This window comes from Thermonema rossianum DSM 10300 (assembly GCF_000426825.1).
GTDB lineage: Bacteria > Bacteroidota > Bacteroidia > Cytophagales > Thermonemataceae > Thermonema > Thermonema rossianum.
Genome location: NZ_AUGC01000004.1, coordinates 57,672 through 115,342, shown reverse-complemented (window position 1 = coordinate 115,342; position 57,671 = coordinate 57,672). Strand labels below are relative to the sequence as shown.

43 protein-coding genes (3 of these 43 running past the window's edge) are annotated in these 57,671 nt (G+C 49.5%); 19 read left to right on the top strand and 24 right to left on the bottom strand.

Features of this window, described 5'->3' with window-relative positions; genetic code table 11:
• Positions 1-5, top strand: the 3' end of a protein-coding gene (locus tag K384_RS02770; protein WP_038029178.1) for a class I SAM-dependent methyltransferase. The gene continues 619 nt to the left of window position 1, outside the view; only the last 5 of its 624 coding nucleotides appear in the window; the start codon falls outside the window, past its left edge; its stop codon occupies positions 3-5.
• On the top strand, positions 1-1,266 hold the 3' portion of the coding sequence (locus K384_RS02765; protein ID WP_169737603.1) for a transglycosylase SLT domain-containing protein. Its footprint begins 45 nt before the window's first position; 1,266 of the gene's 1,311 nt are visible here — the last part of the coding sequence; its start codon lies off the left edge, out of view; the stop codon is at positions 1,264-1,266. Before K384_RS02770 ends, K384_RS02765 begins: the two co-directional genes overlap by 50 nt.
• 135 nt (positions 1,267-1,401) lie before the next feature.
• Positions 1,402-2,025: a hypothetical protein gene (locus K384_RS02760; RefSeq protein ID WP_038029174.1), complete on the top strand. Its 624-nt coding sequence runs from the start codon at positions 1,402-1,404 to the stop codon at positions 2,023-2,025.
• Between the two features lie 95 nt (positions 2,026-2,120).
• Positions 2,121-3,008, top strand: a complete 888-nt coding sequence (locus K384_RS02755; RefSeq protein ID WP_038029172.1) for a DUF3822 family protein — start codon at positions 2,121-2,123, stop codon at positions 3,006-3,008.
• Between the two features lie 23 nt (positions 3,009-3,031).
• Here K384_RS02755 and hemN read toward each other — a convergent pair whose 3' ends face one another.
• Positions 3,032-4,411 (bottom strand): oxygen-independent coproporphyrinogen III oxidase, encoded by a 1,380-nt coding sequence (hemN, locus tag K384_RS02750; protein WP_038029170.1) that lies wholly within the window; start codon positions 4,409-4,411, stop codon positions 3,032-3,034.
• Between the two features lie 107 nt (positions 4,412-4,518).
• Here hemN and ispF point away from each other — a divergent pair, with 107 nt between their 5' ends.
• Entirely contained in the window at positions 4,519-5,007 is a 489-nt protein-coding gene (ispF, locus tag K384_RS02745) for a 2-C-methyl-D-erythritol 2,4-cyclodiphosphate synthase (protein WP_038029168.1), read from the top strand.
• Positions 5,004-6,017 (top strand): ABC transporter ATP-binding protein, encoded by a 1,014-nt coding sequence (locus tag K384_RS02740; RefSeq protein ID WP_051633053.1) that lies wholly within the window; start codon positions 5,004-5,006, stop codon positions 6,015-6,017. Before ispF ends, K384_RS02740 begins: the two co-directional genes overlap by 4 nt.
• Before the next feature lie 7 nt (positions 6,018-6,024).
• On the opposite strand, the gene K384_RS02735 is transcribed toward K384_RS02740, so the two are convergent.
• Positions 6,025-6,768, bottom strand: coding sequence for a DUF2279 domain-containing protein (locus K384_RS02735; RefSeq protein ID WP_071837429.1), 744 nt, complete (start codon positions 6,766-6,768; stop codon positions 6,025-6,027).
• Positions 6,769-7,013: 245 nt separating this feature from the next.
• On the opposite strand from K384_RS02735, the gene K384_RS02730 reads away from it, so the two are divergent.
• From K384_RS02730 to K384_RS02715, 4 genes are all read left to right on the top strand, one after another.
• Positions 7,014-8,165: a hypothetical protein gene (locus tag K384_RS02730; RefSeq protein ID WP_038029166.1), complete on the top strand. Its 1,152-nt coding sequence runs from the start codon at positions 7,014-7,016 to the stop codon at positions 8,163-8,165.
• A gap of 82 nt (positions 8,166-8,247) precedes the next feature.
• A complete protein-coding gene (locus K384_RS02725; RefSeq protein ID WP_038029164.1) occupies positions 8,248-9,156 on the top strand; it encodes an EamA family transporter in 909 nt (302 codons plus the stop codon).
• Positions 9,153-12,317, top strand: coding sequence for a two-component regulator propeller domain-containing protein (locus K384_RS02720; RefSeq protein ID WP_169737602.1), 3,165 nt, complete (start codon positions 9,153-9,155; stop codon positions 12,315-12,317). Before K384_RS02725 ends, K384_RS02720 begins: the two co-directional genes overlap by 4 nt.
• Before the next feature lie 20 nt (positions 12,318-12,337).
• The gene (locus K384_RS02715; RefSeq protein WP_038029160.1) at positions 12,338-12,931 is read left to right on the top strand and encodes an IMPACT family protein; all 594 of its coding nucleotides are present in this window, start codon (positions 12,338-12,340) and stop codon (positions 12,929-12,931) included.
• On the opposite strand, the gene cyoE is transcribed toward K384_RS02715, so the two are convergent.
• From cyoE to K384_RS02665, 10 genes are all read right to left on the bottom strand, one after another.
• Positions 12,924-13,823 carry a heme o synthase gene (gene cyoE / locus K384_RS02710; protein WP_038029458.1) on the bottom strand — a complete coding sequence of 300 codons (900 nt, stop codon included), beginning with the start codon at positions 13,821-13,823 and terminating at the stop codon, positions 12,924-12,926. The genes K384_RS02715 and cyoE overlap by 8 nt on opposite strands.
• A gap of 10 nt (positions 13,824-13,833) precedes the next feature.
• Positions 13,834-14,910 carry a COX15/CtaA family protein gene (locus tag K384_RS02705; protein ID WP_169737601.1) on the bottom strand — a complete coding sequence of 359 codons (1,077 nt, stop codon included), beginning with the start codon at positions 14,908-14,910 and terminating at the stop codon, positions 13,834-13,836.
• Positions 14,911-15,039: 129 nt separating this feature from the next.
• Positions 15,040-16,932, bottom strand: a complete 1,893-nt coding sequence (locus K384_RS02700) for a cytochrome c oxidase subunit I (protein WP_038029159.1) — start codon at positions 16,930-16,932, stop codon at positions 15,040-15,042.
• A gap of 33 nt (positions 16,933-16,965) precedes the next feature.
• Positions 16,966-18,120 carry a cytochrome c oxidase subunit II gene (locus tag K384_RS02695; protein ID WP_071837425.1) on the bottom strand — a complete coding sequence of 385 codons (1,155 nt, stop codon included), beginning with the start codon at positions 18,118-18,120 and terminating at the stop codon, positions 16,966-16,968.
• Positions 18,121-18,233: 113 nt separating this feature from the next.
• A complete protein-coding gene (locus K384_RS02690; RefSeq protein ID WP_038029158.1) occupies positions 18,234-19,574 on the bottom strand; it encodes a hypothetical protein in 1,341 nt (446 codons plus the stop codon).
• Positions 19,575-19,593: 19 nt separating this feature from the next.
• Complete coding sequence (locus K384_RS02685; protein WP_245605274.1) at positions 19,594-20,289, bottom strand: c-type cytochrome; 696 nt, start codon at positions 20,287-20,289, stop codon at positions 19,594-19,596.
• A 17-nt stretch (positions 20,290-20,306) separates the two neighbouring features.
• Positions 20,307-20,858, bottom strand: coding sequence for a DUF3341 domain-containing protein (locus K384_RS02680; protein ID WP_038029157.1), 552 nt, complete (start codon positions 20,856-20,858; stop codon positions 20,307-20,309).
• An 11-nt stretch (positions 20,859-20,869) separates the two neighbouring features.
• Entirely contained in the window at positions 20,870-22,381 is a 1,512-nt protein-coding gene (gene nrfD, locus K384_RS02675) for an NrfD/PsrC family molybdoenzyme membrane anchor subunit (protein ID WP_038029156.1), read from the bottom strand.
• A gap of 18 nt (positions 22,382-22,399) precedes the next feature.
• Positions 22,400-25,528 carry a TAT-variant-translocated molybdopterin oxidoreductase gene (locus K384_RS02670; RefSeq protein ID WP_038029155.1) on the bottom strand — a complete coding sequence of 1,043 codons (3,129 nt, stop codon included), beginning with the start codon at positions 25,526-25,528 and terminating at the stop codon, positions 22,400-22,402.
• A 41-nt stretch (positions 25,529-25,569) separates the two neighbouring features.
• The gene (locus tag K384_RS02665) at positions 25,570-26,865 is read right to left on the bottom strand and encodes a c-type cytochrome (RefSeq protein WP_245605273.1); all 1,296 of its coding nucleotides are present in this window, start codon (positions 26,863-26,865) and stop codon (positions 25,570-25,572) included.
• 333 nt (positions 26,866-27,198) lie between these two features.
• Here K384_RS02665 and K384_RS02660 point away from each other — a divergent pair, with 333 nt between their 5' ends.
• Positions 27,199-28,833, top strand: a complete 1,635-nt coding sequence (locus tag K384_RS02660) for a complex I subunit 4 family protein (RefSeq protein WP_038029154.1) — start codon at positions 27,199-27,201, stop codon at positions 28,831-28,833.
• A 75-nt stretch (positions 28,834-28,908) separates the two neighbouring features.
• Here the strand turns inward: K384_RS02660 and K384_RS02655 are convergent, their stop codons facing one another.
• Positions 28,909-29,622: a mechanosensitive ion channel domain-containing protein gene (locus tag K384_RS02655; protein ID WP_038029153.1), complete on the bottom strand. Its 714-nt coding sequence runs from the start codon at positions 29,620-29,622 to the stop codon at positions 28,909-28,911.
• Complete coding sequence (locus tag K384_RS13235; protein WP_051633049.1) at positions 29,619-34,715, bottom strand: amino acid permease; 5,097 nt, start codon at positions 34,713-34,715, stop codon at positions 29,619-29,621. The genes K384_RS02655 and K384_RS13235 overlap by 4 nt, the downstream gene beginning before the upstream one ends.
• Positions 34,716-34,880: 165 nt before the next feature.
• Here K384_RS13235 and K384_RS02645 point away from each other — a divergent pair, with 165 nt between their 5' ends.
• Positions 34,881-36,173 (top strand): cation:proton antiporter domain-containing protein, encoded by a 1,293-nt coding sequence (locus K384_RS02645; protein WP_038029152.1) that lies wholly within the window; start codon positions 34,881-34,883, stop codon positions 36,171-36,173.
• A 316-nt stretch (positions 36,174-36,489) separates the two neighbouring features.
• On the opposite strand, the gene K384_RS02640 is transcribed toward K384_RS02645, so the two are convergent.
• The 3 genes from K384_RS02640 to K384_RS02630 all read right to left on the bottom strand — a co-directional run bounded on the left by K384_RS02640 (position 36,490) and on the right by K384_RS02630 (position 40,625).
• Positions 36,490-36,681 (bottom strand): DUF6728 family protein, encoded by a 192-nt coding sequence (locus tag K384_RS02640; RefSeq protein ID WP_038029150.1) that lies wholly within the window; start codon positions 36,679-36,681, stop codon positions 36,490-36,492.
• Positions 36,682-36,741: 60 nt separating this feature from the next.
• Positions 36,742-38,727: a (E)-4-hydroxy-3-methylbut-2-enyl-diphosphate synthase gene (ispG, locus tag K384_RS02635; protein WP_038029147.1), complete on the bottom strand. Its 1,986-nt coding sequence runs from the start codon at positions 38,725-38,727 to the stop codon at positions 36,742-36,744.
• A 74-nt stretch (positions 38,728-38,801) separates the two neighbouring features.
• Positions 38,802-40,625: a chloride channel protein gene (locus K384_RS02630; protein ID WP_084147087.1), complete on the bottom strand. Its 1,824-nt coding sequence runs from the start codon at positions 40,623-40,625 to the stop codon at positions 38,802-38,804.
• An 82-nt stretch (positions 40,626-40,707) separates the two neighbouring features.
• Between K384_RS02630 and K384_RS02625 the strand changes: the two genes are divergently transcribed.
• Positions 40,708-41,091, top strand: a complete 384-nt coding sequence (locus tag K384_RS02625; RefSeq protein WP_038029444.1) for a co-chaperone GroES — start codon at positions 40,708-40,710, stop codon at positions 41,089-41,091.
• A gap of 102 nt (positions 41,092-41,193) precedes the next feature.
• A complete protein-coding gene (gene fbp / locus K384_RS02620; protein ID WP_038029144.1) occupies positions 41,194-42,207 on the top strand; it encodes a class 1 fructose-bisphosphatase in 1,014 nt (337 codons plus the stop codon).
• A 74-nt stretch (positions 42,208-42,281) separates the two neighbouring features.
• On the opposite strand, the gene K384_RS02615 is transcribed toward fbp, so the two are convergent.
• Both K384_RS02615 and K384_RS02610 read right to left on the bottom strand, forming a co-directional pair.
• Positions 42,282-44,879, bottom strand: coding sequence for a cation-translocating P-type ATPase (locus tag K384_RS02615; RefSeq protein ID WP_038029143.1), 2,598 nt, complete (start codon positions 44,877-44,879; stop codon positions 42,282-42,284).
• A gap of 74 nt (positions 44,880-44,953) precedes the next feature.
• Complete coding sequence (locus K384_RS02610; protein WP_038029141.1) at positions 44,954-45,730, bottom strand: NRDE family protein; 777 nt, start codon at positions 45,728-45,730, stop codon at positions 44,954-44,956.
• Between the two features lie 204 nt (positions 45,731-45,934).
• Here K384_RS02610 and K384_RS13230 point away from each other — a divergent pair, with 204 nt between their 5' ends.
• Complete coding sequence (locus tag K384_RS13230; RefSeq protein WP_051633048.1) at positions 45,935-46,984, top strand: redoxin domain-containing protein; 1,050 nt, start codon at positions 45,935-45,937, stop codon at positions 46,982-46,984.
• Positions 46,981-48,210: a PP2C family protein-serine/threonine phosphatase gene (locus K384_RS02600; protein ID WP_038029140.1), complete on the top strand. Its 1,230-nt coding sequence runs from the start codon at positions 46,981-46,983 to the stop codon at positions 48,208-48,210. The genes K384_RS13230 and K384_RS02600 overlap by 4 nt, the downstream gene beginning before the upstream one ends.
• Positions 48,211-48,261: 51 nt before the next feature.
• On the opposite strand, the gene K384_RS02595 is transcribed toward K384_RS02600, so the two are convergent.
• Genes K384_RS02595 through K384_RS13710 form a run of 4 tightly spaced genes read right to left on the bottom strand, consistent with a single transcriptional unit; the run spans position 48,262 to position 50,574 of the window.
• Positions 48,262-48,702, bottom strand: a complete 441-nt coding sequence (locus K384_RS02595) for a DnaJ-like cysteine-rich domain-containing protein (RefSeq protein WP_038029139.1) — start codon at positions 48,700-48,702, stop codon at positions 48,262-48,264.
• Positions 48,695-49,594: a 4-hydroxy-3-methylbut-2-enyl diphosphate reductase gene (locus K384_RS02590; RefSeq protein ID WP_038029138.1), complete on the bottom strand. Its 900-nt coding sequence runs from the start codon at positions 49,592-49,594 to the stop codon at positions 48,695-48,697. Before K384_RS02590 ends, K384_RS02595 begins: the two co-directional genes overlap by 8 nt.
• A 56-nt stretch (positions 49,595-49,650) precedes the next feature.
• Complete coding sequence (cmk, locus tag K384_RS02585; RefSeq protein WP_038029136.1) at positions 49,651-50,358, bottom strand: (d)CMP kinase; 708 nt, start codon at positions 50,356-50,358, stop codon at positions 49,651-49,653.
• A 60-nt stretch (positions 50,359-50,418) separates the two neighbouring features.
• Positions 50,419-50,574, bottom strand: a complete 156-nt coding sequence (locus K384_RS13710; RefSeq protein ID WP_157630027.1) for a hypothetical protein — start codon at positions 50,572-50,574, stop codon at positions 50,419-50,421.
• A 349-nt stretch (positions 50,575-50,923) separates the two neighbouring features.
• Here K384_RS13710 and K384_RS02580 point away from each other — a divergent pair, with 349 nt between their 5' ends.
• The 3 genes from K384_RS02580 to K384_RS13225 all read left to right on the top strand — a co-directional run bounded on the left by K384_RS02580 (position 50,924) and on the right by K384_RS13225 (position 56,565).
• Complete coding sequence (locus K384_RS02580) at positions 50,924-52,069, top strand: CaiB/BaiF CoA transferase family protein (RefSeq protein ID WP_211245214.1); 1,146 nt, start codon at positions 50,924-50,926, stop codon at positions 52,067-52,069.
• Positions 52,070-52,147: 78 nt separating this feature from the next.
• Positions 52,148-54,565, top strand: a complete 2,418-nt coding sequence (locus K384_RS02575; protein WP_038029134.1) for a caspase family protein — start codon at positions 52,148-52,150, stop codon at positions 54,563-54,565.
• Complete coding sequence (locus tag K384_RS13225; protein ID WP_084147086.1) at positions 54,562-56,565, top strand: sensor histidine kinase; 2,004 nt, start codon at positions 54,562-54,564, stop codon at positions 56,563-56,565. Before K384_RS02575 ends, K384_RS13225 begins: the two co-directional genes overlap by 4 nt.
• Here K384_RS13225 and K384_RS02565 read toward each other — a convergent pair.
• Positions 56,522-57,671, bottom strand: partial view of a hybrid sensor histidine kinase/response regulator gene (locus K384_RS02565; protein ID WP_038029133.1) — the 3' portion only. The gene runs 50 nt beyond the window's last position; 1,150 of the gene's 1,200 nt are visible here — the last part of the coding sequence; its start codon lies beyond the right edge, outside the window — the gene reads right to left on this strand; it ends in the stop codon at positions 56,522-56,524. The two genes, K384_RS13225 and K384_RS02565, sit on opposite strands and share 44 nt — an antisense overlap.

Here is a 57,671-nt window from a genome sequence, read left to right as displayed (position 1 = left end):
CTTAGTGTGTGCACCTTGTGGATAGCATTCGCGAACACGGCAGTTGCGCAACAAAGTGTAGCCCCCGCCGTGCCTGCCCAAATACATTTGATGGATTTGGACATTGAATTTGACCAAGATGCCCGGCAGCAAATACAAAAAGAAGTAAACAAGCTGTGGGCAAACCGGTACTATCTCGAGCGTCTTGCCGAAAAAGCCCGCATGCATTTTCCTCTCATTGAAGATATATTGAAAGAAGAGCAAGTGCCTTTAGATTTGAAGTACCTGGCGGTGCAAGAAAGTAGCCTGCGCGGCAATGCCGTTTCATCTGCCCAAGCGGTAGGCTACTGGCAAATGAAAGAAGCAGCAGCACGCGAAGTAGGACTACGCATAGACGACTCAATAGATGAACGCATGCACCTGGTGCATGCTACCCGGGGGGCTGCACGCTATTTGAAAAAGCACTATGCGCTTTATCGAAACTGGGCATATGCCGTCATTGCCTATTATACCGGGGCATTTGGCGCCAAACCCTATACCGATGCCCGTTATTATGGTGCAAATGCAATGAAAATACGGGGCGATACACACTGGTATCTGCTTCGCTTTATTGCACACAAAATTGCTTTGGAAGAGCTCGTCGGGGCACAAGCAGCCGAGCCCGTTTTAACGGCCGTAGCGTGGGCACCGGACCAAGTCCCCCGCCGGTGGGAAGCGCTCGCCCCCTACTTTCAAACCGACGCCGCGACCCTTGCACACCATAATCCATGGTTGAAACAAAGCACACTTCCCGGCGATGACACCTATTTATTGATTGTACCTTTGCGCAACGAGCAAATAGCACAACTGGAGGTGGTTTATCCCCGCACTTCGTCTTCCACTCCTGCGGCCGTACCCGCTACCGGCGGCTTTGCACAACGAAAAATCGTTACCATCAACGGCATGACCGCCGTCATCGCTCAAGAAAACGATACAGCCGAATCATTGGCACGCTTGGGCGGCATTTCCGTGGATGATTTTTATGCATACAACGACCTGCCGGAAGGCGCAGCCATCCAAGCTAATATTCCTTACTTTTTCACTAAAAAACGAAAAAAAACAGAGCAACTGTACCATATTGTTCAAGGAAATGAAAGCCTATGGAAAATATCGCAGCAGTATGGCGTGCGTTACAAGAAGCTGCTGAAACGCAACCGGATGAAAAAAGATGAGCCGCTACAAAAAGGACGAGTCATCTGGTTGCGCTACAAGCGTCCCCGCCATGTACCAATAGAGGTGCGAGAGTAAAAAAAGCCCAAAGGTAAAAGCAGTAAAATAAACATCTATAATCTCATTGCCACACAAAAGAGTTCTTGGGCCTCTTTTGCTATTTCTTATTTTTTGTATTTTTGAAGCAATTAAACCTGTTAAACAATAAAAGCAATGAGCAAAACAACTATCTGGATACTCACAAGTGTTTTATTTGTAGCTGCCTTCTTTATTGCTTTTCAGATTTACGACACCGTGCGTAAACCAATTGAGAAGAAGCGTAACATCGAGCTCACCGAACAAGCCATCATCCAACGTTTGGAAATCATTCGCAAACTGGAGCAAGCATATTATGCCAAGTATGGATGCTATGCCGATTCCTGGGAAAAATTGCTCAAATTTGCACTTGAAGACTCCCTTTATAACATATCGAAGCACGAGGAAGACTTGGGCAACGACTCCGTCATTGTTACTTACGACACTTTGTCTGTGGTTGCCGTGCACGACTCACTGCTGAAAGGAATGAGCACGGAAGAAATAGCACAACTACCCTTGCGCCCCTCCATTAAGGATGTAACAGGCTATACCCTTGAAGAAGAAACAGAGACAGAGCAAGCGGCCAAGCCCGACACCTTCTTCCTCTACGTAGGACAAACCGAGAACTTCGGCAATACCATCTGCTTGATTTATGTGGCAGACCCCAACCCCGAAAACCCCGACCGCAAAGCAGGCAAGAAGCCAGTATTGGCATTTGGTTCGCAAACCGAACTCACTACCAAAGGTACCTGGGAATTCTAAGCTTTTCACCTTATCATCTTTGCCCCTTCTCTTGAAGGGGCTTTCTTGCTTGTTATTTGTTTTTTGCTTATTATTTTTCAATAAAAAAGGCATCTATGATTTTCGACAAACCGGCCCACAAAATACAAGATGCAGCCTTAGATACCGACCGGCTGTCGCAATACACTCTGTCTATCATGGTGAGCAGACGGACCATCCGCCTTTGTGCCGTCGATGCGCATGAATCAAGATGCCTGTTGCTTGAAGATTATCGCGGCTCCCGCATCCAAACAGAAGATGAGCTTTTGCAAGCCATCGATGAGCTGTATGAAAAACACAGCCTGTTAAAGGCCGGCTACTGGGCAAAGGTACAGCTGGCTTTCCGGGCTACTCCTTTCAGTTGGGTGCCCACAGAGTTGTTTGACATGTACCGCTGCGACGAGTACCTGCAATACGCCGTAGATGCCGCCGCCCTGTTGGATAATGACGCTACTCGCTTCTCCGAATCGAATGCGCTGCAAGCCCATTGCGTCTTTAAAGCTTCCGGCAGCGTGGCCAACCGTCTGCAAAACATATACCTGAACCAAAGTGTCAATATTTATCATCAGGCACAGGTATTTGCAGAAGCCATTTACAGAAACACTGCGCTGGGCAACCTTCCTGAAAATGCCCTGCATGTATATGGCGAAGCCAAGTATATACTCATCATGGCTGTTAAGGGCGGTCAAGTCAAACTCATCAATCAATTTCCCGTACTGTCGCCCGAAGACTTCGTGTATTTCACCCTTTTTGCACTGGATGAGCTACAAATGCCAGCCCATGAAACCCCCGTGCTTCTTTATGGCGAAATCAGCCCCGGTGCCAAGTCGGTAGAGTTGTTGCGCAAGTATATAAAAGACCTGCGCTTCAGCGGTCGTCCGCCGCACCTGCTCTTTAGCTACCAATTCGATGAGGTACTTGACCACCGCTATTATGACCTGCTTAACATGCATCTTTTAGACTAAACCCGGCAAAGCCCCATTGCTTTTTACACCGTAGAAGAAAAAATGGGCTCTTTGCGTTGCTTGCGGTGCAAACGCAGATCAAAAGCCATACATATATTTCGAATAAAGGGCTTGCCGGCTGCTTGCACTTCTATACTTGTCAGCTGTCCGCTCAATGGCTTTACTTCCACCAAACCATCTTCACAAAGCGGCTGCAAGGCATTAAAGATAAGCCGGCTATTCTCTTCCCCAAGCGCTTGTGTGTCTGCTACCGTGTGGTAACGGCACATCAAATCCAAGATATGGCGCCTGATAAGCAAGTCTTCCTCATGCAAACGGTGCCCACGGATAATAGGCAAGCGCCCGGCTTCTACTGCCTTTTTATAGTCTTCTATTTTCTTTTCATTTTGAGTAAAAGCATTCCATGCATCGCCAATTGAAGAAGCACCCAAGCCTACCAGCAGGCGCGTATCTACTGCCGTATAGCCCATAAAATTACGATGCAAGTTTCCGCTTTCGTATGCCTTGTAAAGTGCATCATGCGGCAATGCAAAGTGGTCCATTCCTATGTCGCGGTAACCTGCTTCGGTCAACCGCTGTTTTCCAAACTCATAAAAAGACAACTTTTCTTCGGGCGAAGGCAGCCAGCGCTCGAAGCTCTTCTGTGCCGGCATCATCCAAGGTACATGGGCATAAGCATACCAGGCAATGCGGTCCGGCTTCAGGCGCTCTACATGCTCAATAGTACGCGCAATGGACTCCCTCGACTGCTTGGGCAAACCATAAATCAAATCGAAATTGATGGACTCATAACCCACTGCACGGGCTTGCCGCACCACCCTCTCCACCTGCTCATAGGTTTGTATGCGATGAATTGCCTTTTGCACTTCCGGCTCAAAGTCTTGAATACCCAAGCTCAATCGGCGAAATCCCAAAGCATACAACTCCATCAGATGCTCAAGCGTGGTGCTGGCAGGATGTGCCTCAAAGCTCAATACGGCGTCGGGCAACAAATGAGCATGGGCAGTGATACCTTCTATCAGCATGCGCAAATGTGCCGGACTGAAGAAAGTGGGCGTTCCGCCCCCCAAATGAATTTCACGTATGCGGGGCGTTTCGCCAAACAACTCCATATACAACGCCCACTCTTTCAACAGTGCTTCTATATAAGGGCGCTCTACTTGATGATTCTTTGTGATGCGCTTGTTGCAACCACAGTAAGTGCATAAACTCTCGCAATAGGGCAGATGAATGTAGATGCTCATGCCCCGCTGCCGGTTTTCTTCCCGGAAACGAAAGCGCACCGCTTCCTTCCATCCCTCCTCTTCTACATTGTTTTCCCAAAAAGGAACGGTCGGATAGCTGGTATAGCGAGGTCCGGGAACAGCATATTTACGAATCAGTGAGGAAGTGGATTGTATCATAGTCAGCCACACGTTTCTATTACCAATAAGCAAAAGAAGCAATTACAGGCTGTGCATACAATGATATTGCTCATCATTCATTAGTTTTGCCTTAAAACAAAACATCTATGACAGACATACGAATAGGTCAAGGATATGACGTTCATCGCCTTAGCGAAGGCTACCCCCTGATGATTGGTGGCATTGAAGTGCCTCATCATGTAGGCTCGGAAGGGCATTCCGACGCCGACGTGCTGATTCATGCCATCTGCGATGCGCTTTTGGGCGCGGCTGCTTTGGGCGACATTGGTACCCACTTCCCCGATACCGACCCTGCTTATAAGGGCATAGACAGCAAAAAGCTGCTTAAACAGGTGGTAGAGTTATTGCAAGAAGCAGGATATGCAATTGGCAATATAGATGCTACCGTATGCCTGCAGCGACCTAAAATAAAACCTTATATCCCTACCATGCGTGAGTGCCTTGCACAAGTGATGGGCGTCCACGTGTCGCAGGTATCTATCAAAGCCACCACTACCGAAAAACTGGGCTTCGTAGGAAGAGAAGAAGGCATTAGCGCGCTGGCTATAGCTCTCATCTATAAAAATCAGGCATGATAGAAGCGCACAACTTAAGTATCGGTTACAGGAAAAAGTATGCCCTTTTCAGGGGGCTGAATTTTAAACTCCCCAAAGGACGCCTGATAGGACTCATATCGCCCAACGGGGGCGGCAAGTCAACGCTCATCAAAACGCTGGGCGGTTTGTTGCCTCCGCTTGCCGGTGATATCACCCTGCAAGGGAAAGCGCTCAAGCGCATGAGCGCCCGCGAGCGCGCCCGCTATATCAGCATTATTTTAACCCACCACCCACCCATGCCCTATCTGCGTGTTTGGGAATTGGTGAGCTTCGGACTATACCCCCATTCTTCTTTTAGCGACATGTGGCAGCTATCGCCCCCACAGCGCCTTCTTATAGAGCAAGCCTTGGCGCAATGTGGTGTGTTGCCACTCAAAGAGCACTATTTTGAACAGTTGAGCGACGGGCAACAACAAAAAGTAATGATTGCCCGCGCCCTGGTGCAAGGCACGCCCTTTATTCTTTTAGACGAGCCTACTACTTATTTGGACTTGCCGGCTCGCCATGCCCTGCTAAGTCAGCTGAAGCACTTGTGTCAACAACAGCAAAAAGGCATTTTGTTTTCTACTCATGAACTATCCATGGCTATGCAGTTCTGCGATGAGCTGTGGTTGCTACTGCCCGACGGACGCTTGGTGAGCGGACTGGCAGAAGCGTTGGGGGCTGCCGGTTATTTTGACCTCCTGTTTGCGCAAACAGGGCACCAACTCGACCCCATGAGCATGCGTTATGTGCCACAGCAAACTCATAGCAGTTATTTCCTGTACGGCTATGATACCCCCCACGCCCCATGGACCCGCCATTTGCTTGAGCGTCTGGGCTGGCGCCTTGCCCCCTCGCCTGAATCAGCTACTCTGAAAGTGAGCTGCCAGGCCGACGGAAGCTGGCATATTGAATTACAAGAGGTGCACATGGAAGCCCACGACTGGCAACGCCTGTATGAAATTCTTACTCAAAAAAGCAGCATAGCAGCCGGCTCCGGAACTTAAAAAGCTGCTAAAAGTAAAGCCAATGAAAACGCCACCCTTGGCGCTCGTCCCAAGAGAGTGCAGGTGCTGGTATTTTTATCATATTCAAGAAGCGGAACACCGAACGCAACCAAGGCTTTGAAGCAGGCACCTGACGCCACTCGATGTCCACGCTAAAATACAGCTGGCGGTAGGGACGAAAGCCCGCCTGCAAGTTCTCGTCTCTGCGGGCATATACCATTTCTTCTGCACCATAACCTATTGCCCATGTAAGCGGCACGGACAACGGACGGCGCTTAAACAAAGCTTGCCAGTCGAAAGAGAGCCAATAGGTTTGTCCGTTATAGTCCTTTAGCCACTGCTCGGCGAGCCCGTCTCCAAGCACTCCGGGGCGCAAGGCAGCGTAAGGCGACGGTTGAAATGAATATTTAGGACGCACAAGCAATGGTCCCCTGCCGTTTTGTACCCAAAACAACATGGCACCGGCCAGATTTGCCCCGGCATCTGCCCATGAAAAGCCATAAGCCGGCGAAAAGCCGTCCAATATCTCTATGGGAAGCATTGCGGTCCATGCCAGCACGGCAGCCATATTGCGCGCCTTACGAGGCGAATAACACAAAGTGCGCAAAGCCTCGTGTGTGTGCTCTGCCAAATAGAAAGCAGTCATGGCATGCCCGGCTTTATCCATCCCCATCCATTGGGGCGCGTCGTTGAAAAAAGTAAAGCGGTCGAAGCCTTGCTGCCCATACCATATGCACCCCAGTGCCCCCATGCCTGCCGTATAGCTTGCCCCTGTAAACGCAAAAAAAGTTTTTCGCTTTTTTATGCAGCTATCAGGCAATGCAGGATTTTTTTGTGCAAAAACAAGATGAGATATAATAAAAAGAAGAAAGAGTCGATAGAACATAGACCGCATGATTAATAAAGTATCAAAAGAGTGTTAACTTGCCTGCAAGTAAACGATAGCAGTTTGAATAGTCCGCGAAAACTAAGTAATATTGCAGAAATTTTGCTCCTATGCAAGTGCACAACATAGAATCTTCCTCGCCAACTTCCAAGCCCCTGTCGGACATGACGCGTGCACGCCGCGCGGTCAAGCTGCGCAAAGCATGGCGCCGCGAACGCATCTTCATCTTGGCATGCCTTCTATTGTTTGCATTGGCTTATGTGTTTCACCCACACCCTGTAGCCGCCGCATGGTTCGGCTTTTTTATTGCCGCTTACTCTGCTGTTGCCAACGATAGCATACAAACCATCGGTACCTTCATAGCATCCAACAAAGAGCGCCCTTGGTGGATGCTCTGGCTTTATATAGGGGGCATTTTCCTGGTTACCATGACCGTGGGCTGGCTCCTCTACGACGGCGATGTTTCTTACCAACGCCTGATGTCCGTGGACAAAAAAACCGGCGAGCTGCTGTTCCCGCAACCTACTTCTTTCTCTTTCGTGCAGCTGGCTGCCCCCATTTTCTTGCTCATACTCACCCGCATGAAGATGCCCGTATCCACCACCTTCCTGCTGTTGAGTGCTTTTACGGCCAGCAGCTCGGGCATCAGCAAGGTGTTCATTAAAAGCATAGGCGGTTATTTGCTGGCTTTTGGCATAGCCATCGTTGTTTGGCTGCTGATTCACCGCCAAACCAAAAAGTGGTTTACCGGACGCCCTCACCCGGGCTGGGTAGTGGCTCAGTGGCTCACCAGTGGGGCGCTTTGGGCTGTATGGCTCATGCAGGACGCTGCCAATATAGCCGTGTATTTGCCCCGGCAGCTCGATGTTGTGGAGTTCCTCATCTTTGCCGGTACTATCTTTGCCGGCTTGGGCTTGCTCTTCTACTTGCGCGGCGACCGCATTCAAGAGATTGTAGATGAAAAAACCGAAATAGCTGATACCCGTGCAGCCACTTTGGTGGATTTGGTTTATGCAGGCATCTTGTTATATAAGCTCACCGTCAGCACCATCCCGATGAGTACCACTTGGGTGTTTTTGGGACTGCTGGCAGGGCGTGAGCTGGCAATCAAGATATCAGACAAAAAGCCCCTCGTCAAAACATGGAAGCTCATAGGCAAAGACTTGCTGTTTGCCTTCATCGGCTTGTTGGTTTCTTTAATCATTGCCATGATAGTAAACCCCGGCTTGTGGGCAGAAGTAAAAGCATTACTTAACCAATAGAAACAAACACTTCCGGTTACATAATAAAAGCGTAGATGTTCTGCCGGAGCATCTACGCTTTTTATCGATAAAGCGAACAGATATGATTGATTTTTTACTAAGTGTAAGCCTCACCGCCTGTCTCTTTCTTATTTTCAAGGTGTTTGAAAGAAAAAAGGTACGCCTTCTGGGCGGCATTGTAGTCAACTATTGGGTATGCGTGCTTAGTGGCGTGGTCTTGCTACCGGGCATTTCACTGCCCGCTTCGGCCGACAGCTTACAATCATGGCTCCCCTTTGCTTTCTTTTTGGGCTTTTGCTTTATCACCACTTTCTATATGATGGCATACACAACCCAAAAAGTGGGGGTAAGTGCCGCTTCGGTGGCTTCCAAGCTCTCATTGGTTATTCCGGTAGCTTTCAGCTTGCTGTTCCTTTCACTCGAACAGCGCAAACAATGGGACAGCTGGAATATTATGGGCATGCTGCTGGTGTTCGTAGCCATTGTGCTTACCTCTTTGCGCCCACGCTATACGCCCCAAACCTTCGACCTACGAGGGCTTGGGCTATTGCTGGCCGTATTCTTTATGAGTGGTACCATCGACACCACCCTCAATTATGTAAATGCCTACCGGCTGAATGAACAAACCCAACCTCTCTTTACCGTGGGTGTGTTTGCCACTGCCGGTTTCTTGGGCTTACTGGTAGTACTCTATAAACAATTGATACAAAAAGAGCATATCATAGGCGTAAGGGAAATCATAGGGGGCATTGTACTGGGTATTCCCAATATTTTTTCTCTTTACTTTATGCTTTGTGCTTTGGCTTTCTTCAAACATGATGGGGCTTTTATGTTCCCTGTTTTTAATATATTGGTTATCTTGCTATCCACCATGGGCAGCATCTTCTTTTTTGGAGAAAAGCTGTCAGCCGCCAATCGATGGGGCATTTTTGTTTCTTTGCTTGCTTTAACGTTATTGGCTCATCAAGAATTATTAAGTGTTTTTGCATGAAAATTACAAGGAGAATACACATATGGCTTACACTATTATGGCTGCCTTTTAGTGGACAAGCCCAGTCATTTTCTCCTTCCATGCCTTTAGAATACTTGTTGCTGGAGCATTGGGGCACCGATAAGGGGCTTCCTTCTTCACACGCCTCCCGTGTGGCTCAAACAGAAGACGGCTTCTTGTGGATAAGCAGCTACGACGGTCTCTCACGCTTCGACGGCGAGCAATTTGTTGTTTTTGGCAGAAAGAATATCCCTGCTTTACGTTCCAATATAGTCAATGTGCTGACAACGGGCATGGGCTACTTATGGGTGGGCACCAATGAAGACGGGCTTTACTCCTACCACCGCGGTCAGTTTGTTTATCACGGGCTAAAGAACAGGCGCATTACGGCACTGCATTATCATAAGCAAAAGGTATATGTAGGAACACAAAATGGGCACTTGCTCGTCTTCGATATAGAGCAAGAGAGCTTTACACTGGACACTACCTTTGCGCAGGGCAATGGTGCCATTTACGGCATACTGGTCGATAGTAAGCAAAACTTATGGGTAAGCCAAAGCGGCGAAGGCGTTTGGCACCAAACACGTGACGGCAGCTGGCAACACTATACTACCACACAAGGGCTGCCTACTAACTTCACCCTGCGGTTATTCGAAACCGGCGATGGCCGCATTTGGTGTGGCAGTACCCAAGGCATTGCCTATTGGGATGGACAAAAGTTTCACAATCTTTTTTTGGAAGGCAGTTGCATTGTACACTCGGTCGTTGAAGATGACGCCGGCAACCTCTGGTTTGGTACTTCGGTGGGGCTTTTCCGCCAACATGCCCGGAATGGCACCATAGAACGCTTTACATTTAGGGGGCAAAACCCACTGCTGAACATCACAGACCTTTGCTATGACAGAGAAGGGAGCTTGTGGATAAGCACCTACCGCGATGGGCTCTTTCGTTTGCGGGAGCCCAAATTCCTCACCTACACCCAAGAAAACGGCTTCAGTAAAGAAGGTGCCGGTGCCGTGTGCCGCCTTGACGATGGCAGCATATTGGCAGGCAGCAATGACGGGCAGCTGTTCCGTATCAGAGATTTAAAAGTGAGCCCGTTCGTTACACAAACACCTCTGCCCGCCTTGCGCATCTTTCATTTACTGCAGGACCGTCAAAAAAGAATATTTGTAGCTACCTTCTATGGTTTATTGGTCATTCACCCCGATGGGCGCGAACAGTTCCTTGATAAGAAGCAAGGACTTTCCGATAATGCCGTGCGGGTACTTATGGAAGACCGGCAAGGCAATATTTGGGTGGGTACACGCTGGGGCGGCATCACCATTCTCGACTCCAACCTAAGAGTCATCCAATACCTCAACAAGCAGCAAGGAAAGCTGCCTTCGAATTTCATTATGAGCCTTGAACAAGCCCCCAACGGCGACGTGTTTATAGGAACCAATGAATCAGGTTTGCTCGTGCTTCGTGCAGACAGCAGCCTCCGGCAATACACAACCCGGCACGGCTTGGGAAGCAATACGGTATTCAGTACTTTGAGAGAAGGCGATCAAAACCTATGGGTATGCACAACCGGTGGATTGAGTTATATTGACCTGCCAAATGGCACAGTCAAAAACTACTCCTCACGGGAAGGGTTGCCCCACGACAGCCCTTTCGATATGTCCATCGATGAAAACGGAAATATATGGTTGTTCACAGCCAAAGGCATTGTGCGTGGCGACTATAGCAGCCTGCTTGAGCACATGCGGTCGTCGCGCCCGGCAGCACTCAGCTGGCAAATATTTTATAAAGACGACGGCATTAAAACAGATGAGTGCACGGGGGCTGCCCATAGCCTTCGCGCTCCGGATGGTAGCTTGTGGGTACCCGCCAATGGTGGTTTAATACACATACAACCCAATGATATACCGCAGTTGAAGGTCCCCCCATTGGTACACATTACCGACCTCGAAGTAGATGACAAGCACTACCTTCCAAACCAACGACAAGTACTTGAGCTGGCTCCCAACCCACAGCGAATCACGTTGAGGTTTACAGCCTGCTCTTTTGTGGCTCCTCAAAAAATCACGTTTAAATACCGCTTACAAGGTTTTGACGAAGAATGGCATATACAAAACACACCACGCATGGTGAGTTATACCAACCTGCCGCCAGGCAATTACCGCCTGGAAGTATATGCCGCCAATGCCGACGGGCAATGGAGCCATGAGGCCGCCACTATTGATTTTCGTATTCAAGCTGCTTTTTATGAAACCATTTGGTTTTATATTGCCATTCCCATTGCTTTTATTTTCCTGGTCGGCGGCTTTTATGCCTGGCGCATTCAAAATATCGAACAGCAAAAGGAGGAGCTGGAAGAAATAGTAAAACAGCGCACAGCCGCCCTTGAAGAAGAGTTGAGCATTACCCTGTCCAGCATTCAATATGCTAAGTTGCTACAAGAATCATCGCTTCCGGACATAGAAGTTATTCGCCGGCATTATGCTCATTTCTGGCGCTTCTACCATCCCAAAGACATCATATCCGGTGACTTTTACTGGTTTTCAGAGGCTGCGTTGCTCCCTACATTGGCAGTAGCCGACTGCACCGGGCATGGTGTTCCCGGAGCATTCATGAGCATCATCGGGCAGTTTTTGCTGAATGAAGTGTTCAACTTAAAAAAAACACATCCACTCCCCCAAGCCATGAGGAGCCTGCATGACGGCTTGTTGTCTATAATAGAAAAAAATGGCTTGCAAGATGGTATGGAAATAGGCATTTGCCAGTGGGATGCCTCTCAAAAAGCACTTTACTTCTCCGGCGCACGCCATCATTTGATAGCGGTGAACAGCCGGGGATTGCAAGTCTATAAAGGTGCCGTGGTAGCAATCAGTGCGCTTTGGAGCAAAGAAGTGGAACAAGAAGACTTCCCGCTCTATACCATTCCCATAGAAGAACCCACCTGGTTTTATCTGTTTTCTGATGGGTATAAAGATCAGTTTGGCGGTCCTTCGGGACGCAAGCTCGGTGTCAATGCCTTTTATCGCTTGCTGCAGCGAATTGCTTCGCTGAGCCCTGAAGCACAACAAAAGCAAATAGAGGATTTCTTTTTCAGTTGGAAAGGCGGACGCCCACAAGTAGATGATGTACTGGTTGTGGGCTTTCGGTTAGCGCCTTAAAAGAGCTTTTTGCAAGAACTATGGAAAATACGGATACCTATCGTACATTAGCCCACCCGGGCACGGGCATATATAGAGAAAAAGGCAGCAAGTTCTTGGGCTTTGCCTATCCGGTAGAATCCGAAGAGGAAATCAAAGCGCATATAGAAGCGCTTAAAAAAGAGTATTACGACGCCCGGCACCATTGCTATGCCTACGTGCTGGATACGCCCCCGGAGCCGCTTATGCGCGCCCATGACGATGGCGAACCGGCGCACTCTGCCGGCACTCCCATCCTGAATCAAATACGATCACTGGAATTGCTCAATGTGTTGGTGGTCGTAGTACGCTATTTTGGCGGCACCAAATTGGGTGTGCCCGGTCTCATTCGTGCCTACAAAACAGCCGCCGAAGCAGCCTTGCTCGATGGTGGCATAACAGAGCGCACACGCGAAGCGTTTTTTCACATAACATATGGTTACGAAGAAACGTCACAGGTGATGCGGCTTATTCATGAATTGGGGGCACGTCTCGTAGAGCAAGACTTCCAAAGCCGCTGCAATGCCCGCATAGCCGTTCCGCTTTCACGCCGGGCAGAAGCAAGGGCTCAACTGCAAAACTGGCTTGTCAGTTAGAAAGCAAAAAGCGGTCGGTTAATATCATCAGCTGTGCCAAAGGCAAGTATCCGAAAGAAGCGAACATCAGCTGCAAAGCGCTCTTGCGGTCTGTATGGCGCCACAGCTTGACCGCTTTCATCCAAAACCAAACGCCCAACAGAGAAAGCACTATGGTGGTGGGCAATTGCAACAAGGCGTAATACCACAATAGCCACGGAACCAATATAATCAAAGCGGTCACCCACATGATATAATGTGCCGTCTCACGCGTGCACTGCCCGCCGCGTGGCAGCAACCGGTAACCTACGTTTTTGTAGTCTTCATCTGCCAGCCACGCAATAGCCCAGAAATGGGGCATCTGCCAAACAAACTGCAGCACAAACAACAAGATAGCCGACATGGTCAAAGCGCCTTCATAAGCAATCACCCCCAACAAAGGGGGCAAAGCACCGGGAATGGCCCCCACCCATACAGCCACCTCGCCTGCCCGCTTCAAAGGGGTGTAAAGAATGGCATATGCCAACAAAGACAGCAAAGCTACGTAGGCAGTCAACGGATTGGTAAAAGACAATAGAAGCAAATAACCCAATGCCCCCACTATCACGGCAAAAGTAAGTGCTGCATCCATGGACACCTTGCCCGCCGCCAAAGGGCGATGGCGCGTGCGCTTCATGCGCGCATCAATATCCTTCTCTATCACCTGATTAATAATCACCGAAGCACCGGTAATCAAGAACCCACCCATACACAAAGCCAGAAGTGTGCTCCACGCCCATGCTTCTCTTGCGGCAAAGAAGTAGCCAAAAGCAGAGGAAAATATCACCAAAAATGAAAGGCGTGGTTTGAGCAGCTTCCAATAAGGCAATATATGCTCTTTCCAGTTGCTTGTTTTTCCGGTCACTGCATTCATAATTGCAAATTTATGAAAATAAAGCTTTCCCACCGGGGTTTTTCAGCAGCCAAGCCCATGCCGCAAAACACCAAGCCCATGCCACCAATGCAACAAGCAGATGCAAAGGCTGAAGATAGAAAGGCATGGCATTCCATGCCAAGGTCATACCCACGGCAGCCTCCCAGCTAAGCAGGGCACCTATCCCCATGGCTGCTTTTTTCAAAAAGGCAGACGAAGAAAGAGCAAAGGTCAAAGCCGCCGCCACACAAGCCACCAGTATAACCCCTACCGAGAGCCAACGATGTAGGGGCAACACGGCATCCAAGCCGTCCACCCAGTAGGCACGTGCCGCCTCTCCCATCTGCTGCGCTACGCCATCCACCGTTTCACGCACCCCCGTGCCTTCAATAATTTGCCAGGTAAGAAGCAACCCCAACAAAGCATAGCTCCCCCTCAAAAGCCACAAGGAAGCAGCAGGCACAACAACCCTTTCCGCCGGCTTTTGCATGAAGGCCCGCACATCTGTCCATACCCAAAGCATCCATGCAATTAAAGCCATGGCAAGTAGCATATGCAGCGTAATCATGCCCGGTAGCAAATTGGTGGACACCACAATAGAGCCTATCCACGCCTGAAAAACCAAGAGCACCAAAGCCCCCAGGCAGTGCCAAAACCACACTTTGCGCAGCTTGCGCAGGCGAAATGCGGCAATGGTGGTCAGCAACATAACCAAACCGGACAAGGCCCCCACCAGGCGATTCACGTATTCGGTCCAGGTCTTGGCTGCATTGAAAGGTTGCTCTATATAAACGGCAGGGTCATTCAAAATGCGTTCTGCCACTTCTTCTTTTCCTAAAAGCCTTAAATAACGTGCAAAACGCTCGTTTTTCTTCTTACGCTTAGCTGCATATATTTCCCTGTAATCGGGTGGAAGCTCTTTTACGGAAGTAGGCGGCACATATTGCCCAAAACATTTGGGCCAATCGGGGCAGCCCATGCCGGCACCGGTGCTGCGCACTACCCCACCGGCCAGCACTACCAAGAAAAAAGCCACTACACAAGCCATGCAAGCGATGGCAAAGCGGCGAAGCTGTAATCGTGTCATGTCGTTCATGAGCAAAAATAGCTAATTAGTGCTGCAATAATGCTGAAATTTACTTAACAGTACAAGCAAAAAGGGCTACCCTTCCATGCAGGCAGCCCTTTTTTTTTTTTATGCACACATGGCCATGAATTAAGCCTGTGCTTTCTCTAAGGTAGTATCTTCCGGAATCATAAATTCTTTTTCGAAAGCTACCTTCTCGTTTTCATGAGGCAAGTTAGAGTTGGGCGTAAAGGCATAGGGCACGGTCTGAGGAATGAAGTCGCCGAAGCCGTCTTTGTCAGCATTGGGTTTGCTGTAGTCATAGGGCCAGCGATACACATAAGGAATTTGACCGGGCCAGTTGCCGTGTCCGGGTTCCACCGGCGTGGTCCACTCCAGGGTAGTAGAACCCCAAGGGTTGGCCGGTGCTCTTCTGCCTCTAAACATAGAGTAGAAGAAGTTAAAGCCGAATATCAGCTGAGCAGAGAAGGTAATGATGGCAGCCACACTGATGAAGCTGTTCAAGTCGGCAAAGATATTAAACGCATCGAAAGAGGTGAAGGTGTAATAACGGCGCGGGAAACCGGCAATACCCAAATAATGCATGGGGAAGAATACCAGGTACACCCCAATGAAAGTAAGCCAGAAGTGAACATACCCCAAGCGCTCGTCCATCATGCGCCCAAACATTTTGGGGAACCAATGGTAAACCCCCGCCATCATGCCAAAGAAAGAAGCACTACCCATTACCAGGTGGAAGTGTGCCACCACAAAGTAGGTGTCGTGCAACTGAATATCCAAGGCGTTATTGCCGAGCACAATACCTGTTACCCCCCCTGAAATAAACAACGATACCAAACCGATAGAGAAAAGCATCGCCGGCGTGAAGCGGATGCTGCCTCGCCACAAGGTGGTGATATAGTTGAACGACTTCACAGCCGAAGGAATGGCAATAATCAAAGTAAGGAACATGAAGATAGTGCCCAAGAAGGGATTCATGCCCGACACGAACATGTGGTGCGCCCACACGATGAAAGAGAGCACCGCAATAGCCAGCATAGAACCAATCATGGCACGATAGCCGAAGATGGGCTTGCGTGAATTGGTGGCTACAATTTCAGAGGTAATCCCCAGGGCAGGCAACAACACGATATACACCTCGGGGTGTCCCAAGAACCAGAACAAGTGTTGGAAAAGGATGGCACTGCCACCTGTGTGATGCAAGGCTTCACCGTTGATAAAGATGTCGGACAAATAGAAGCTGGTGCCAAAGCTGCGGTCGAAAATCAGCAGCAAAGCAGCAGAAAGCAACACAGGGAAAGAAAGCAAGCCAATAATGGCTGTAATAAAGAATGCCCAAATCGTCAGAGGCAAACGAGAGAAGGACATCCCCTTGGTACGCATGTTGATAACGGTGGCAATGTAGTTAATCCCGCCCAAAAGAGAAGATACAATAAACAGCGCCATCGCTATCAACCAGTAGGTCATACCATCACCGGAACCGGGTGCTGCTTGTTTCAAAGCACTCAGTGGCGGGTAAATGGTCCATCCCCCTTCGGCCGGTCCTGTTTCCAAGAACAGCGAACGGAACATAATAACGCTGGCAAGGAAAAAGAACCAGTAAGAAAGCATGTTCATAAAGCCCGAAGCCATATCGCGGGCACCAATTTGCAGGGGAATCAAGAAGTTGCTGAAAGTACCACTCAATCCGGCCGTAAGCACGAAAAATACCATGATGGTACCGTGCATGGTCACCAACTGAAGGTAAAAGTCAGGGTCCAGCTGACCGGTTCCATCCTTCTGTATCACGATCCACTTGCCAAGCAGGGGCTGAAGGAACGAAAGGTCCATACCGGGAAAGCCCAGCTGAAGACGGAACAGAATAGACAAGAAACCGCCAATCAGCGCCCAAATCAAACCGGTTACCAAGAACTGCTTGGCAATCATCTTGTGGTCCTGCGAAAAAATGTATTTCGTCAGGAACGTTTCTTTGTGATGCTCATGCTCATGGGCATGCACATCGTGTGCGTGTGCCATAGCCATATCTCTACTTTTTATTGGTTTTCAACGTAACATTTATTTTAAAGAAGCAGTTTGCTTTTGCGCATTTTCCATCTCTTGCATTACCACTGCATCCTCCACATCGTTCACTGAATGGTATTTGCCTTCCTTCACCAAGGCTTGGCGAACACGTGCTTTCTGCACATAGTCCTCGCCTACCAACTGGGTCCAAGGCTGTTGTTTTGCCAACCACGCCTTAAACTCCTCCTCGGTCTCTACAACCACCACCAGGCGCATACCGAAGTGACCACGGCCACACACCTCCGTACAAGCAATCTCGTAATTGAAGCTCTCATAACGAGGCTTGCCGGTTTTGGGATCAATACGCTGCCAGTTGGGCAGTTGGCTCAACTCTTGGCGCATCTCGGCAGTAGTCTTGGTAGGTGTAAACCAAAACTGGGTAGGCATGCCGGGCACAGCGTCCATTTTCAAACGGAAATGGGGCGCAAACACGCTATGAATCACGTCACGGGAACGTATTTTGAATAAAACGGGCTTGCCTTTCACCAAGTGAATCTCCGGCGGAAGAATATCATCCTCGGTTCTTTTATCGGTCAGGTCAACCCCCATTTCATTGGTAGCATCCATGAAGCGGAAGCTGTAGTTCCCCAACTCGCCATCCTTACCCGGATAGCGTACCTTCCAGGCAAATTGGTGCCCCATGATTTCCACCACCTGTGCCTCTTTCGGCGGCTCACTCATCACCTTGCGCCACACCAGCCAGCCATTCAATACCAGCACCAACAAGATGATAGCCGGCACGGCTGTCCAAATAGCCTCCAAGGTGTTGTTATGCGGGTAAAAGTGTGCTTTTTGTCCGCGCTTGTAACGGTACATGTAGGAAAAAGCGAACAGCCCTACGTTGGTTACTACAAACATGGCAATGATAATCGCCATGGTAGTCCAGAACAAACCATCAGTAGCTTCTCCATGCTCAGAAGCTAAAGGAAGGTACATGTCATCAGCCGAGTTGGTGTACCATACCACTGCGGCGGCGCCAATCAAAGGAAGCAGCACAAAGAGCGTAGCATGCAGGTTGTTGGTCGATACATCTACGGGGTCTTTGCGGTCCTTATTTTTGGCGATAGCGACCAGTCGTGCCACGCGAAAGATGGTAAACGCGATGGCTACAACCAGTACCGCTGCTAATATCAGGATAAGCTTCAACATAATTTTGCCTTTTTGTTAGCTCAACAGTGTGTTTTCTAAAATTGTTTGCAACTCTAACAAGGTAAACATAAAAGAACGTTTATTTGTTCAATCATGCTTACCTTGTTGCTTTTTTATATAGAGTGATGCAATGACTCCTCCAGCATCGGGTGGTTCTTGGCTATCAGGGGTGCCTTAGACAGGGTGCGGTAGAACAACCACACAAACAGGCTGGCAAACACAATGATAGCCCCTATTTCCATCAAGCCAAAGCCACCATACTGCTTGGCAGTGCCGGGCATCACCATCAGATAGAAATCCAGATAGTGCCCAACCAAAATAGCAAAAGCAGTAATTTTCAAGAATATAGGATGACGTTTTGAATCACGCGGCATCAAGAACAGGAAGGGGAAGGCAAAGTTGATAATTGCCAGGATAATCATCACCGGCGAATAAACACCTCCCAAACCATGCAGACGCTCTTTGAAATAGAAGATTTCCTCGGGTATGTTGGCGTAGTAAATCAGCAAGAACTGGCAGAACCAAACGTAGGTCCAGAAGATACTGAAAGCAAACATGAATTTACCCAAGTCATGCAGGTGGTTTTCATTTACTGCCTTCAGGTAACCTTGTTCTTTCAGATAAACCACTGCCAAAGTGATGACAGCCAATGCAGATACAAACCAGCTGGCAAACACATACCATCCAAACATGGTGCTAAACCAGTGGGTATCGATGCTCAGCAGCCAGTCCCATGCAGAAGTAGAAGAAGTAACGGCAAAGATGACAATGAAAACGATAGACCATACCACCTGCTTATCGTAATAACGGAAGTCGAGGCGGTTCTGCAGTTGGTCTTCTGCCAACGAAGCCTTGCGAATCATGGTGTAGCCCCAATACCAGAGGGCAAAGTAAAGCACCAAGCGCAACAACCAGAAGAAGGGGAAACCACCTTCGGGCGACAGAGGCCAATAGAAGAAGGGTGCTTTGCCGTTGATGATGGCATCGAACTCAGGACCTCCTTTTTCATACAGCCCGGTGTGGGTCCAGTGGAACAAGTCGTGGTGTCCCAAGAAATAGACCACCAGCATAATCACACCCCCTACCGGCAAGAAGCCACCAAAGGCTTCGGGCACTCGCTTGATGATGGCAGACCAGCCGGCTTTTGCCGCATACTGGGTAGCCAAAAAGAAGACACCTGCCACAGCAATACCTACAAAGAAGACGCTGTTCAGCCACAGGTTTGCCCACACGCGTGCCATGGGGTTGAAGTGTTCACCCCCACCACCGCCATGCTCTGCGGCATGCCCGGCACCGTGTGCAGCTTCACTGCCAAAGCCGGTCACAAACCAGAAGGCTCCGGCGATGAAGAGAATCAGCCCTACTGCCAGCCACAGCCATATTTTTTTCTGCGTAGCGGCAGTAAGCGTATATTTTTCGTTTACGTCAACGGTTACAGTGTGTTCTGCTGCCATAATTTCTTTTTGTTTAAAATTAGTTAGCCATTGCTACATCCGAAGACTGCTCTGCGGCAGTTCCTTCTTGTGTTTCGCTTGCTTTTTCTTCTTGCCCGGGCACTATGCCACTTTCGGGCAGGTCACCGGAAAGCACATGCACGTAGTGCACGATTTTCCAGCGCTCCAGTGGGTTGAGCTGTGAGGCATGCGGCCACATGCGCCCTTTTCCATGGGTGATGACATGGAAAATATGCCCGTCGTTGAACTTCATGGCTGCAATGTTGGCAACCCCTTTGTATTTCTGCCCTACCGGGCCGTCGCCTTGCCCCTTGGCACCATGACAAGGCTGGCAGAAACGCTCATACAACACCTTGCCTTCGGCAATCACCTGCTTGGTAGCAGGCAGTGGGTTTTTCAGTGTTTTCTCTGCCACCTCTATGCTGTCGGGGTGGGTGCGATACACCATCAAACCCAGGTCATATTCGTTGCCGTATTCGTCCACATATTTGGTCGGGTAATTACGGCGCGAGATGGTACCGGGCACCGGCGGCAGCACATTGGCGCCGGTAGGTGTCAGCTTGTTTTCTTCTACTTGTGTCAAAGGTTCATAAGGAATCGACACATACATGTTGGGGGCATACTCGGTGCCGGGGTCGTTGTAATCGCGCTGGCAAGCTGTCAAAACGCACAGCCCGGCTACCGCAGCCATAGTATATTGTTTGAAGCGCATCATGGTTTTCATTTTCGGTTTTAACGTTCTACAATACGAGGAAGCGGGTCGGTCTCCGCGCCATACTTAACCATCAAATCGCGAATTTGCTCTTCGCTCAAAGTGTTGGCATCCAGGTCCACTACCAAGGCATATTTGTCGTCGGTAGTGCGGCGGTCAAACATAAACTCCTTCTTGCCGGGTCCCATATTGTTCGACACCAAGAAGGTAGCCACCATACCCAAAGCCGAAATAAGCACGGTCAACTCGAAAGTAACCGGTACCATGGTGGGGATGGCTACAAAGTTTTTACCGCCGATAATCATGGGCCAATCGATACCCATGGTATAGGTAATAAGGGTGATTGCAGAGAGCGTACCCAAAGCGCCAAACAAGAAAGCGGCGATAGGAATGCGTGTACGCGGGTGCCCTATGTAGGTGTCGATGTGGTGAATGGGATGGGGCGAGTACACCTCATATACTTTCACCCCATCGTTTTTGAGTTTCTTCACAGCATCCACCACTTTGTCTTCATGGTCGTAAATGCCCACCATGAAGCGCTCTTTGGTATGTCCTAAACGTGTATCTGCCATAATTCTTTTCGTTATAAGTCTTTCCCTTTATCGTACATAGGTGAAGCAGCTTTCACAGCACCACCTTCTTTGAGATATTCGGTAGCCTTCTCTTTGGCTTTGATATCCGAAGAGTTCAAGATGGTCTTCACTTCTGCCATGTTGATAACCGGCAAATATTTGGCAAACAAGAAGAAGCAAGTAAAGAAGATGCCAAAAGTGAAGAGGTAGTCACCTATGTCGTAAAGTGTGGGATAGAACATCGCCCAGCTCGAGGGGATGAAGTCGCGGTGCAGCGAAGTAACGATAATCACGAAACGCTCGAACCACATACCGATGTTCACCACGATAGACAGGAAGAAAGACCAAGCGATGCTTTGACGTATTTTCTTGAACCAGAACAGCTGCGGTGAAATCACGTTGCAGGTCATCATAGACCAGTAAGCCCACCAGTAAGGACCAAAAGCACGGTTCAAGAAAGCATAGCGCTCATATTCCACACCCGAATACCAAGCCATGAAGAACTCGGTAATATAAGCAATACCCACAATAGAACCAGTCAAGATGATAATCTTGTTCATGTAATCGATGTGGGTGATGGTAATATAATCTTCGAGCTTATACACTTTGCGGGTAATGAGCATGAGGGTTTGCACCATGGCAAAGCCCGAGAAGATAGCCCCCGCAACGAAGTAAGGCGGGAAGATGGTCGTATGCCATCCGGGGATGAGCGAAGTGGCAAAGTCGAAACTCACGATGGTGTGTACAGAAAGTACCAGCGGTGTAGAAAGTCCAGCCAGAATCAAAGCTACATATTCGTAGCGCGCCCACACCTTGGCACCGCCTTCCCAGCCGAAAGCCAACAAACCATAGATGAAGGCAGCGATGGGGCGGCGTTTTTTGCGTTTTTCACGACGCTCTTCGGGTGTGTCGGTATCCAGAAGAGGATATTTCTCCAGGGTCAGCTTGGCACGGTCGCGGATGGTAGCCAAGTCAGGAATCAAGCCCACATACCAGAACACCAGCGACACGGTCAAGTAAGTAGAGATGGCGAACACGTCCCACACCAGTGGTGAGTGGAAGTTCACCCACAACGAACCATAGGTGTTGGGCAAGGGAAGCGCCCAGTGTGCCAGCCATGTACGCCCCATGTGCATCAAGATGAAAGTACCGGCACAAATAACGGCGAAGATAGTCATGGCTTCGGCAGCACGGTTAATTGATGTTCTCCATTTCTGACGGAACAGAAGCAAAATGGCGGAAATCAACGTACCGGCGTGACCAATACCTACCCACCAGACGAAGTTGGTGATGTCCCAAGCCCATCCGACGGTTTTGTTCAAGCCCCACATACCGATACCATACCACCAAGTGGCGGCAGCAGCATAGCCGCCTACTATAAGCATAATCAGCGACACACCGAAGGCAGCCAACCATGCTTTAGAAGGTTTCTCTTCTACCCGACGACAAATGTCCTCGGTGATATCGTGCATGGTTTTGTGACCGGTTACCAACGGTTCACGAATTGGCGAAGTTACCTGCATGGTTATTCTAAGTTTAGGTTAGTCTTTGTTACGAATCTTGGTTAAGTAAGTCACATTCGGACGCACATTGTACTCTTCCAGTACTTGGAAAGCACGCGGCTCGGTGATTTTGATGTCGCCGTTGTCAAACTCTTTCAAGTTCAAGAGTTTGTGGATACGGCTTTCGGGGTCGTTCATGTCACCGAAGACGATGGCGTCGGTAGGACAAGCCTGCTGACAAGCGGTTTTGGCTTCGCCGTCACGCAGCTTGCGTCCTGCGCGCTTGGCTTCCAGCTTAGCCAACTGGATACGCTGCACACAAAGCGAGCACTTCTCCATCACACCACGAGAGCGCACGGTCACATCGGGGTTCAACACCATGCGACCCAAGTCGGTTTGCGACATATAGTTCACATCTTGGAAACGCTCGTCGTTGGTGTAGTTGAACCAGTTGAAGCGGCGCACCTTGAACGGACAGTTGTTAGCGCAATAGCGTGTACCGATACAACGGTTGTAGGTCATTTGGTTGAGACCTTCCGAGCTGTGGGTGGTAGCCACTACCGGACACACCGTTTCACAAGGTGCATTGTTACAATGCTGACACATCATAGGCTGGAAGACTACCTCCGGATTGTCTGCCGGGTCTTCCATCTTTTGATAATTGGCATAGCTCTTATCTTCGGTATCGATGCTTTCGTCAAAGCTGTAGTAGCGATCGATACGAATCCAGTGCATCTCGCGGCGGTTGATCACCTCCTGCTTGCCTACTACCGGCACGTTGTTTTCGGTCTGACAACCAATCAAGCAGGCACTACAACCAATACAAGAGTTCAGGTCGATGACCATGCCCCACCAGTGGTTCTTGCGGTAGGCTGTTTTTTCATGCCCTTTCCACAAGGTGATGAGGCGGGGGTTCAGTTCTTCTGCTTTGTTTTCGGGGATGGTGCGGTTCACGTTCACCTTCTCCCCTTCTATAGTGATAGCAGGGAAGAAACGTCCTGCCGCAGGGTCCTTTTGATATTCTTTGAGGGTAGCCTCTTGCACAATAGGACGCGCCATGATGGTATGGTGCGTTTGCGTTTGTGCTATTTCGTAGGTGGCTCCCGTTTTTTCAATGCTTACTTGACGCTGTGCGTACACCAAAGCACCGTCGGCGATGCTTACGAAAGGATAAGCATTCTTACCGATGTTGTTGGCACACTTACCGGCTTTGGTGCGCCCATAGCCCAGTGCAATGGCGATGGTGCCGGGAGCTTGACCGGGCTGAATCAGCACAGGCAACTCCACGCTATAGCCGTTGGCAGTTACCTTCACCACATCGCCTTGTTTCAAGCCTTCTTGTTCGGCGTAGCTCTTCGATACACACACGTAGTTATCCCAAGTGGCTTTGGTGATGGGGTCGGGCAATTCTTGTAGCCAAGGGTTGTTTGCCATGGCGCCACTGCCAATACCTACTTTTTGATAGAGTACCAACTCTATGTTTTTGTTGTCGGCAGTATAACGACGCGCTACACGGCTGCCGGCTTCTTGTACGTCGGCAGTAAAGGCAGGTTTTTCGGCAGCGGCTTCGGCAACAGGCTCATATACGCCATCATGCACTACTTTGGTCCAGAAGTCTTCAAACGAGCCCTCGCCTTTGTATATGTTTTTGCGCCAGTAGCTGCGCAGGAATTCATAGAATGAGATGCCTTCTTCTGCCCAAGTCAGGAAGCTGTCTTGTGCCTGACGGGTTTTGAAGAGCGGCATGATGGTAGGTTGAGCCAAGCTGTAGAAGCCGGCACGCGGCTCTGCGTCGTTCCATGCTTCCAGATAGTGATGGTCGGGCGTGATGAAACGGCACAAGGAAGCAGTTTCATCGGCACGGTCGGCAGTAGAGACGGTCAGCGCAATCTTGGGCAGTGCTTTTGCCAACTCAGCCCCTTTCACATGGTCATAAACGGGGTTGGTATTATAGAAAATCACAGCCGACACATTGCCTTTCTTGGCATCTTCTACAAAACGCAAGAATTCTTCATCGTTGCCTTGCTTCACAAAAGAAGGACGGCTCAGATCGATGGTGCTGCCGTAGTTTTCGAGCAGATAGTTGATGGCATTCACCAATACTTGCACATCCGGGTCGTTCGAGCCGGACACAACCAGCGACTTGCCTTTGGCAGCCAACAAATCTTTTACAGCCTTGTCGATATGAGGCACTTTCACGGCAGGCGCCGACACTGTGGGGGCGCCCACTGCTTGCGCTACGCCGTTATAAAGAGCAGCCACCACCAAACCTTCTTGCGAAGGACGAATACGGCTGCGGTAGTCGGCATTGGCGCCGGTCAGCGACAAGGTGGTTTCAAACTGATAGTGGCGCGACATGGTTTTCTTGTCGCCGCCCAGTTTGCGGGTTTGCGCATACTGGCGAGCATGCTCAATGGGCGACAACCAGGTGCCCAAGAAGTCTGCCCCTACGCTTACTATCACTTCGGCTTTGCTGAAGTCATAAGCAGGCAGTGCATATTTGCCAAATGAGCGCTCGTTGGCTTTCAAGATGCCATAAGCAGATACTGCATCGTAGCTCACATGGCGGAAGAAAGGATATTTTTCAATAAACTTGGCAATCACCGCCTTGGTTGAAGGGCTCATGATGGTGCTGCTTACGATGTAAGCAGGCTTTCCGCTTTGGGCTGCTTTTTTCAGCCCGTCTATGACTTTTTGGTCCACGGCAGCCATGTCGGCGGCTTTGCCGTTTTCCATGAAGCCCTGCAAGCGGGACAGGTCATACAAGCCCAATACCGACGCTTGTACGCGGGCACTGGTTCCCCCTTTGGTGATAGAAGACAACTCATTGCCTTCTATTTTAATGGGGCGCCCCTCGCGGGTTTTTACCAGAATGCTGCAGTATTCCCCGTCTTGTGCATAGGTAGAAGCATAGTAGTTGGGAACACTGGGGTCAATTTCTTCGGGTTTATTCAGGTAAGGGATTGCCTTTTTTACGGGCGCTTCGCAAGCAGCCAAAGAGGCAGCTGCCAGGCTGAATCCCATGAATTTCAAAAAGTCACGACGGCTGGTGGTCAGTTCCTCGGCAGTAGGAAATTCGGGGAACTCGTCCTGCGACTTCTTTACGAAGTCGGTGTCGTTGGTCAACTCTTCCAGCCCTTTCCAATATATCTTTTGTTTTTCTTTCATATTTCTGTTGAGTTATGAAGACTTGATTTGAAGAAAGAAGATTAATAGTGACACTTAGAGCACTCAAGACCGCCAATGTCTTCTACGGTCATGGGCTTTTTGCCTGCATTGGCTTTGTGGAATTGCAGCAGGCGGTCATAGTAATCGTTGCCCTCTGCCTTCACCACGGTTTTGCGGTGGCAGTCGATACACCAGCCCATGGTCAAGGGCGAGCGCTGCTGCACCACTTCCATCTTCTCGATTTCGCCGTGGCAGTGCTGACATTCGATTTGTCCTACCTGCACGTGTTGTGCGTGGTTGAAATACACGAAGTCTTGCAGGTTGTGTACACGCACCCACTTGATAGGCTCGTTCTTTTCTATGGCAGCATAGATTTTTTGTATTTCAGGCGAGCCGCGTTTGATTTCGCCGTGGCAGTTCATACATATATTGGCAGAAGGAATATTGGCAGATTTGCCTTTGCGCACGCCTGTATGGCAGTACTGGCAATCGATTTGATACTTGCCGGCATGCAGTTTATGTGAGAAGGCAATGGGCTGAGTAGGTGCATAGCCTGTTTGCACACCTACATCCATCAGGCTGTCGATGCCTGCCTTGGCCACCACCAACAAGAAAAACACGCCCACTACAGTAAGGAATGCTTTGCTGCGGAAGGGGGCGGTCAAGTCTATTTTTTCATTGACTACCTCCAAGTCTTCTTCGGGCAGGTCCTGGTTTTTCAAGAAGCGGGTCAACAGCGATACTATCAGCAACAATACAGCCAACACCAACACCAGCACAATCACCAAGCCTACCAAAATGGCAGTCAGGTAAGAAGAGTTGAGACCGCTTGCCTGGGCAGCTTCTCCCCCTTCGGCTTGGGCAGCACCATCGGCAGCTGCTTCCTGTTGTTGGTTTTCAGCCGACTTCACATAAGCCAAAATAGCCTTGATGTCGTCGTCGCTGAGGTCCAGGAAGGAGGTCATCTGGGTTTGGTTGTACTCGTTGTAGAGCTGTACGGCCGTGGGGTCGCCACTCTGGATCAAAGCCTGCGAGTTGCGAATCCACTTAAGCAACCAGGGCAGTTCGCGACGTTCCAAAACGCCCTTTAAGCCGGGACCAATCACCACTTCATCGGTGACGGCGTGGCACGATTGACAACGACCAACAAAGAGTTCTTTCCCTTTGGCAATCGTTGCCTCGCTCATATCCAAGCCGGGCACTTCTTGCGTGGCGTTGTCCTGCGGGGCAACCTCTTGCGCCCAAGCGGGACTTGAAAAAAGCATCACTATCAAAAAGATGCTTGCGTAACAGATGCGTGTGAGCATCAGCCTGTTGGGTTTGTTCAGTAAGCGCATAGCCTTTTGCTTATGAGTTAACGTTGGTTTCACCTGATTTTTCATCTTCGCAAAGTTAATATGGCTTTTCTTATTCACAAATGCCCTTTGCGAGGCAAATCGAGCTCTAAGCTCGTTTTTTTTTAAGTAATTTTCAATAAATCAAAAGCTTATATATGAAACTTTTCCAATATTTAGATTCTTTCTAAATAACAAGCCCTTCTTTGCCCCTTTCAGCGCTTGCCCAAAGGCTTGCGGCACGGTAATAACACGGTAATAACATAAAATAAAATTGTGCGTAAGCAGGCTTTTTTTGATTTTTGCATATCGCCCAACTGAAACCATCGATTCCTTATGCTCACGGTACTTCTACTCATTCCCTTGTGTTTGCTTGTTTTACTGGGAACCACCGGCCGCCGGCATTACCACACGCAGCGCTTGCTGGTGCTGGCAGGTGTCATAGCCCAATTGGCCATTACGCTCTTTTTGTATGCCCGCTTTCCCCAAGCCGGTGCTGCCGGCAGCTTATCCTTCGAAGAGCAGTACGAATGGTTTCGTATTCCGGCCGGTGACTGGGGCACCATCCGGGCAGACTACCATGTGGGGCTCGACGGGCTTGGCTTAAGCATGCTGCTGCTTACAAGCGTTGTTTTTTTGTTGGCAGCCATTGCCTCATGGAATATCAAAGAAAAGAGCAAGGGATATTATGCGCTCTTTGCTTTGCTGATGCTGAGTGTGCCGGCGTGTTTTGTTGTGCGCGACTACCTGGTGTTTTATGTCTTTTTTGAATTCATGTTGTTGCCCATGTATTTTCTGATAGGGCTTTGGGGGGGCGAAAGGCGCGAGTACGCAGCGCTCAAGTTTTTTATTTACACGCTGGTAGGTTCTTTGTTTATTCTCATTGTATTTATTGCCGGCCTGGTTTCTACCTTCGACCCGGCAGCTACTGCCCTGGAAGCAGGTATTATTGCTTCGATAGAGGACTACACCCCTGCCCTGCTGCCCGAAGTGCAAAAGCTCATTCAAACACAGCCCGAATGGGTGGTGCACCGTTTTGATATGGATTTGCTGGCCATGCAAGAAAGCTACATACCCGGCAGTGTGTTGTTTGCCGGTCATGATTTCCGCTGGTGGGCTTTCTGGTTGTTGGTAACAGGCTTTTTGATTAAGCTGCCCGCCGTGCCTTTCCACACATGGCTGCCCGATGCCCACGTAGAAGCGCCCACGCCCATTTCGGTGATACTGGCGGGCATATTGCTTAAAGTGGGGGGCTATGGTCTGTTTCGTTTTGTTATTCCCATGTTTGCTGACTTGTGGCAGGCACATAGCGAGGTGTTGGCGTTCATGGCTGTGTTGTCCATCTTATATGGCGCCATGAATGCCCTGGCGATGGATGATCTGAAGAAAATGATAGCCTATGCTTCGGTTTCGCATATGGGCTATGTGCTGCTGGGCGCCGTGTCGATGACCGAAGAAGGCTTGCAAGGGGCAATTTTTCAAATGATGAGCCACGGGGTGCTGTCGGCAGGCTTGTTTTTATTGGTGGGGGTGCTGTATGACCGTACGCACGACCGCCACATCAGTCATTACAGCGGCTTATGGCACCGCATGCCGCGTTTTAGTGTGTTTGCGTTCCTGCTTATGTTTGCTTCTTTGGGCTTGCCTTTGTTTTCAGCGTTTGTGGGGGAAGTGTTTACCTTGTTGGGCAGCTTCCGCTCGGAGTGGGTACACAATGGCTGGGTAGCCGGGGCAGCCCTGGGTATTGTGCTTAGCGCTGCTTATTTCCTGTGGTGCTTGCGTCGCATGTTTATGGGTGAATACTGGCTTTCAGAGCCGGCGTATCATGAGCGCTTGACTGACCTTCGGGGGCGGGAAACGGTGCTGCTTGGTATTTGTGTGGTTTTAAGCATACTTTGGGGTGTTTATCCTGCATTTCTGTTTGACATAGCCCAAGACAGTGTAAACACGCTGCTGCGTTTGATACCGTAAACAAGAAAACAACATTGTTTCCGGCACCGGAAAAGAAAAGGGGCTTTCGCGAAAGCCCCTTTTTGCTTGGAAGTGTTATTTGTTGCCATGGTGAAACTGCTGCAAAAGATGCATGAGCTCTTCACGCACAAACTCGTGCGCTTCTTTGTCGATGAGTGCTACACGCAACTGCAGGCGACCGTTTTGCCACTCCATAGTATGGTGCCGGTGCGTCTTTACCCAAGGCGATTGCATCAGATAGTCCCCCACAAGCCGGGACAGGCGCTCTTTTTCTTGGGGCGTTTGTGGCGTAAGCAGTGGAAGGGTCAGTGTTACGTAGCTTCCATGTATGGTGTTCTCTTCTTTCCAGCCAAGCCCGCCCAATAACAATTTAGAGCAGGGGATTTTATGTATCCACCCCTGCGCGTCGCGCACATAAATAGCTCCTGTCTGCTGCTTGACAAGCTCACCTTCTATGTTGCCCACACGGATATAACCTCCCTGCTTTAGCTTTCCCTCCAAACGCAGAATAAAGCCTGCCAACAGGTCTTTTCCGTATAACCAGGCAAACAGCACGAGCAACAAAAGTACATAGGCCGAGCGCAGTATGCCTGCATAGTAGTTGTCTTTGAAAAGCAACCCAATGAGCAACCAACCGCTTATTGTGCCCAGCAAGCCTTCGGTTATCAGCAAGAAGGGATTCAGGTAGTATTTCCATCCTCTTGTAAAAGCAGACACATAGCGCAACCGTAAAAAACGAAGCGACAACCAAACAAACAAAAGAGCAATGACCGACAAGAGTAGTTTCATAGTTCTTCTTTTTCAAATATTTGAATTACAAAACGCACAACGTAAATGCTTATAGCGTAGGTATCCAAACCACGCGACACCAACACGCCCGTTCTGAGCAAAGCTTCCAACGCCTGCAGGCACTCTTCCCGGCGCTCTTGCGGGAAGTATGTCAACAGGGCATTTTTGCTAAGCTGCTTGTGCTGAAGCACTTTCCATAGAATGGCTTTCCATAAGGGCGGCATTTTATCGAGCACGGTGATGGAAGGCACCTGCGGGGCTCTTATGTGCAGCTCTTTCTCCTGCACCTTATCTATATGCGCAATCCATGCGTTGAGCGTGATGCCGGGGTTGCCTGCCGAATACAGGAAATACTTATTGAAAAGCTGCGCCAAACGCCAACCGCTCAAACGCCGCTCTTCTCTTCCGCTCCATACAATGCGGTAACCGGTGGTGCGATGACGCCGCATGACCAGCTCCTGCAGCTCTTGGGCGGTATAGGGCTGCATTTGAAGCACAGCCAAGGCACAACGGCTCATGCTTTCGGCGTGGTTCATCAAACGGAAAGCGTAGGGGTTGGTATTCAGCACAAACAGGCAACGGTGGCTATATGCATAAAGCGTATGAATCAGTTGTTCCCATTCGGCGGCTGCTTCGGGGGCTTCTTGCCACCATTGCTCTATGTCGTTGATGATACAGGCACTCCCCCACGGCAGGGCTTCGAGCATCGACACCAGGTCGCCGCCCAAGCCCGTAGCACGGGCCAGCGCCTTGGTAAATCCTTCTATACAGCCGCATTCTTCGTTGGAAGCAAAAACATGAAATACCGTTTCTTGTGAAAAGTAATTTTGCACGATGCGCCGGCAGATGGCTGTTTTCCCGCTGTCGCGATGCCCTACCACAAACACCAGTCCTTTATTGCCGGCTTTGAAGCGAAGCACGGCTTTTTGCAAGGCCGCTTCTTCATGAGGACGCGGAATCCAGAAATCATCGCCTATGTTCGATTGCCCGGAAAATAAATTGTGGTAATAAGCCGAAAGTTGCTTGCCTACTTGCGGGCGCGGCGTCAACTGCTCGACCCAGTCAGCCAGTTGGTTGGTGGTGGTGTGGGCTGTTATCTGTTCTTGTTTTTGGGTGGCCAGCAGCACACGACTCTGCGAATAGACCACTTTTTCGAGCAACTTGCGCAGGGTATCTTTGACCTGCTCCAGCCAGCGCCCGGTCTTGCTGAGCATTTTTTTACCTTGATACAAGCGGTAGAGCTGTGCGAACTCTTGGTGGGTGCGCACGATGCGGTGGGCACTCAAAGGCTCGAAGTGCTCATGCAAAATATGATTGAGCTTTTCATAGGCAGATTGCAAATAGGTGCTTAAGTCGGTTTGAATTTTTTCTACCTGTAGTGCCGCTTCATGCAGCAGGGCTTTGTATTGTGCCTGCGCCTCCTCTTCACCGGCTGCATCTATATTCTCCACATTGAAGCGCAAAAGGCTCAGCGTACTGCGTAAGGCATAGGTAGCGTTCATTACTTCGGCGCTCACTTCTTTAAGGAACTCTTCTACTACCGAAGACAGCTTGGATGCCAGGAAGTGGGTAGCCAGGCGCCGCAAGGGCAGCTCCAAAGATTCGACTTCCACAATCATGTCTTGGGGACGTATGTGGAACTCACCGGCCATTTCCACCTCTTCGGGCAAGTCCGCACAAAGCTCGTAGAACGATTGTCCTACAATTTCAAAGGCTTGCGTCCATTCTTCTACCTGCAGCTGTGCGGCTTCTTTTTGCAAAGCAGGCAATAACTCTTCCTTGCTCTTCTCTTGGCGCATCCATTGCAATATTCGCTCTATGGTTTTTTGGGTGTGGTTCTCTATATGCTGCCGCTCTTTTTTGTAAAAGTTAAGCGTCTTTTCCTGCACGCGCACCTTGACCAATTGCAAGTGTAAATCCACCAGGTTGGCACTCAGGGTAAGCTTGGCGCTTTCGGTGTATTCCTTGGGGTATTGTGCAATGTTTTCGATGTATTCTTCGAGTCGTTTTTCGAAACGGCGGGCCGTTCTGATTACTTTTTTATCTCCCCCTATTTCCTCTATATGGCGTCCCATGTTTTTCAAAGCCTTGCGCAACTCCCACGCTGCGCGGCGGTAATACAAAGGACGCAGTTGCAACAAGCGCTTCTTCAGTTTTTCGGTTTCGGCACTTACGGCTTCCAAGTCCCCTTTCCAGTCATTGTTGCCGGCCTCTATGTCCAGCAGAGTTTCATTGAGCATGGCGTTCATGTTGCGATACTGCTTAAGCCAGCTGAGCAGGTCATACTGAAGGCTTTCGAGCAGGACATTAAAGAAGGCAATGCGTTGTTGATAAAGAAAATGGCGCGCCACTTCACGGAAATCTACTGTGTAGGTTACTGCTTTTTTGCCAGTAATGGCTGCCCACCAACGCAAACGGCGCTTCAGACGCCGCACCGGCGCCGTGTCTGACTCGGCAACAAGCAACTTTTCTTTGGGGTATGTCAGTTTCCACTCTTTGGGGACACCCAGAATCAGGTCTTGCAACTCTTTCATGTACCACTCGGTAGCTGCTTCGAGCCGCTGCTGCTGCAAGTCGAGATGCTGCTCCACAAACTGTTCCACAAACTGTTCCTGACGGAACAAATACTGATTGCGCAGCTTCCAGCAGAAGCGCTGCCGCTTGGCTTCCGGCAAAGCATGGGCTTTTTCACTTTCTTTGCTAATCCAATCGATATGACGGGCTATCTCTTCCAAACCGTTTTGGTAGTCGAGCAGTATCGGTTCAATGATGCGCTCAAAAAGCAGGCGGTTCATTGAGCCATAGACCTGCTCCATGCTGCGCAATCGTTGCTGTACCTCCGGCATGGCAGAGAGCGGTTCTTCGGGCAGCACCCAATCATATATCTGACCGGCCTCTTCACCAAGGTCTGTTTGAACAGGCACGGGCAGCAGTTGCGCTTCTTCGAACTGCGAAGAAGCAGTTCCTAACAACACAGGTGCTTTGAGCAAGTCAGCCAAACGGCTATAGCGCGCGTATTCTTCATCGCTTTGTAGTTGATTCAAGGGTGGCAAAGGCATCAGCACCAAGTCTTTGGCAGTGGACTCTTGCACCCACAGTTCTTCGTCTGATTTGCCACGATTACCTCTGTAAATCACTTTTATTTCAAAATCCAGACGGTACTCTTCCGAGAGCAGTGCCAGCTGACGGTAAGCCACCTCCACGTCGGTAGGCTCATCGACCAAAGTCAAAAAGCGCAAATGGGCATCTTTCCAACGCCAGTTGGCGGTTAAATGGCGCATCAGCAAGATGAAATAAAGAATTTCGCGCCCGCGCACCGGCACCCAAACATCTACTTGTGGGCGCTCATCGCTCTGCTTTTCGTCTGTGCCCTTGCCGGAATAGGCATTCAGCAGCAACAAGTTATAATCATAACGAAGCAGATGACGCAGCAGGTCCAAATAGGCAGCCCGATGCGATGGTTGTTTCGACCACCCCAGCATGACCGTATTGGGCTCGATACCCGGTGCGCCATATACCCGCGCTACTTCCTCAATACCTTTAAATATGTTGGGGGTGTCGTATTTATAAAGGAAAAGCTTGCGGTCATCTCTTTCTATGAGCTCCCGTGTTTTGCGCGTAGCCAGTTCTTCTTTGCTGCCGGGCATCATCTCAAAGGCAAAGAGTGTTCCCATCTCGGTGAGCTCCAGGCCCAATGAAAAAAGCAAGGGGCGTTCGGCTTGTTTTCCTGCAAACAACAACACATTGGGGCGCCAGTTGCGCACTATGTTTTTTTCTTTCGACAAAGCCGCCATTCCCCGCTTTACCAACGAAGCCCACACACTCCCCCAGGTATCGCCTGTTTTAAGCTCTAACTGACGGCGCTTCAGGAACAAATACACAGCGCCCAAAATAAGGATGCCGCCTACCGTCGCCATGATGTCGAGCTGAATCATCACTACCAAGCAAGCCACCACCCCTATCCAGCTCACCCATGCCGGCACTTTAAAAGAAGGGCGGAAGTCGGTACTTGTCATGCGCTCGAAGGCAGCGCTCAGGTTCAAAAAGCCATAGGTCGTAATGAAGAAAGTAGATACGATACGGGCAATAACGTCAAGCTCACCAATCAAAATACCGGCTTCGGCAATAACAAATGCCAACAAAAGAGCATTGCGCGGTTCGTTGCCTTTGCCATGCCCCTTGGCAAAAAACTTGGGCGTGATGCCATCCATAGCCGTAGATTGTAATATGCGGGGTGCCCCCAAAATGCTTCCCAAAGCCGAGGAAAGCGTGGCTCCCCAAATGCCGGCTACTACCAACTCAGGCACACGTGCTATTTTGAGCAGTGCTTGCGGGTCTTCTGCCAACAAACGGGCATCTACGGTATAAGCAAAGAAGAAGACCAAAGCAATATAAACCAAAAGTCCTACGGCTATAGCCATGATGGTCCCCACGGGAATAGAGCGCTTGGGGTCGCGCAGGTCACCCGACATGGACACGCCCGCCTCAAAGCCCGTAACGGCGGGGAAAAAGATACCAAAGAGCACTATCCAGCTGTAGTCTTTAAAGCCCTCTAAATTGGGCGCTTCCGGCTTGTAGGGGTGCCCATCCATGAAAATGGAAATCAAGGACAGGAAAATAGCCGCCATGATAAAATACTGCGTCTTGATAGCCAAAGACGAACTGATAAAAGTCACCACCGTAACGGCTATCAACATGATGGTACCGGTGATGCGTATGGTATTGATATCGGTGGGCCATCCCCAGTAACTCAAAAAACTTTCGGCAAAACCAATCAAATACAAGCTGACACTGAACGAAAGTCCAACAAACAAAGCCAAGCCCAAGGTGCCCCCAATGGGCAAGCCCAAGCTACGCGAAATGATGTAGTAGGTGCCCCCTGTAGCCACTTTTTTATCGGTGGCAATGGATGCCACGCTCAAACCGGTAGTAAGCGAAATAAGGTGTGCTACCAGTACGATGCCCAGGGCACTCCACAAACCGGCAGTACCTACTATCATGGGCAGGCGTAAATACATGATTACGCCTAAAATAGTGAGAATGGAAGGGGTAAAAACGCCCCCAAAGGTTCCAAACTTATGTTTGTCTTTCATGTTTTTGAATATTGTTTAATATCCGGTTAAAGTCTCTTTAAAGAAGCATAAATCTTTTTTTGGTCACACCACCTTCGAAAAAAATATTCAAGGCTGTGACATTTTTTCTAAATTTAGTCTTTGGGATGGTTTATCCCAAAAGCAAACACAGAAATAGCTAAATCTATGGAAGGAATCAATGTTTATCTGCTGGTTATTTATGCCTCGCTGGTCATTGTCATCTCTTACTTCTTCAATATCATCTCAAAAAAAACGGGGGTCCCGAGTGTCTTGATGCTCATTCTGTTGGGCATTGGCATTCATGAAATATTGATATGGAAAGGGATGCCGATAGACAAAAGTTGGTTTTCTATGCTGGAGCTTCTCGGCATTGTAGGTTTGATATTGATAGTACTGGAAGCTGCTCTTGAGTTGAAGTTAAGCCGGGAAAAGAAAGGGGTCATTCTGCAGTCCATCAGTTCGGCATTGTTGGGCTTGCTGCTCACTACCGCCGCCATTGCTGCCCTGCTCCATTACACACTCATTCCCGACTGGTTTCAAGCCGTTCTTTATGCCACGCCGCTGGGGGTGATGAGTAGTGCCATCGTTATTCCAAGTGTCGGGGGGCTTTCGAAATCCAACCAAGAATTCATGATTTATGAAAGTACTTTTTCTGATATTTTCGGCATCGTGCTGTTCTTCTCCATTACAGGCAATGCGGAAGTATCTTCCGCTTGGTCTATTGTTAAAAATGTGGCTGCCAATATCGGATTGACGGTTGTGTTGGCGGTTGTGTTGGCGGTTGTGCTGGTATGGCTGCTTCAAAAAATCACAACCAAAGTGAAGCTGTTTTTGCTGATTGCCATTCTGCTCATCCTCTACTCGGCAGGCAAGCTCATGCACCTTTCCCCTCTGTTCATCATCTTGTTCTTTGGTTTGGCATTGAGCAATTACAAATTGCTGGCAGTAGGCAAAGCCAGAAAGCTATTCAATGAACAGGCACTGCACCGCGTATTGGAAGAGATGCACACCATCACACTCGAAACAGCCTTTGTGGTTCGTACTTTCTTCTTTGTTGTTCTGGGCATCACTTTCGATATCCGTGAGCTGCTCGACATGCAAGCTCTTTACATCAGCTTGGGTGTGCTGGCATTGATTTATTTGACACGGCTCGTTACTTTAAAAGTAAGCATGGTGAAAAGTCTGTTTCCCTTGGTATGGCTTGCCCCGCGTGGGCTCATTACCATCATGCTGGTGATTTCGGTGCCTGCTCAATACCGGACCGAGTTTCCCGATAGCATTTTGTTGTATGTGATTCTTATTAGTTGCTTGATCATGATGGGTGGTCTGATGAGCAGCAAGCGCGATGAAGAAGACGTGCCTACGCTCACGCTCAAAGACATAGAGACCTTGGACAAAGAACTGGAGAGTTTTCTTGCGCAACACAATTGCCAAGAGAAGCCGGGCAATAAAGCGTAGCTCCGCAGGCTCCCGCTCGTTTCGAGCGCATGCCCTTTTGCCATTTCACGCTTTCCCCTGTTGCTTCGGGTGCCCCTTTGTCATTTCGAGCGCAAGCGAGAAATCTCTTTCACCTCTTGCTACTTGGCTTGAAGAGATGTCTCGCTCCGCTTCGTTCCGCTCGACATGACAAAAGGTAAATTTGGTTCGATGCAATTGCTCATGGTCTTCTTCCGGGCTCTCTAACTGCTTTCCCTTGCCTATTACCGTCTCATCTCCCGAAAAAAAAGCCTCCGCTACTCTGCGAAGGCTTCCGGTGTGGCTATATCCTGTTGCCTCAAAAGACGCACTTGCGAAGGAAAATCACCATCAGGCAGACCAAAAACATGACGATAGAGATGCGGTTGATACCGTGCATCATGCGCAAGTTGAAGCTGGTAGGATATTTAGGGTCATGTGGGCGAAATACACGTATGAAATAAGCGCCTACTTCGCCCAGTCGAAAGAAATATTTTACTTTACTCCACATAATCGTTGCTTTTAAAATTGTTGTTTTACCAAAAACAGCCTGCCCATAGATTTTGTTTCCCTATTCTACGGGTGCGGGGGGCTCTATCCAGCGTCCGTCTTCGCGTATCAACTCAATCAAAGCCTGCACCGCCTCTTCGGAAGGCACGTTGCGACGCACCACCTCTTTGCCCCGGTACAGGGTAATTTTCCCTTTGCCTGAGCCCACATAGCCATAGTCGGCGTCTGCCATTTCGCCCGGTCCGTTCACGATGCAGCCCATAATGCCAATCTTTACTCCTTTCAGGTGTTCGGTATGGCGGCGTATCATGGCTGTGGTTTCTTGCAGGTCGAAGAGTGTACGCCCACACGAAGGGCAAGCTATGTATTCGGTTTTGGTGGTACGTGTGCGGCTGGCTTGCAAAATGCCGAATGCCAGCTGATTGAGTTGCTTTAATTCAAGTAACTTTGCCGCCTTGTCTTTGTCTTCTACCGCAGGGCGCAAAAACACACCATCGCCCATGCCATCGAGCAACAAGCCACCAATGTCGGTAGAAGCATACAAAATGCTTTGCTCCCATGCTTCATTGTAGCGGCGCTCTATGACCACCGGCACCCGGATGTCTTGCTCCATTAAGAAAAGGAAAGCACGCCGCAGGGCAGGCATGGCATGCGCGCGCCCGGTGTGCAGCACCAACACAATATTGCCGTCATGGAAACGTGCCGTATTGTCTGCTTGCAGCAGCTCATCTACTGAAAGGCGCACGAAATTGCAGCGCGTGTGCAAACGGCAGTCTTCTTGCTGCCACCGGCTGAAAGTTATCAAAGGAAAGACATGAGGGCTTTCCGGTTCGTCTTTCCACACTTCGTAGTCCTGAATTGCCTTCAGTCCGTTGGGCAGCATGAAAGGCACCGCCTGCTTGCCCAAATATACAAAGTCGGCACCGTCGTCTGTCATATGCCATTTGTCCGTCGCGGGCAAGTAGTAATGCCCGATGGGCTTCAGGTCGGCAGGTTCTATGTTGGTGAAATGGCTGTAATCGGCAATCACGCGCGGCACCTGCTCGCCCCCTACCGACAACACAGGGCGGCTGTGGCGCCGCTGATAAGCAAAGGGGTTATAAGTCAGACGTATGACCTCGGGCAAAGGGGCTTCCTGTGTACGGGCACGTTGATGATAGCGTTCCGCCAGCGCCTTGGCTACGGGTATTTCTTCCACGGGGTCTTCGGTGAGCGAAACACGTATGGTATCGCCCAAACCATCTTCGAGCAAAGCCCCTATGCCCATGGCCGACTTGATGCGTCCATCTTCGCCATCGCCGGCTTCGGTTACGCCCAAGTGCAAGGGATAAGGCTGCATCCCCTCTTCTTCCATCTTCTGCACCAACAAACGGTAAGCCTGCACCATCACCTGTGGGTTGCTTGCCTTCATCGACAACACAATGTTGTGATAGTCGAACTCCTCGCAAATACGCAAGAACTCCAAGGCGGACTCCACCATGCCCAAGGGGGTGTCGCCGTAGCGGCTCATGATGCGGTCCGAAAGCGAACCATGGTTGGTCCCTATGCGCATGGCGGTGCCGTATTCTTTACATATCTTCACCAAAGGGATGAACTTTTTGCGAATACGCTCCAGCTCTGCCTCATAGGCTGCATCGGTGTATTCTATGATTTCAAAGCGCTTTTTGTCTGCATAATTTCCCGGATTGATGCGCACCTTCTCTACGATGCGGGCAGCCAGCTCAGCGGCATTGGGGGTGAAGTGAATGTCGGCAATCAAAGGGGTGGTGTAACCACGCCGGCGCAGTTCTTTTTTTATGTTGGCTAAGTTCTCTGCCTCCTTGATGCTGGGCGCCGTAATACGCACATATTCGCAGCCTGCTTCTATGAGCCGGATACATTCCTGCACCACCGCTTGGGTATCCATGGTGTCGGCCGTCGTCATTGATTGCACACGTATGGGATGCATGCTTCCCAAAGGCAGGTCTCCGATATGCACTTCTACTGTGGGGCGGCGGCGATAAGTCGTCAACGAAGGGCAATAAGGCTTGGCAGTGCTTAATTCCATAAGAAGCAGGGTTTGTTGTTTTTTCTCTAACTACAAATTTAAGCAAAAGTTTTAGAGACAGCCGGCAGGCCATGTCAGCCAAAATGCTCTATTTGCCAGCGCAGCCTTTTTCTGTACACGGAAAGAATATTGGACTTAGACAAGAAACCACGGTAGCGCCCTTCGTCCACTACGGGCAGGTTCCAGGCACCGGTAGCGTCGAATTTCTCCATCACCTCTTCCATGCTCTCGTGTATATCTACCACTGCCGGCGGGGCATGCACCAGCTCGGCAATGGCTACCTTATCATAAAGTGCCGGCTTAAAGATGATACTGCGCACGTCATCCAGTAAAATGATGCCTTTCAGATAGCCATCTTTATCTACTACGGGGAATATATTGCGCCGGCTTCGTGCAATGGCATCGACCAGGTCGCGCAGGCTGCCTTCATAAGGCACCGGCACACAGTCGCGCTCCAGCACATGCTTGATGGATATGTTGTTTAAAATGGCTTTGTCTTTGTCGGCAGGCAAGTAAGCGCCTATTTTTTGCGCTGCTGCCTGAATAGCCGATACCGGTTGAATAATCACCTTGGTAGCATAAGCAATGGCCGTGATGAGCATCAAAGGCACAAAATAATGATAGCCCCCACTCAGCTCGGCTATCATGAAGATGGCTGTCAAAGGGGCGTGGAAATACGCCGCCATGGTGGCCGCCATGCCAATAAGTGTAAACATGGTGGCGGGCAGCTCCACAGGAAAATGCAATACATGGTTGGCCACATAAGCCATCAAATAGCCGGTTGTTCCTCCCAGAAACAGCGTAGGTGCGAAAGCGCCCCCGTTCCCTCCCGAAGAGATGGTCAACCAGGTAGCCAAAGGTTTCAACATTAACACCAAGAACATGAGCAGGGCAATGCCCCACTCGGCCGGCAACCAGTGCCCCCACCAACTGCGCTGCAAATATGCCATTTCATGATGGTTAATCATGGCATCGAGCCACTCGAAGCCCTCACCATACAGGGGCGGCAAAAACAGAATTAAAGCGCCCAACAAAAACAATTCTTCCCAAAACAGGCGGTTCCCGTTTTTCTTTTCGCGCAGCTCCCATTGCGTCATTTGCTTCGACATCCACATGAAATAGGCGGCAATCAGGCCACACAGAATCCCCAAGAGCACCAAGAAGGGCAAATGCACATAATCGAAAGCGGGCAAGCCCTCGCGCGGCGTAAGCAGTTCGTGCTCTACCAGCATGCGTGAAATGAGCGTACTGGCGGTAGCAGAGATAAGCAAAGGAACTATAAAATTGGCGTGCACATTGGCCATGAGCACTTCCAGTGCAAACACCACACCGCCTATGGGCGTTCCGAAAACAGCTGCAATACCGGCAGCTGCCCCACAAGCCGCCAATATGACACGATAGGCGCTGTCTAAACGAAACAGGCGAGCAAAGAAGCCTCCCCAGCTTGCTCCCGTCAATACGGTGGGGGCTTCCAATCCTGCCGAGCCCCCCAAGCCTACGGTAACAGCACTGGTCAACACATGGGCATAACGGTGATAGCCTTCAAAATTGCCTTGCCGCTTGCTGATGCCATAGAGCACATAGGCCATCCCCTTCTGAAACTTGCCTTGAAACCAAAAACGCACATAAGTGCGCACCAATAGGATGCCAATAATGGGGAAAATAAAATACAACGAACTGAGCCAGCCGAAAGGTGTTTCCGCCAACAGGCTGCTTATCCAACGTGTGGTAAACAACAGAAAGGAAGCAACCAAGCCCACACCTAAGCCCAAAAGCACGCTCACACCAATAACCAGCTGCCTGTCGCTGATATGCCGCAAACGCCACTGCAAAAAATAGCGAAACATCCATCGAAGTTGTAAGCTCCATCTCCTCAACCACTTGGAAACTTTCGGCATGGTTTTCAGCTTTTATTTTGTAGATTTGCGCAACAAACAGAAAGCGGCTTGTTCTTGTAGGCTCAAATGTAAGGATAAAAAGATGATTCTAACAAAAGACAACAAGCTAAAAAACATTATCATGGTGGGCGACCGGGTGCTTATCAAGCCCAAGACCACCCAAGAACGTACCGAGAGTGGTTTGTACCTGCCCCCGGGCGTGCAAGAGAAGGAAAAGGTGCAAGGGGGCTATGTCATCAAGGCCGGTCCGGGCTATCCTGTACCCCTGCCGCCTGACATCGAAGACGAACCATGGAAGGAAGTGGATGAGCGTGTGCGCTACATACCGCTGCAGGTAAAAGAAGGCGACTTTGTGCTCTTCCTTCAAAAAGGGGCCGTGGAAATACAATACGAAGGCGAACGCTATTATATTGTGCCCCAGCATTCTATTCTCATGATTGAGCGTGATGAAGATTTATTTGATTAACCCATGAGCTGCCCTTTCCGGGGCGGCTTTTTTTTATAAAGACTTAGCCATCAAGGCACTATTTTTGATAAAAGATAACAGCAAGAACCAAAAGGCAGACCTATGACCAACGCAGACAAACTGACCCCTTCTATCGGCATTACCCTTGACCGCTTCATCAAACGCAAGCAAGATGAGTTCCCCTTCGCCACCGGTGAATTGTCGCAGTTGTTGCGCGATATCGCCCTGGCTGCCAAAATCATTCACCGTGAAGTGAACCGCGCCGGCTTGGCAGACATCACGGGTAGTTATGGCAACCAAAACGTACAGGGCGAAGAGCAACAGAAGTTGGATGTAGCCGCCAACGTGCGCTTCATTCGTGCCCTGCGCAATGGCGGTGAAGTGTGTGGTATCGTGTCGGAAGAAGAAGCGTCATTCATAGATACCGGCAACCATCAAGCCAAGTATGTGGTAGCCATAGACCCCCTGGACGGCTCTTCCAACATCGATGTCAATGTATCGATTGGCACCATTTTTTCCATCTATCGTCGTGTGAGCCCCGTAGGCACTCCACCCACCATGGAGGACTTTCTGCAGCCCGGCAACCGTCAAGTAGCTGCCGGATACGTGGTTTACGGCTCTTCTACCATGCTTGTTTACACCACGGGCAAAGGTGTCAATGGCTTTACTTACGAGCAGTCTATAGGCGAGTTCATACTGTCCCATCCTGAGATTCGTATTCCTGAAAAAGGTAAAATTTATTCTTGCAACGAAGGCAATCTGTTGGACTTTCCCGAAGGTGTGCAACGCTTTGTGGCGCAATGCCGCGAACAGCGTCTTTCTGCCCGTTATATAGGTTCTTTGGTAGCCGACTTTCATCGCAACTTGTTGAAGGGCGGCATTTTCTTGTATCCTTCCACACAAAAAGCCCCCAATGGCAAGCTGCGTTTGTTGTTTGAGTGCAACCCCATGGCTTTCCTTATGGAACAGGCCGGCGGCATGGCTACCAACGGCAAACAGCGCATCTTGGATATCGAACCTAAGGAACTGCACCAGCGTGCCCCGCTCTTCATCGGCTCCAAAGACCTGATGGAGCGCTTAAACCAATGCCTTCAACAAACCGAAGTAACGGCATAAGCATCGTAAAGCATAAAAAAAGCTGCCCTTCGCAACAGGGCAGCTTTTTTTGTATAGGCCACAACCCCCGTCTGTTATTTTGTGGAAAAACAGCGGCGGTTTTGCCATTTTAAAAGCATGTTTAGCAGCAAAATAACTACTGCGGGCAGCACACACACCCCCCAAGCAAGTGGGGGCAAAGGTTGTGTTTTCAAGTAAACACCCAATGCAGGCAACTGCGTAACAGCCCACTGTAAAACCACCGAAAGCAATAAGGTAAGCAGCAAAACGGGGTTGTCATGCAGGCGCCAACCGGTCAGTGAATATTCTTTGCGTATGCCTATAGCATTGGCAAGCTGCAGAAAAACCAAAGCATTAAATGCGAGTGTAGATTCATCGATCCGGGGCATATGTTGTCTTGCCCATGAAACAAGCGCATAAACCAACACAAACATTACTGTCCCTATCACCAGGATATCTTTTCCATTTCCCCGTGCAAACAGGCTTTCATCCGGTTTGCGAGGTGGCAACTTCATTAAATCTTTCTTTTCTTGCTCATATCCTAAAGCTATGCCGGGTAAGCCATCGGTTATGAGGTTTATCCAAAGAACGTGAATAGGATATAGCAGATTACCCAACCCTAAAAGGGGCGAGAGCACCACCACCAGTATCTCTGCCAAATTGCTACTGAAGGTATACTTCACAAACTTCCGAATATTGGCATAAATATTACGCCCTTCTTTTATGGCCGTCAGTATAGTTTCGTAGCGGTCATCCATCAATACCATGTCTGCTGTGCTCTTCGTTACTTCGGTGCCATTGATACCCATGGCTACCCCCACATCAGCCACTTTTAAAGAAGGGGCATCGTTCACACCGTCACCGGTCATGGCTACCACATATCCCTGTTGCTGAAAAGCCTTTACTATCAACAATTTTTGCTCGGGAGTCACGCGGGCAAAGACACGGCAACGGGCAATTTCTTTCTGCCAACCGGTATGTTGCTCTTTCAAGTCTTGCCCGGATAACACCCTTTGAGTTTGCTCATCATCAATGATGCCTATTTGTTTTGCAATAAAACGAGCGGTATTGGGATGGTCGCCGGTAATCATCACAGGAATGATGCCGGCTTGTTTACAGGTGGCAATCACTTGCTCTATACCTTGACGCGGCGGATCATAAATAGCTACAACCCCTGCAAGCGTAAGCCCTCGTTCATAACCTTGTTTTTGCCCTAATTCATTTTCTGCAAGAGGCCGGTAAGCCAATGCCAAAACACGCATGCCCTGTGCAGCCCACTCAGCTGCTATTTGCTTTACATCTGCTGTTTGCTGCTCACATACGCTTACTATAGACTCTACTGCCCCTTTGCTTAACACCACCTTTTTATCCCCTATTTCCACTACCACACTCATACGCTTTCTTCCGGAGTCGAAGGGGACCTCATCTATCACCGGGTATGAGCTTTTAAGCGCTTTCAGTGTCTCTATGCCTTCGTTGTCCATCATATATTGCACCAGGGCCGTCTCGGTAGGGTCACCTTGCAGGCTCCCTTCTTTTAACTGAACATCATTGCAAAGAGCCAAAATATAATCAACCACCGGGCGTCCTTGTAACTGTATATTACCATATTGCTCATTTACATACAGGTGTTTAACCGTCATTTTATTTTCTGTCAAAGTACCGGTTTTGTCTGTACATATCACACTGATACTCCCCAATGACTCTACTGCATGCAAGCGTCGCACCAGTGCATTTTTTTTCGACAAACGGTAAGCTCCCTTGGACAAAGCCAAGGTAATGAGTGCGGGCAATGCTTCGGGCACTGCTGCCACTGCCAGGCTAATTGCCAGCATAAAGGAAGCGAACCATGGCTGCCCCTGCCAATAGCCATAAACAAAAAAGGAAAGGCACAAAAGCAGAATCCAATAAGTAAGTTTATGTCCAAACTGTCGTAAGTTTTGTTTAAGGGGCGTTTCGGTATCTTCTTCACTCGCCAAGTGAGCAGCTATTTTTCCAAATTCAGTATGTAAGCCCGTGGCAACCACTACCCCTGTCCCTTTCCCTTTCACCACGAGTGTCCCCTTGAGGGCCATATTGTACCGGTCAGCCGGTGCAGTATCCGGCGGCAGAGGCTCCGTGCTTTTTGCTACCGGCAATGATTCGCCGGTAAGCACTGCTTCATCTATTTCGAGGTTATTGACTTCAATTAAACGCAAATCGGCCGGCACAATATCCCCGCTTTCTATTGCCACTATATCGCCGGGCACAAGTTCTTTTACATCTACCGCTTGCCAACGTCCTCCCCTTCTTACTTTTGCCTGCGGGCGAATCATTTTCTTTAGGGCAAAGAGAGCATTCTCTGCATTGTATTCCTGATAAAAGCCAATAAGAGCATTGAGCAGAACAATTACTAAAATAATACCGGCATCAATAGTTTCACCTGTTGCAAAAGACAGTCCGGCCGCCGCCAAAAGTATCCAAATTAAAAAATCATTGAATTGGCGGATGAAAAGTGTCCATGGCGAAGTAGCCTTTAAGTCTTCAATAGAATTGACGCCATATTTACTTAACCGTTTTTTCGCTTCTGCCTCTGTAATCCCCTGATTACTTGAGGCAAGAAAATGCAAAGCCTGCTCAACGTCATAGCTATACCACAAGTGGTCTTTGTCTGAAAAGTTACTGTACAACATGTAGTGCGTATTTTTAAGTCGTATTTAATATTTAATGAGAGCACCAAACACACAGCCTGCCAGCGAACCCTTCCTTACTCCAACAAGCGCATTTGCAATTCAAAGCGCTGAATCTTTTCTTCCTGAAAAGGCGTTGCATGCCACTTCTCTATGAAAGCCACCCGGTCGTGCTTATCCCAAAGGATGATGGTCGTAAGACGGGTACCATAGCGGGGGGTGCGAATAAAAGGCGAAGCCAAAGCGCGCTCCCATTCCAAGGGCACACCGGTATGAGGTAGCTCATCGTCAGGCGGATGCCAAGTGTCTTGCATGATACCAAACAAGTCATCAGCTGCCGGTGGCTGTGCTTCGAGCTGCTCTATGTATTGTTTCAATGCCTGCCTACAGCGCCGTACTTTAGGCCAAGGGGTATCGAGCAAGGCATTGCTTAAACCATGAATGCCTTCATCCGCCTTTTTTATGATGCGCTCTATGTTGGAATAATACATGACATCGCGCCCGTCAAATAGCAAAAGATTAAAGCCATTGTAAGCAGCAGCCCGCGGGTGAAGCCGCACCAGGTAGTTCAGACTGCTTTGAGGAGAAGTCAAGTATTGCAGCGGCAACTCGCCACGTGAGGGGGCTTTGTCTTTGATGAGTTTGGGGTCGCGGTAGTTGGTTACGGCAGCCACCCCCTTCTTGGGGTGCAGCCCCAGCCAAGTGCCTCCTGCCTGCAAGTCTTTACCTGCCAAAAGCCCATTCTCCCAAAAATGAGCGGGCAAAGCCGGCCGTTCATAAAACTCATCCCGGTTGGCTAAAAGAATCAGCTTATAATCGGGATGCATATTTTGTGCCCATATTATCAAACACATGTATGTTTCATTATGTGATTCACCAAGCGGCTTGTAAGATACAATTTTTTAAAGCTTGTTCACATCATTCACATGCAATGCACCGCATTTGCCCGCCTTGATTTTTTGTAATATTTTCATACATTGAAAAAAGTAAGAACTTGCTTCGTAAAAAAATTGTATAATTAAATGCGCAAAAGCATTTAAATTCCAATTATCGACTCTATGACACAACTCTTACGCCGTTTTCCTCTCACTTTTCTGCTCATCATACTGCATATCACGGGCATTGCCTTGTACTTTGCGGGCTACGTGGTTGCCGGCCTGTACTTATTGGGGCTCAACTGTCTGTTTGTATTTGGAGTGGCACTGTCGGAAACCAAATACAACCCGCCGCTCATGTATGCCATCACCTATGGCAGCAGTTTTTTGAGTGGTCTCATAGCGGATTTGCACTTTGGGCACACCCTGCCCTATTTTACTTTTGCCATGCTGCTTTGGTTCAACTCTGCCATGTTTCGCCATGTGTATTTGGTGCGCTTGGGGTTGCTCACGCACCGTTGGATAGAGTTCGTCAGCTGGTTTTTGGGAACCCTTTCTTTTGTGCTTGCGCCTGCTGTGATGCAAACTTCATGGCCCGCTTTGTTGAGCAACCGGAGCGCTTATTTAAAAACACCCGCAGCCGCTTTGCTAAGCTTTGCTCTTTTTGGCCTTGTGATGCTGCTTTACGCCTTCTTCAAGCATTACTATGACTATGTGCAGTCCAAGCCTTACTATGGACGCCATCCGGTCATGGAAGGCAAAGAAGCACCCAACTTTCAACTACCCGACGAAGAAGGGCGGCTTGTTGACCTATACCGTGACTACAAAGGCAAAAAACCGGTTTTGCTGTTCTTTACCCGTGGTGACTGGTGCCCTTACTGCCACATCATGCTGCGTGCCTATGAGCGTGCCTACCAACTTTTCAATGAGCGCGGCATAGAGGTTCTTTCCATCAATCCCGACCCGGAAGCCAACAACCGTTATAAAAAGGAGGCCCTGCGCCTGCATTACCGCCTGCTATATGATCCCGACCTTTCTACTGCCGAGCTTTATGGTTTCTTTCTTCCCAAGCCCAATCCGGCCGCAAAGGCGGTAAGCGACCTGGACAAAGGCGTTCCGTTGCCGGCAGCCATTCTCATAGATAAAGAAGGGGTTATCCGCTACATCTCCCGCTCCGACAAAGTAGATAGCCTGAACCCGGAATCCATCTTAAAAATCGTAGAAACTTTATGAGTATTTCATTTTTTTGGTTCGTGGTAACCATCATGGTTGCCGTTCTGAGCCTCTTATGGCTCCGTGTTCAATATCGTGCACGCCTGCGCGAAAAAGAAACAGCCATAGAGCGCTATCAACACCTGGTCGATGAAGCCAACGACGCCATTGTGGTGGTGGACATGCTGGACGGCAGCCTGCTATGGAGCAACCAAGCCTTTCATCGCTTGGTTAAAAGCGAGCAAGGTAAGTATTTGCATGAGTTTGTGCCTCCGGAAGAAGTGGACAAACTCAGCCGGCGTATTGCCAAGACCTACGAAGAGGGCGGGCTTGTGTTTCAAGATATTCCTTTATTGGTTGAAGGCGATCGCTACGATGTAGAGTTTAGCGGCAAAGTGGTCCCGTTTGAAGCCAATCGCCCTGCCGTTACTTTTTATATACGGGACATACGCGAACGCATACGCCTCAGCAGGCAAATAGAGAAGCAGAATAAAAAGCTATTGGAAAGCATCCGTTATGCCCAACGCATACAAACGGCCACGCTTCCATCCGAAGCCCTCTTCAAGGAAATGTTTCCCAATTCTTTTATTCTCTACAAGCCTAAAGACATTGTGTGTGGCGACTTTTACTACTATCAGCAAACCCGGCAATACCGCTATATCATTGCTGCCGATGCCACAGGGCATGGGGTTCCGGGTGCTTTGCTTTCCATGCTCGGCATTACATTCTTGGTACAGCTTTTGCGCGAAGATGCCGACTACACCCCGGGCGAACTGCTCCACCTGCTCCGGGACAACATAGTGCAAGCCCTTAGCCGCTCCGAAGGACAAAAGAAGCAAATGCGCGACGGAATGGATATGGCTGTTGTAAGAGTTGGAAATGGCAGCATTGTTTTTGCCGGTGCACACAACGGGGCACTCATCCTGCAAGGTGCCGAAGTGCATGAATTCAAAGGCGACCGCATGCCCATCGGTTACGTAGAACAAAAGATGAGCAAGTCATTCACCAATCATACGATTCCTCTTCTGGGGGGTGAGAAAGTGTATCTCTTCTCCGACGGCTTTCCTGATCAGTTCGGGGGACCTAAAAAAAGAAAATTACGAAGTGGCCGGTTCAAGGAACTATTGCTCGAGAAAGCTACCCTACCTTTCGATGAGCAAAAACAGGCCCTTGAGTTGTTCTTTGAACAGTGGCGCGGCAACGAGCCCCAAATCGATGATGTATTGGTAATGGGGTTTGAAGTGTAAGGCAAAACAGAGCATGCAAACTGATGACAGTCCCCTTGCCGGCTGCTCAATTCAAGGTGTGGAGGGCGCAAAACGTCCGCCGGGGCGGTTCACCTCTCTTTTGCCGGTACCTAAACAACGCTTACACACCAAGCGGCCGGCACCACGGCAGGTGGCGCACAAAGCATCGCCTTCACAACGCCGGCATTTGCCTGCCTCGCAGCGGGGACAGTCCACCTCCTCGCCGCCTTTTTTTATGAAGCCCTTGCCGTAGCAATAAGCACAACGCCCGGTGCCTTTGCAAGACAAGCACTTGCCTTGATAACAATTCACATCGGGGCAAACCTCATAGTAGCCTGCTCCTTTGCACAATTCACACAACAAAGAGTCGGGTAACTCCTGTGACAAATAAAACTTTTTATCGTTCCAGTTTTTTTGCACCTGCGCACGGCTTTCGCCGCCCCAACAGGCAACAAGTAATCCCCAAAAAGCAAGCAGGGTTATTTTATGCATCTGTCTCATAGGCAGCCTCCATTGATTCAAGATGACGTGCCACGCGCTGCATCAGCCACATGGGCGTGGAAGTAGCCCCACAAATTCCCACCTTCTGCGCGCCTTCCAACCACCCGGCTTGTATTTCCGACTCATCTTCAATGAAATGGCTTCTTGGGTTTTCGCTGCGGCACACCTCAAATAAAGAGCGCCCATTGGAGCTCTTTTTACCGGCAACGAAAAGAATCACATCATGCCGGCGGGCAAATTCGCGCAATTGAGGCTCACGATTCGACACTTGCCGGCAAATGCTGTCATTGGCGCGGAAGTATTCGTCCGGCGATAATCCGTTTTTTTGCAAGCGCTCTTCAATGGCAGCCTTCAAGGCATAAAAGCCGGAGGTAGGTTTTGTGGTTTGGCTGAATAAAGTAATGGGCTTTGTAAAATCTACTTTTTCATCGAGGTCTTCAATACCGGACACTACAATGGCATTTTGCCGGGTTTGCCCTATGAGTCCAATGACTTCGGCGTGCCCCGGTTTGCCGTAAATCACCACCTGTCCGTTTTCTTGCATGCTTTTATCGTAGGCGTTTTTCACTCTATGCTGCAACTTCAAAACCACAGGGCAAGAGGCATCTATTAGTTCTATATTGTTGCGCAGTGCGATTTCGTAAGTTTCCGGTGGCTCACCATGAGCACGAATCAGCACTTTACAGTCTCGCAGATTTTTGAGATCCTCCCGGTTGATGATGCGCAACCCTTTGGCATGCAGCCGCTCCACTTCACGGTCATTGTGCACAATATCGCCCAAGCAGTAAACTACTTCAGCTTCTTGCAAGGCGTCTTCTGCCATTTGAATGGCATATTCTACGCCAAAACAATAGCCTGAATTTTTATCGATATGGATTTCCATAATTTAGAACGGGTCAAAGTACAATGAGAAAACCCCTTGTTCTCTCTGCTAATGGTTTAACAAGTTGTGATAGTGGTTTTGTTCTTTTCAATGATTTTGGAAGTGGCCAATTGAAGCACATATTCCACTTGTTCGTCTATGGTCAAGAAAGAGGTATCAAGGTAGTGCGCATCGGGCGCTTGCACCAAGGGGCTTTCTGCCCGGTGCGTATCTATGTAGTCGCGCGATTTGAGGTTCTCTATAATTTTATCCAACTCGAGCATCTCGCCTTTTTCGAGCAATTCTTGCTGCCGGCGATAGGCCCGTATGGCTATGTCGGCGGTCATGAATACCTTCACCTCGGCATCGGGAAAAACGGTGGTGCCAATGTCTCTGCCATCCATGACAATGCCCCGTTGTTTTCCCATGCGCTGCTGCTGGGCTACCATTGCACGACGCACCGCAGGCAATGCACTTACCTGGCTCACCATTTGCGACACACGCATGCTGCGGATTTCGTCCTCCACATTCAAGCCGTTCAGATAGGTGTCGCTTTTGCCTTTCTTTTCGTTGTAACGAAAGTCTATTTCTATGTTTTTGAGGGCATCCTCTACGGCTTTGGGGTTGGTTAGTTCCACAAAGTGGTCAAGGAAATAGAGGGTTACCGCTCGATACATGGCGCCGGAATCGATATATCGATAATTGAGCGCTGCCGCTACTTTCTTGGCTGTGGTGCTCTTGCCACAGGCAGAGTATCCGTCGATAGCAATAATTATCTTTTTCATAACGTTGTTTCGGTCGGCGCAAAGATACGAGCTTTCCCAAAGAATGGAAACCCTCTTTTCTTAACAGTCTTTAATCGGACAAGGAATCTTTCCGTTTTTGGGGATTTTTCCATGACGCTTATACTTGGTGCGTCGTTGAGATTGGCAACTACTCACGCTCACTGTCCCCATGCTCAACAGTAGCAACAGCGCAAGCCATCGGCTCCATCGTTTCATAGGCTTATTTTCTTTTTCCTCTATCCCGTGGATATCCCGTAAAAGTGCGGAAGTTCATTTGTTTGTGCTTACGTGGCACCCAACGTTGGCTATCGTAGCCATAAGGTGGCCGCTTCGGTGCACAAGACGAAAGCGCCGTTGTCAATAAAAGGCTCATGCCACCTAACAACAAGCATATGAAGAGAAAGCGTTTCATGGGCTGACAGTTTTAACTAAACCAATATTTTTTCACTAACCAAAGTAATATACGAATTTGAGATGCACCGGTTAAGATACATTTTTTTGAAAGGAGTAGCAAATATCGTACTTATTCTCTATTGGCATGTATTTTTGTAATAAAAGAATGGTCATGCAAGACATATTTCGAGGCTTAAAGGTCATAGAGCTTGCCAATGTGCTGGCGGGCCCTTCGGTAGGTCAGTTTTTTGCGGAACTGGGCGCGCAGGTCATCAAGGTGGAAAATGCCCGCACCGGTGGCGATGTTACCCGCAGTTGGCTTAGCCGCAGCGAGACGCCCAACCCGGCGCGTATTTCCGCCTATTTTTGTTGTGCCAATTTCGGCAAGCAATCCATCGTGCTCGACTTACAGAAGGAAGAAGACAAGCAGCTGCTTTACAGCTACATTCAAGATGCCGACATTGTACTGGCAAGCTATAAAGCCGGCGACGCTCAAAAACTGGGCGTGGACTACGAAACACTCCGTACACTCAATCCACTGCTCATATATGGGCACATTACAGGTTATGGCAAGGAGGATGAGCGCGTAGGATACGATGCCATCATACAAGCCGAAGCAGGCTTTACCTATCTGAATGGCGAAAGTAGCGGCGGGCCCGTCAAAATGCCTGTTGCCCTAATAGATGTGCTGGCTGCCCACCAACTGAAAGAGGGGCTGCTGATTGCCTTATGGCAGCGCGAGCGCTTGCGAAAGGGCGCTTATGTGCATGTGTCCTTGTTTGAAGCGGCCGTTGCCTCACTGGCCAACCAAGCTACCAACTATCTCAATACAGGTACCGTTCCCCGTCGCTTAGGCTCCGAGCACCCGAACATTGTTCCCTATGGCACGGTATTCCCCACTGCCGACAACAAAGAAATTGTGTTGGCTGTAGGTACAGACAAACAGTTCCGGGCGCTTTGTCAGGTATTGGGCATGAGCACCGTGGCAGAGGACAGGCGCTTTCGCGACAATGCGGCGCGCGTACACCACCGCAACGAGCTGCTGCCGCTCCTGCGCCAAGCTATCTTGCAATGGAACAAAGACGAGCTGTTGCAGGCACTCCGGGCGCACAAAATACCCGCCGGAGCAGTCAACCGTATGGATGAGGTCTTTCAAACGCCACAAGCGCAAAAACTCATTTTACAACACCCCCACACCCCCTTCAAGGGATTGCGGCAATTGGTGGCTCAAATAGAGGGCTATGCCTGGCACCACCCTTCACCACCGCCGCCTTATCAAGAGCCGCCCCGCACCGGCACCAAGCCGGATGCGCAGTAATTTTGCTATATTTCTTTGCCAAATACCGGCCAACTTCCCAATAAGTTTTGTATTTTCTGCTTATAATAGACTTGTTCCATGGCTCCGAAAAAGCATTTACTTCTCTTTTTTTGCTTCATTCATCTGTTAGCGGGCATCCAATCCGGACTCTTTGCACAGGTTTCTGCCGAGCAAGGCATAGCCTTTTACCAACGGGGGCAGTATCCGCAGGCGCTTCACTGCTGGAATCAGCTGCTTAAGCAAGCACCTCACGACTCGCTTTATGCCTGGCGCGCGCGCACATACTTGGACATGCACCTGTTGCAAGCCGCCCAACAAGACATCACCGAAGCCCTGCGTTTAGCGCCACAAGAAGCCTGCTACCATGCACTTCTGGGCGACATACAACTGGCTGCCGGGCAATGGCAACAGGCAGCACGCAGCTATGAGCAGGCCCTTATTCTTTCGCCCCGCCGTACTGACCGGATAGCCTGCCGGGCTTATGCGCTTTATATGAGCGGCGAACGGGAAAGGGCTTATCAACAACTACGCGAAGCTGCCGCCATCGATAGCCTTTCATTGTGGGTCCGGCGCATCCATGCCCGCATTGCCTTGCAAGAAGGCAGCTATGAGCGTGCCATAGCGCTCTATAATCATTGTATCGAGCAAAGCGAAACGCTTTTCTTCCATGACTTGATAGAAAGGGGCATTGCTTACCGCTCTTTGGGGCGGTACTACCAGGCACTGGAAGACTTCCGCTTGGCAGCAGCCTTACGCCCTTCTTCGCCCCTGCCCTTTTACCAACAAGCGCTTTGTTACTATCAAAGCGGCAAATATGGGGCAGCCCTTCAGCAGGTCGAATACTGCCTACAACACACCCCCTCTTTCACGGAAGGGCTTCTGCTGCGTGCCGCCATTGCCCGCAAGATGCAACAAAACCGGTCTGTGGAAAACGCTTACCGGCAACTGCTCGCCGAGTCGCCCCATCAGCTGAGTGCCTATGCCGGACTGGCAGAGTATTATCTTTCTACTCATGAGGTGGAACGTGCCGACAGTCTGCTGCAGGCGGCTCTTGCATTATCACGCGACCATTTGCCGGTTTTGGCTTTGCAATACGTAGTGCAGCGGAAAAAGCAAGCTACTGCCCAAGCACAGATGTTGCAGGCCTACTACCTACAGCTATGCCGTACAGGCAGCGACTACTATTATCTTGCCAAAGCTTGTTTTGACTTTCTGCCCACAGAAGCTTGGAGTCCGCAAGGCCTGCAATGGGCACAAATGGCAGCCGAACAGCAAGACACCTATGCCCATAACCTGCTGTGGGCACAAATGCTTTACAAGGCGGGGCATCCGCTGCGTGCCTATCCCATTTGCATGAAAGCCATTGATTTGGCCCGGAAAGAACATCACCCCGGCGAGGAAGCACGCCAATTGAAGCAAACCCTCGACGCACTGGGCTTGGACGACAGCCCGCCGGTCGTGGAGCTGGTATCACCGCAAGCCGGCTCCCAAGGGCGCCTTCCTGTGAGTGCTTCCACTTTCACCATCATAGGGCGTATTGCGGATGAAAGCGGCGTCAAGAAACTCCATATCAATGGCATTCCTTTGGTGCTGAACGAAAGAGATGAGTTTCGTTATACGCATAGCATGCGCGCAGCGCATGACACCCTGCATATCGAAGTGTGTGATATTCATGACAACTGCCAAACCCAAACTTTTATTCTGGATGCTGCCCCCTTGCTAAGCCAAGCAGCGCCGGCCGTTCCCAAGCGACGTCAATATGCACTTATCTTTGCCACCAACCAATATGAGCATTGGAGCGACTTGGTCAACCCTGTTGCCGATGCCCAAACCATCGCCCGCACTCTGCATACCCTTTATGGCTTCGAAACCGATTTGGTGATTAACCCAAGTAAAGAGCAGATATTACTCAAAATCAAAGAGTATCTGTTGAAAAAATATCAGGCAGAAGATGAGCTGTTCATCTTTTTTGCAGGACACGGGCAATACGATGAGCTTTTTGGAGAAGGTTATTTGGTTACTGCCGACTCACGCGCCGACGACGAAACCAAGTCCAGTTATTTGTCTTATTCAAGCCTGCGCACCTATATCAATAACATTCCTTGCCGGCATATACTCTTGATGATGGATGTTTGCTTTGGTGGCACCTTTGACCCGGCCATTGCCAAAACTACCCAAAAAAGAGGCACGCATGAGCCCGGTGTGGAAGAAAGAGAAAACTTTATCAGTCAAAAACTATCGGTCGTAACACGCAAATACATCACCTCCGGCGGCAAGGAGTATGTCTCTGACGGAATGCCCGGCAAGCACTCTCCTTTTGTACGGCGCTTTTTGGAAGCACTACGCAGCATGGGCGGCGAGGACCGCATATTGACCATAGCCGAATTGATGACCTATCTGGAGGTCATCAGTCCGCAGCCTCGCTTAGGTGAGTTTGGTGACAATGAACCGGGTAGCGACTTTTTATTTATCATTCCCCTACAAAGCAATAAATGATGTGGAAAGCATGGTTTAGTAAATATCGAAAATTAGGCATTACCACACAGCTCAACTTTGACCTGGCACAGTGTGTGGAGCTCCTCAACTTGGGCGCGCTGTTTCTTATGGCAGTGAACTTGATGAATGCCATTTTCTTTACCACATTGCTCGAAACGCCGGAAATATACAACTACTTTTTTGCCACTTTCATCATGTATTGGGCTTTCCCACTGCTCAACTACTGGCAGATGCATCGTCTTGCCCGTTTTGTATTCGTTGTGTTCATCAATTTGAATATATTGCTTTTCGTTTACCTGTTTGGTACTGATACACTTTTCCAATACTATTACACCACCTCCATTGTTGTAGCTGTCCTCCTCTTTACCAAAGAAGAGTTGGGGCTACGCCTCCTTGCTTTATCCATGCCTTTTGCATGTATTGCCTACCTGTACAGCGTTCCCTTTACGGTGCAATTTCCCCTGCCGGAAAATGCTATTGATACCGTGCGCCTCAACACTCTTGTAAGTCTTGCACTTATCAATTTGTTTGTCGTATGGGTATCGGACTGGCAGCTGCGCCGCAACAGCCATATACTTGACAAGCTCACCAAGCAAAGTGAAGCACAAAAAGAGCTGCTGCGCAAGAGGGAAGAAATACTGCGGAAAGAGAGAGAGAAAATCACCTTGCACCAGCAAAACCTTGAAAACATCATTCACCAACGCACCAAAGCCCTTATTGAAAAACAAGAAGAATTACAAAGCTTGCTGAAAGACTATCAGCGAAAAATCATTGAGCTGGAGGAAATAAAAGAAAAGCTCAGCAAAGCACAACAGGAGGAGCTAAAGTTTGTTCAAACCGTTACCTACAGCGCCGACTGCATCATTCTATCTGATATAGAAGGTGAAGTGATTTATACCAACCCTGCCGGACAAGAGCTACTACAGCTAAAAGCCGGCGAAGCAATCAACATACGGCAGCTGCTGGAAGCCAATAGCCGGGAAATATTTGAGGAGGTATTTCCGGTGCTATACAAACAAAAATACTGGCGCGGTGAGCTTACCCTCATGGAATACAGCACCGGGGTGCCGGTTATCTGCGATGCCCTGCTTTTTCTGGTTCAAGACAAAAGCAAGGAGCATACCATCTGCTTGGCCGGTATCTTTCGGGACATCAGGGAGCAAAAAGCAGCCCAGCAACAAATGCAGCGTATGCAGTTACAACTGGCCGAAAAAGAAAAAATGGCTTCGCTTGGCTTACTCACTGCAGGCATTGCCCATGAGCTTAAGAACCCGATTAACTTTATTTTAGGAAGCGCAGCCCCTTTCCGGCGTTATGTAAGTTATTTACAAAACATTATGCAGAGTGTCATACAGGTAGTAGAAAAACCCAACGACAAAAACATAGAAGAGTTGCGCACCTTGGTGAAAAAAGCAGAAGGGGATGCAATCCTGCACGACATCAAGGACTTAGCCGAAGCCATAGAGGAAGGGGCACGCCGGGTTAACAGCATTATTTCAGATTTACTGAGTTTTGCCCGTACGGAAGACAGCATGCAAAACTGCGACCTCAATGAATTGATAGAACAAAGTTTACGCTTCCTGCGGTCAGAGATGAGCACCCGCAATATTCAACTGGATTGGAAAAGGAATGAACAGCTGCCTGCTATCGAAGCATTTCCTGCCCGCCTGCAGCAAGTCATCATTAACTTATGTACCAACGCCATTCATGCCATGCCGCACGGAGGTAAGTTGCGTATTCGCACTTGGCATATGAAAGAAAATGAAGTTATGATTACGGTGGAAGACACCGGAACCGGCATCCCCGAGCATGTACGCCGTCATATTTTTGAGCCTTTTTATACCACTAAAAAAACTGGCGAAGGAACCGGCTTGGGGCTGTTTATCGTGTATGGTATCATTCAACAGCATCAAGGCAATATCACGGTGGAGAGTGCAGAAGGAAAGGGCACTGTTTTCACGATTCAGCTTCCGGTCCGGCATACAAAGGAAGACGGATAGAAACACGGGTCCCCTCGCCTTCTTCGCTTTCTATGTCCATTTTTCCGTTCATTCGCTTTACAAACTCATGGCACAAGGCCAAGCCCAAGCCTGTACCGCGTTCGCCCTTCGTACCGGGGCGGCTTATGCTTTTACCCTCCATGATTTGTGTAATCATCCAGGAAGGCATGCCCACGCCCGAATCTTCCACCAATATATGGCAGTGGCCGTTCCCTTGATAAAGAGCAGTCAGAGCCACCTTGCCTCCTTCCGGCGTAAATTTCAGGGCATTGTACAACAGGTTGCGCAATACAAAGTTGAGCATCTCCCGGTTGGCTATTACCTTGATTCCCCCTGCCGGTTGTACTTGCAAATCTATCTGTTTCTCTATGGCCGTTTGACGCACCAAAGCGCCATTTTCATCAAACAAATCTTGCAAGTCCACGGGGTTCAAAGAGTAGTCGACTTCTTGTAGTTGCAACTTGGCCCATTGAATTAAGTTATTGAGCAGTTGCTGTATGTTTTGCAGATGGGTGTGGATATCCTGCGCCGTATGCACCAACTCTTCTACGGTAAACCCTTTTTCACCGTAATTGATAAATATTTGCAAGAAGTTGGAAAGCGTATGCAAAGGCGCACGCAAATCATGCGAAATAATGGAAAACAAGCGGTTTTGCAAGGCAGTCAGGCGCTCCAATTCGCGGTTGCGCTGCGACAGCTCCCGCGTGCGTGCCTCTATCCGTTCTTCCAGTTGGGCATTGGCCTCTTGCAACTCACGAACCAGCTGTTCGTTTTTGCGCAACAGACGAAAATGTTCAAGGGCTTTATCTATTTTAAGGCGCAGATCGACCTCATTCCATGGTTTGGTAACGAAGGCATACACATGCCCTTCATTGATAGCCTGCATCAAGGCTTCTTTGTCCCCGTAAGCTGTCAGCATCATGGTAACGACCTGCGGGTAGTTCTCTGCCACCCGTTTGAGCAGCTCGATGCCATCCATATCCGGCATGCGGCGGTCGGTAATAAGCACCGCTACCGGCTGAGTGGCAAGCACCTTCAATGCTTCTTCTCCGCTTTGAGCCGTTACGATATGGTAAGATGGCTTGAAAGCATGATAAAATGCTTTT

What these genes read in the sequence shown, in the direction of transcription:
- K384_RS02700 (WP_038029159.1), bottom strand. Translation starts at nt 16,932, where the DNA reads ATGGCTATGGCACACGCACACGATGTGCATGCCCATGAGCATGAGCAT.
- K384_RS02660 (WP_038029154.1), top strand. Translation starts at nt 27,199, where the DNA reads ATGCTCACGGTACTTCTACTCATTCCCTTGTGTTTGCTTGTTTTACTG.
- nrfD (WP_038029156.1), bottom strand. Translation starts at nt 22,381, where the DNA reads ATGCAGGTAACTTCGCCAATTCGTGAACCGTTGGTAACCGGTCACAAA.
- K384_RS02625 (WP_038029444.1), top strand. Translation starts at nt 40,708, where the DNA reads ATGATTCTAACAAAAGACAACAAGCTAAAAAACATTATCATGGTGGGC.
- K384_RS02575 (WP_038029134.1), top strand. Translation starts at nt 52,148, where the DNA reads ATGGCTCCGAAAAAGCATTTACTTCTCTTTTTTTGCTTCATTCATCTG.
- cyoE (WP_038029458.1), bottom strand. Translation starts at nt 13,823, where the DNA reads ATGAATGCAGTGACCGGAAAAACAAGCAACTGGAAAGAGCATATATTG.
- K384_RS02695 (WP_071837425.1), bottom strand. Translation starts at nt 18,120, where the DNA reads ATGTTGAAGCTTATCCTGATATTAGCAGCGGTACTGGTTGTAGCCATC.
- ispG (WP_038029147.1), bottom strand. Translation starts at nt 38,727, where the DNA reads ATGGAATTAAGCACTGCCAAGCCTTATTGCCCTTCGTTGACGACTTAT.
- K384_RS02705 (WP_169737601.1), bottom strand. Translation starts at nt 14,910, where the DNA reads ATGACACGATTACAGCTTCGCCGCTTTGCCATCGCTTGCATGGCTTGT.
- K384_RS02690 (WP_038029158.1), bottom strand. Translation starts at nt 19,574, where the DNA reads ATGGCAGCAGAACACACTGTAACCGTTGACGTAAACGAAAAATATACG.
- hemN (WP_038029170.1), bottom strand. Translation starts at nt 4,411, where the DNA reads ATGATACAATCCACTTCCTCACTGATTCGTAAATATGCTGTTCCCGGA.
- K384_RS02610 (WP_038029141.1), bottom strand. Translation starts at nt 45,730, where the DNA reads ATGTGTTTGATAATATGGGCACAAAATATGCATCCCGATTATAAGCTG.
- K384_RS02645 (WP_038029152.1), top strand. Translation starts at nt 34,881, where the DNA reads ATGGAAGGAATCAATGTTTATCTGCTGGTTATTTATGCCTCGCTGGTC.
- K384_RS02740 (WP_051633053.1), top strand. Translation starts at nt 5,004, where the DNA reads ATGATAGAAGCGCACAACTTAAGTATCGGTTACAGGAAAAAGTATGCC.
- K384_RS02730 (WP_038029166.1), top strand. Translation starts at nt 7,014, where the DNA reads ATGCAAGTGCACAACATAGAATCTTCCTCGCCAACTTCCAAGCCCCTG.
- K384_RS02755 (WP_038029172.1), top strand. Translation starts at nt 2,121, where the DNA reads ATGATTTTCGACAAACCGGCCCACAAAATACAAGATGCAGCCTTAGAT.
- K384_RS13225 (WP_084147086.1), top strand. Translation starts at nt 54,562, where the DNA reads ATGATGTGGAAAGCATGGTTTAGTAAATATCGAAAATTAGGCATTACC.
- K384_RS02580 (WP_211245214.1), top strand. Translation starts at nt 50,924, where the DNA reads ATGCAAGACATATTTCGAGGCTTAAAGGTCATAGAGCTTGCCAATGTG.
- cmk (WP_038029136.1), bottom strand. Translation starts at nt 50,358, where the DNA reads ATGAAAAAGATAATTATTGCTATCGACGGATACTCTGCCTGTGGCAAG.
- K384_RS02735 (WP_071837429.1), bottom strand. Translation starts at nt 6,768, where the DNA reads ATGGGGGCACTGGGGTGCATATGGTATGGGCAGCAAGGCTTCGACCGC.
- K384_RS02725 (WP_038029164.1), top strand. Translation starts at nt 8,248, where the DNA reads ATGATTGATTTTTTACTAAGTGTAAGCCTCACCGCCTGTCTCTTTCTT.
- K384_RS02600 (WP_038029140.1), top strand. Translation starts at nt 46,981, where the DNA reads ATGAGTATTTCATTTTTTTGGTTCGTGGTAACCATCATGGTTGCCGTT.
- K384_RS13710 (WP_157630027.1), bottom strand. Translation starts at nt 50,574, where the DNA reads ATGAAACGATGGAGCCGATGGCTTGCGCTGTTGCTACTGTTGAGCATG.
- K384_RS02670 (WP_038029155.1), bottom strand. Translation starts at nt 25,528, where the DNA reads ATGAAAGAAAAACAAAAGATATATTGGAAAGGGCTGGAAGAGTTGACC.
- K384_RS02720 (WP_169737602.1), top strand. Translation starts at nt 9,153, where the DNA reads ATGAAAATTACAAGGAGAATACACATATGGCTTACACTATTATGGCTG.
- K384_RS13235 (WP_051633049.1), bottom strand. Translation starts at nt 34,715, where the DNA reads ATGAAAGACAAACATAAGTTTGGAACCTTTGGGGGCGTTTTTACCCCT.
- ispF (WP_038029168.1), top strand. Translation starts at nt 4,519, where the DNA reads ATGACAGACATACGAATAGGTCAAGGATATGACGTTCATCGCCTTAGC.
- K384_RS02680 (WP_038029157.1), bottom strand. Translation starts at nt 20,858, where the DNA reads ATGGCAGATACACGTTTAGGACATACCAAAGAGCGCTTCATGGTGGGC.
- K384_RS13230 (WP_051633048.1), top strand. Translation starts at nt 45,935, where the DNA reads ATGACACAACTCTTACGCCGTTTTCCTCTCACTTTTCTGCTCATCATA.
- fbp (WP_038029144.1), top strand. Translation starts at nt 41,194, where the DNA reads ATGACCAACGCAGACAAACTGACCCCTTCTATCGGCATTACCCTTGAC.
- K384_RS02665 (WP_245605273.1), bottom strand. Translation starts at nt 26,865, where the DNA reads ATGCGCTTACTGAACAAACCCAACAGGCTGATGCTCACACGCATCTGT.
- K384_RS02655 (WP_038029153.1), bottom strand. Translation starts at nt 29,622, where the DNA reads ATGAAACTACTCTTGTCGGTCATTGCTCTTTTGTTTGTTTGGTTGTCG.
- K384_RS02760 (WP_038029174.1), top strand. Translation starts at nt 1,402, where the DNA reads ATGAGCAAAACAACTATCTGGATACTCACAAGTGTTTTATTTGTAGCT.
- K384_RS02595 (WP_038029139.1), bottom strand. Translation starts at nt 48,702, where the DNA reads ATGCATAAAATAACCCTGCTTGCTTTTTGGGGATTACTTGTTGCCTGT.
- K384_RS02640 (WP_038029150.1), bottom strand. Translation starts at nt 36,681, where the DNA reads ATGTGGAGTAAAGTAAAATATTTCTTTCGACTGGGCGAAGTAGGCGCT.
- K384_RS02590 (WP_038029138.1), bottom strand. Translation starts at nt 49,594, where the DNA reads ATGGAAATCCATATCGATAAAAATTCAGGCTATTGTTTTGGCGTAGAA.
- K384_RS02615 (WP_038029143.1), bottom strand. Translation starts at nt 44,879, where the DNA reads ATGTTGTACAGTAACTTTTCAGACAAAGACCACTTGTGGTATAGCTAT.
- K384_RS02715 (WP_038029160.1), top strand. Translation starts at nt 12,338, where the DNA reads ATGGAAAATACGGATACCTATCGTACATTAGCCCACCCGGGCACGGGC.
- K384_RS02630 (WP_084147087.1), bottom strand. Translation starts at nt 40,625, where the DNA reads ATGCCGAAAGTTTCCAAGTGGTTGAGGAGATGGAGCTTACAACTTCGA.
- K384_RS02685 (WP_245605274.1), bottom strand. Translation starts at nt 20,289, where the DNA reads ATGATGCGCTTCAAACAATATACTATGGCTGCGGTAGCCGGGCTGTGC.